General features: G+C 64.1%; 49 protein-coding genes (2 of these 49 running past the window's edge). 25 read left to right on the top strand and 24 right to left on the bottom strand.

Annotated elements, in window-relative coordinates; translation table 11 throughout:
* The 5 genes from VWZ85_RS07440 to VWZ85_RS07420 form a co-directional block, all read left to right on the top strand.
* Window positions 1-875, top strand: partial view of an ABC transporter permease gene (locus VWZ85_RS07440; protein ID WP_416587609.1) — the 3' portion only. The gene continues 169 nt to the left of window position 1, outside the view; the window shows 875 of its 1,044 coding nt (coding positions 170-1,044); its start codon lies beyond the left edge, outside the window; it ends in the stop codon at window positions 873-875.
* Window positions 875-1,777 carry an ABC transporter permease gene (locus VWZ85_RS07435; protein ID WP_416540923.1) on the top strand — a complete coding sequence of 301 codons (903 nt, stop codon included), beginning with the start codon at window positions 875-877 and terminating at the stop codon, window positions 1,775-1,777. Before VWZ85_RS07440 ends, VWZ85_RS07435 begins: the two co-directional genes overlap by 1 nt.
* Complete coding sequence (locus VWZ85_RS07430; protein WP_340547489.1) at window positions 1,774-2,622, top strand: ABC transporter ATP-binding protein; 849 nt, start codon at window positions 1,774-1,776, stop codon at window positions 2,620-2,622. The genes VWZ85_RS07435 and VWZ85_RS07430 overlap by 4 nt, the downstream gene beginning before the upstream one ends.
* On the top strand, window positions 2,619-3,365 hold the full coding sequence (locus tag VWZ85_RS07425) for an ABC transporter ATP-binding protein (protein WP_416587607.1): 747 nt from the start codon (window positions 2,619-2,621) through the stop codon (window positions 3,363-3,365). Before VWZ85_RS07430 ends, VWZ85_RS07425 begins: the two co-directional genes overlap by 4 nt.
* A gap of 63 nt (window positions 3,366-3,428) precedes the next feature.
* Window positions 3,429-3,956: a GAF domain-containing protein gene (locus tag VWZ85_RS07420; protein WP_416540922.1), complete on the top strand. Its 528-nt coding sequence runs from the start codon at window positions 3,429-3,431 to the stop codon at window positions 3,954-3,956.
* Between the two features lie 199 nt (window positions 3,957-4,155).
* Here the strand turns inward: VWZ85_RS07420 and VWZ85_RS07415 are convergent, their stop codons facing one another.
* Entirely contained in the window at window positions 4,156-4,626 is a 471-nt protein-coding gene (locus VWZ85_RS07415) for a hemerythrin domain-containing protein (protein ID WP_340547486.1), read from the bottom strand.
* Window positions 4,627-4,817: 191 nt separating this feature from the next.
* On the opposite strand from VWZ85_RS07415, the gene VWZ85_RS07410 reads away from it, so the two are divergent.
* From VWZ85_RS07410 to VWZ85_RS07400, 3 genes are all read left to right on the top strand, one after another.
* Window positions 4,818-5,456 (top strand): LysE family translocator, encoded by a 639-nt coding sequence (locus tag VWZ85_RS07410; RefSeq protein WP_416587604.1) that lies wholly within the window; start codon window positions 4,818-4,820, stop codon window positions 5,454-5,456.
* Between the two features lie 162 nt (window positions 5,457-5,618).
* Window positions 5,619-6,665 (top strand): amidoligase family protein, encoded by a 1,047-nt coding sequence (locus VWZ85_RS07405; RefSeq protein ID WP_416587602.1) that lies wholly within the window; start codon window positions 5,619-5,621, stop codon window positions 6,663-6,665.
* On the top strand, window positions 6,662-7,360 hold the full coding sequence (locus tag VWZ85_RS07400; RefSeq protein ID WP_416587601.1) for a gamma-glutamyl-gamma-aminobutyrate hydrolase family protein: 699 nt from the start codon (window positions 6,662-6,664) through the stop codon (window positions 7,358-7,360). The genes VWZ85_RS07405 and VWZ85_RS07400 overlap by 4 nt, the downstream gene beginning before the upstream one ends.
* Before the next feature lie 117 nt (window positions 7,361-7,477).
* Here VWZ85_RS07400 and VWZ85_RS07395 read toward each other — a convergent pair whose 3' ends face one another.
* From VWZ85_RS07395 to VWZ85_RS07375, 5 genes are all read right to left on the bottom strand, one after another.
* Complete coding sequence (locus VWZ85_RS07395; RefSeq protein WP_416587634.1) at window positions 7,478-9,694, bottom strand: NADP-dependent isocitrate dehydrogenase; 2,217 nt, start codon at window positions 9,692-9,694, stop codon at window positions 7,478-7,480.
* Between the two features lie 329 nt (window positions 9,695-10,023).
* Complete coding sequence (locus VWZ85_RS07390) at window positions 10,024-10,872, bottom strand: ABC transporter permease (RefSeq protein ID WP_416587599.1); 849 nt, start codon at window positions 10,870-10,872, stop codon at window positions 10,024-10,026.
* The gene (locus tag VWZ85_RS07385; RefSeq protein WP_416587597.1) at window positions 10,865-11,632 is read right to left on the bottom strand and encodes an ABC transporter ATP-binding protein; all 768 of its coding nucleotides are present in this window, start codon (window positions 11,630-11,632) and stop codon (window positions 10,865-10,867) included. The genes VWZ85_RS07390 and VWZ85_RS07385 overlap by 8 nt, the downstream gene beginning before the upstream one ends.
* Before the next feature lie 99 nt (window positions 11,633-11,731).
* Window positions 11,732-12,751 carry an ABC transporter substrate-binding protein gene (locus tag VWZ85_RS07380; protein WP_416587595.1) on the bottom strand — a complete coding sequence of 340 codons (1,020 nt, stop codon included), beginning with the start codon at window positions 12,749-12,751 and terminating at the stop codon, window positions 11,732-11,734.
* A gap of 98 nt (window positions 12,752-12,849) precedes the next feature.
* A complete protein-coding gene (locus VWZ85_RS07375) occupies window positions 12,850-13,515 on the bottom strand; it encodes a GntR family transcriptional regulator (protein WP_340547478.1) in 666 nt (221 codons plus the stop codon).
* 219 nt (window positions 13,516-13,734) lie between these two features.
* Between VWZ85_RS07375 and VWZ85_RS07370 the strand changes: the two genes are divergently transcribed.
* Window positions 13,735-14,868 carry a metallophosphoesterase family protein gene (locus tag VWZ85_RS07370; RefSeq protein WP_416537554.1) on the top strand — a complete coding sequence of 378 codons (1,134 nt, stop codon included), beginning with the start codon at window positions 13,735-13,737 and terminating at the stop codon, window positions 14,866-14,868.
* Window positions 14,865-17,483, top strand: a complete 2,619-nt coding sequence (locus VWZ85_RS07365; protein ID WP_416587593.1) for an AAA family ATPase — start codon at window positions 14,865-14,867, stop codon at window positions 17,481-17,483. The genes VWZ85_RS07370 and VWZ85_RS07365 overlap by 4 nt, the downstream gene beginning before the upstream one ends.
* 12 nt (window positions 17,484-17,495) lie before the next feature.
* Here the strand turns inward: VWZ85_RS07365 and VWZ85_RS07360 are convergent, their stop codons facing one another.
* Window positions 17,496-17,981 carry an SH3 domain-containing protein gene (locus tag VWZ85_RS07360; protein WP_340547537.1) on the bottom strand — a complete coding sequence of 162 codons (486 nt, stop codon included), beginning with the start codon at window positions 17,979-17,981 and terminating at the stop codon, window positions 17,496-17,498.
* A gap of 274 nt (window positions 17,982-18,255) precedes the next feature.
* Between VWZ85_RS07360 and VWZ85_RS07355 the strand changes: the two genes are divergently transcribed.
* The 4 genes from VWZ85_RS07355 (at window position 18,256) to VWZ85_RS07340 (ending at window position 26,035) form a co-directional block, all read left to right on the top strand.
* On the top strand, window positions 18,256-19,242 hold the full coding sequence (locus VWZ85_RS07355; RefSeq protein WP_340547475.1) for a 2-hydroxyacid dehydrogenase: 987 nt from the start codon (window positions 18,256-18,258) through the stop codon (window positions 19,240-19,242).
* A 240-nt stretch (window positions 19,243-19,482) separates the two neighbouring features.
* Complete coding sequence (gene ggt, locus VWZ85_RS07350) at window positions 19,483-21,285, top strand: gamma-glutamyltransferase (protein WP_416587591.1); 1,803 nt, start codon at window positions 19,483-19,485, stop codon at window positions 21,283-21,285.
* A gap of 193 nt (window positions 21,286-21,478) precedes the next feature.
* Window positions 21,479-22,882: an FAD-binding oxidoreductase gene (locus VWZ85_RS07345; protein WP_416587589.1), complete on the top strand. Its 1,404-nt coding sequence runs from the start codon at window positions 21,479-21,481 to the stop codon at window positions 22,880-22,882.
* Window positions 22,883-23,527: 645 nt separating this feature from the next.
* Window positions 23,528-26,035, top strand: coding sequence for a GcvT family protein (locus VWZ85_RS07340; RefSeq protein ID WP_416536572.1), 2,508 nt, complete (start codon window positions 23,528-23,530; stop codon window positions 26,033-26,035).
* 101 nt (window positions 26,036-26,136) lie between these two features.
* Here the strand turns inward: VWZ85_RS07340 and VWZ85_RS07335 are convergent, their stop codons facing one another.
* Window positions 26,137-27,324, bottom strand: a complete 1,188-nt coding sequence (locus VWZ85_RS07335; protein ID WP_416587588.1) for a diaminopropionate ammonia-lyase — start codon at window positions 27,322-27,324, stop codon at window positions 26,137-26,139.
* Window positions 27,325-27,425: 101 nt separating this feature from the next.
* On the opposite strand from VWZ85_RS07335, the gene VWZ85_RS07330 reads away from it, so the two are divergent.
* On the top strand, window positions 27,426-27,905 hold the full coding sequence (locus tag VWZ85_RS07330; protein ID WP_416587586.1) for an Lrp/AsnC family transcriptional regulator: 480 nt from the start codon (window positions 27,426-27,428) through the stop codon (window positions 27,903-27,905).
* 50 nt (window positions 27,906-27,955) lie between these two features.
* Here VWZ85_RS07330 and VWZ85_RS07325 read toward each other — a convergent pair whose 3' ends face one another.
* From VWZ85_RS07325 to VWZ85_RS07315, 3 genes are read right to left on the bottom strand one after another with little or no spacing between them, the layout of a single operon-like run.
* On the bottom strand, window positions 27,956-28,636 hold the full coding sequence (locus tag VWZ85_RS07325; protein WP_416587584.1) for a DUF938 domain-containing protein: 681 nt from the start codon (window positions 28,634-28,636) through the stop codon (window positions 27,956-27,958).
* Complete coding sequence (locus VWZ85_RS07320; RefSeq protein WP_416587582.1) at window positions 28,636-29,712, bottom strand: NAD(P)/FAD-dependent oxidoreductase; 1,077 nt, start codon at window positions 29,710-29,712, stop codon at window positions 28,636-28,638. The genes VWZ85_RS07325 and VWZ85_RS07320 overlap by 1 nt, the downstream gene beginning before the upstream one ends.
* Window positions 29,709-30,662, bottom strand: a complete 954-nt coding sequence (locus VWZ85_RS07315; RefSeq protein ID WP_416587581.1) for an aldo/keto reductase — start codon at window positions 30,660-30,662, stop codon at window positions 29,709-29,711. The genes VWZ85_RS07320 and VWZ85_RS07315 overlap by 4 nt, the downstream gene beginning before the upstream one ends.
* Before the next feature lie 141 nt (window positions 30,663-30,803).
* On the opposite strand from VWZ85_RS07315, the gene VWZ85_RS07310 reads away from it, so the two are divergent.
* Complete coding sequence (locus VWZ85_RS07310) at window positions 30,804-31,415, top strand: CDP-alcohol phosphatidyltransferase family protein (RefSeq protein ID WP_416536577.1); 612 nt, start codon at window positions 30,804-30,806, stop codon at window positions 31,413-31,415.
* A 133-nt stretch (window positions 31,416-31,548) separates the two neighbouring features.
* On the opposite strand, the gene VWZ85_RS07305 is transcribed toward VWZ85_RS07310, so the two are convergent.
* The gene (locus tag VWZ85_RS07305) at window positions 31,549-32,007 is read right to left on the bottom strand and encodes an Lrp/AsnC family transcriptional regulator (protein WP_416595450.1); all 459 of its coding nucleotides are present in this window, start codon (window positions 32,005-32,007) and stop codon (window positions 31,549-31,551) included.
* Window positions 32,008-32,083: 76 nt separating this feature from the next.
* Here VWZ85_RS07305 and VWZ85_RS07300 point away from each other — a divergent pair, with 76 nt between their 5' ends.
* Window positions 32,084-32,395: a cupin domain-containing protein gene (locus tag VWZ85_RS07300; protein WP_340547466.1), complete on the top strand. Its 312-nt coding sequence runs from the start codon at window positions 32,084-32,086 to the stop codon at window positions 32,393-32,395.
* Window positions 32,396-32,507: 112 nt separating this feature from the next.
* On the opposite strand, the gene VWZ85_RS07295 is transcribed toward VWZ85_RS07300, so the two are convergent.
* The 7 genes from VWZ85_RS07295 to xdhA all read right to left on the bottom strand — a co-directional run bounded on the left by VWZ85_RS07295 (window position 32,508) and on the right by xdhA (window position 41,996).
* Entirely contained in the window at window positions 32,508-33,584 is a 1,077-nt protein-coding gene (locus VWZ85_RS07295) for a BMP family ABC transporter substrate-binding protein (protein ID WP_416542996.1), read from the bottom strand.
* A gap of 58 nt (window positions 33,585-33,642) precedes the next feature.
* Window positions 33,643-34,563, bottom strand: coding sequence for an ABC transporter permease (locus VWZ85_RS07290; protein WP_340547464.1), 921 nt, complete (start codon window positions 34,561-34,563; stop codon window positions 33,643-33,645).
* Between the two features lies 1 nt (window position 34,564).
* Entirely contained in the window at window positions 34,565-35,647 is a 1,083-nt protein-coding gene (locus tag VWZ85_RS07285; RefSeq protein WP_416536578.1) for an ABC transporter permease, read from the bottom strand.
* A 120-nt stretch (window positions 35,648-35,767) separates the two neighbouring features.
* Window positions 35,768-37,285, bottom strand: a complete 1,518-nt coding sequence (locus tag VWZ85_RS07280) for an ABC transporter ATP-binding protein (RefSeq protein WP_416587576.1) — start codon at window positions 37,283-37,285, stop codon at window positions 35,768-35,770.
* Window positions 37,282-38,232 (bottom strand): xanthine dehydrogenase accessory protein XdhC, encoded by a 951-nt coding sequence (gene xdhC, locus VWZ85_RS07275; protein WP_416587574.1) that lies wholly within the window; start codon window positions 38,230-38,232, stop codon window positions 37,282-37,284. Before xdhC ends, VWZ85_RS07280 begins: the two co-directional genes overlap by 4 nt.
* A 3-nt stretch (window positions 38,233-38,235) precedes the next feature.
* Complete coding sequence (gene xdhB / locus VWZ85_RS07270; RefSeq protein ID WP_416587572.1) at window positions 38,236-40,602, bottom strand: xanthine dehydrogenase molybdopterin binding subunit; 2,367 nt, start codon at window positions 40,600-40,602, stop codon at window positions 38,236-38,238.
* Window positions 40,602-41,996: a xanthine dehydrogenase small subunit gene (gene xdhA, locus VWZ85_RS07265; RefSeq protein WP_416587571.1), complete on the bottom strand. Its 1,395-nt coding sequence runs from the start codon at window positions 41,994-41,996 to the stop codon at window positions 40,602-40,604. Before xdhA ends, xdhB begins: the two co-directional genes overlap by 1 nt.
* Before the next feature lie 395 nt (window positions 41,997-42,391).
* Between xdhA and dnaE the strand changes: the two genes are divergently transcribed.
* The gene (gene dnaE, locus VWZ85_RS07260; RefSeq protein WP_416587569.1) at window positions 42,392-45,904 is read left to right on the top strand and encodes a DNA polymerase III subunit alpha; all 3,513 of its coding nucleotides are present in this window, start codon (window positions 42,392-42,394) and stop codon (window positions 45,902-45,904) included.
* Between the two features lie 109 nt (window positions 45,905-46,013).
* Entirely contained in the window at window positions 46,014-46,544 is a 531-nt protein-coding gene (locus VWZ85_RS07255; protein ID WP_416540902.1) for a GNAT family N-acetyltransferase, read from the top strand.
* A gap of 6 nt (window positions 46,545-46,550) precedes the next feature.
* Here VWZ85_RS07255 and VWZ85_RS07250 read toward each other — a convergent pair whose 3' ends face one another.
* Window positions 46,551-47,753 (bottom strand): ROK family transcriptional regulator, encoded by a 1,203-nt coding sequence (locus VWZ85_RS07250; RefSeq protein WP_416536584.1) that lies wholly within the window; start codon window positions 47,751-47,753, stop codon window positions 46,551-46,553.
* A 168-nt stretch (window positions 47,754-47,921) separates the two neighbouring features.
* Here VWZ85_RS07250 and VWZ85_RS07245 point away from each other — a divergent pair, with 168 nt between their 5' ends.
* The 6 genes from VWZ85_RS07245 (at window position 47,922) to VWZ85_RS07220 (ending at window position 53,081) form a co-directional block, all read left to right on the top strand.
* On the top strand, window positions 47,922-48,938 hold the full coding sequence (locus VWZ85_RS07245) for a sugar ABC transporter substrate-binding protein (protein WP_340547455.1): 1,017 nt from the start codon (window positions 47,922-47,924) through the stop codon (window positions 48,936-48,938).
* Window positions 48,939-49,107: 169 nt separating this feature from the next.
* Window positions 49,108-50,169, top strand: a complete 1,062-nt coding sequence (locus VWZ85_RS07240; protein ID WP_340547454.1) for an ABC transporter permease — start codon at window positions 49,108-49,110, stop codon at window positions 50,167-50,169.
* The gene (locus tag VWZ85_RS07235) at window positions 50,169-50,945 is read left to right on the top strand and encodes an ATP-binding cassette domain-containing protein (protein ID WP_340547453.1); all 777 of its coding nucleotides are present in this window, start codon (window positions 50,169-50,171) and stop codon (window positions 50,943-50,945) included. Before VWZ85_RS07240 ends, VWZ85_RS07235 begins: the two co-directional genes overlap by 1 nt.
* Window positions 50,942-51,586, top strand: coding sequence for a nucleoside/nucleotide kinase family protein (locus VWZ85_RS07230; RefSeq protein WP_416536585.1), 645 nt, complete (start codon window positions 50,942-50,944; stop codon window positions 51,584-51,586). Before VWZ85_RS07235 ends, VWZ85_RS07230 begins: the two co-directional genes overlap by 4 nt.
* A complete protein-coding gene (locus VWZ85_RS07225) occupies window positions 51,583-52,554 on the top strand; it encodes a carbohydrate kinase family protein (RefSeq protein WP_416554419.1) in 972 nt (323 codons plus the stop codon). The genes VWZ85_RS07230 and VWZ85_RS07225 overlap by 4 nt, the downstream gene beginning before the upstream one ends.
* 134 nt (window positions 52,555-52,688) lie before the next feature.
* Complete coding sequence (locus tag VWZ85_RS07220) at window positions 52,689-53,081, top strand: GFA family protein (protein WP_416595448.1); 393 nt, start codon at window positions 52,689-52,691, stop codon at window positions 53,079-53,081.
* Window positions 53,082-53,172: 91 nt separating this feature from the next.
* Here the strand turns inward: VWZ85_RS07220 and eda are convergent, their stop codons facing one another.
* From eda to pgi, 4 genes are all read right to left on the bottom strand, one after another.
* A complete protein-coding gene (gene eda / locus VWZ85_RS07215) occupies window positions 53,173-53,820 on the bottom strand; it encodes a bifunctional 4-hydroxy-2-oxoglutarate aldolase/2-dehydro-3-deoxy-phosphogluconate aldolase (protein WP_416587567.1) in 648 nt (215 codons plus the stop codon).
* A 3-nt stretch (window positions 53,821-53,823) separates the two neighbouring features.
* Complete coding sequence (gene edd / locus VWZ85_RS07210; protein ID WP_416587566.1) at window positions 53,824-55,647, bottom strand: phosphogluconate dehydratase; 1,824 nt, start codon at window positions 55,645-55,647, stop codon at window positions 53,824-53,826.
* A gap of 68 nt (window positions 55,648-55,715) precedes the next feature.
* A complete protein-coding gene (gene zwf, locus VWZ85_RS07205) occupies window positions 55,716-57,176 on the bottom strand; it encodes a glucose-6-phosphate dehydrogenase (RefSeq protein WP_340547448.1) in 1,461 nt (486 codons plus the stop codon).
* Between the two features lie 49 nt (window positions 57,177-57,225).
* On the bottom strand, window positions 57,226-57,671 hold the end of the coding sequence (gene pgi, locus VWZ85_RS07200; protein WP_416587565.1) for a glucose-6-phosphate isomerase. 1,195 nt of this gene lie beyond the right edge of the window; 446 of the gene's 1,641 nt are visible here — the last part of the coding sequence; its start codon lies beyond the right edge, outside the window; its stop codon occupies window positions 57,226-57,228.

Here is a 57,671-nt window from a genome sequence, read left to right as displayed (position 1 = left end):
CACAGGATCAATATGACGCGGCGCGGGTTGCCATGGGGCTGGACCGGCCGCTGGTGATCCAGTTCCTATCCTATGTGGGCGATGTGTTTCAGGGCGATCTGGGGCGTTCCGTCTCCACCAACCGGCCCGTCGTGTCCGACCTCGCGCGGGTGTTTCCCGCCACGCTGGAGATGGCCACGCTTGGCATACTGATTGGTGTTATGATGGGCGTGCCCATGGGCGTCTGGGCCGCCGCCCGACAGGGCACCTGGGTCGATCAGATCATCCGCGTCTTTGCGCTGCTGGGCTATTCGGTGCCCGCCTTCTGGCTGGGGCTGGTTGGTCTGGCGGTGTTTTATGCGGGTCTGGGCTGGGTCGCCGGACCGGGGCGGGTCGATATCTTCTATGATGGGCTGATCGAGCCGGTCACCGGCCTGCTGCTAGTGGACAGTCTGCTGGTCGGCGACACCGAGGTGTTCTGGAACGCGCTCTCGCATCTGGTGCTGCCTGCGGCCATCCTCGGGTTTTTCAGCCTCGCCTATATCGCGCGTATGACCCGCAGCTTCATGCTGGACCAGCTCAGTCAGGAGTTCATCACCACCGCCCGCGTCAAAGGCGTGCCGGAATGGAAAGTGATCTGGGTGCATGGGTTCAAACCGATCCGGGTGCCGCTGATCACGGTAATCGGCCTCTCTTATGCCGCTCTGCTGGAAGGGTCGGTGATGATTGAGACGGTGTTCAGCTGGCCCGGCATCGGCAATTACCTCACCGTGGCGCTGCTGAATGCGGATATGAATGCCGTGCTTGGCTCGACGCTGGTGATTGGCGCGGTCTTCATCTTCATCAACAAGATCTCGGATGTGCTGTACCGGGTTCTTGATCCAAGGAGCCTGTGATGCTGAGCCGCGACTGGTTGCTGGACGACTCCCCCACCACACGGACCCAGGCCACCGCAGGGCGCGCCTATCGTATGACGCTGGCGCTCATGCGCAACCCGCTGGCGGTGCTGGGGGCACTGATCATCACGATCCTTATTCTTGCAGCCGCGCTGGCGCCTTGGATCGCGCCGCATAGCCCGGTGGGGCAGGACCTGTCCTCGCGCCTGTTACCGCCTTCTGCCGCCCATTGGATGGGCACCGATGAGCTGGGGCGCGATATCTTCTCCCGCGTGGTTTACGGCGCGCGCATCACGCTGATGATCGTGGCGCTGGTGGCGGTGATATCGGCGCCGCTGGGGCTGATCATCGGGGCGATTTCGGGCTATTTCGGGGGCTGGATCGACCGCATCCTGATGGGGATAACGGACGTCTTCCTGTCGATGCCCAAGCTGATCCTGGCGCTGGCCTTTGTTGCCGCCTTGGGGCCGGGGATCGAAAACGCGATCATCGCCATCGCAATCACCGCATGGCCTGCCTATGCCCGCATCGCACGGGCCGAAACGCTGACCTTCCGCAACGCTGAATTTATCGCCGCGACGCGCCTGCTGGGGGCTTCGCACAGCCGGGTCATCCTGCACCACGTGCTGCCGCTCTGTACCTCCTCGATGATCGTGCGGGTGACGCTGGATATGGCCGGGATCATTCTGACGGCGGCGGGTCTTGGGTTTCTGGGTCTGGGCGCGCAGCCGCCGCTGCCGGAATGGGGCGCGATGATCTCGCGCGGGCGGGTGTTCATTCTGGACCAATGGTGGGTGGCGACCATGCCCGGCATTGCCATCATCGTTGTCAGCCTTGGCTTCTGTTTTCTTGGTGACGGGTTGCGCGATGTGCTGGACCCCAAACAGGGGGGCAAGTCATGAGCCAATCCACGTCCACACCCCTGCTGGAGGTCGACAACCTCCGCGTCAGCTTCCCGACACCCCAGGGGCGGGTAGAGGTGGTCAAGGGGCTGAGCTTCACATTGGGCCGCGAACGCCTCGGTATCGTCGGCGAGAGCGGATCGGGCAAATCCATGACCGGCCGTGCGATCCTGCGGCTGATCCGCCGCCCGGGCCAGATGACGGCGGACCGGCTGGCGCTGGAGGGGCAGGAGCTGCAAACCCTCAGCGAACGTCAGATGCGCAATATACGCGGCGCGCGGATTTCGATGATCATGCAGGATCCGAAATTCTCGCTCAATCCGGTGATGACCATCGGCGCACAGATCGCCGAGGCGCTGGATGTCCACGAACGTCTCAGCCGCCGCGACACCCGCGCCCGCGTGCTGGAGATGCTGGAGGCGGTGCGCATCAACGACCCCGAACTGGTGGCGCAGATGTATCCGCATCAGGTCTCGGGCGGCATGGGGCAGCGGGTGATGATCGCGATGATGCTGATCCCGCGCCCGGATCTGCTGATCGCGGATGAACCGACCTCGGCGCTGGATGTCTCGGTACAGGCGCAGGTGCTGGATCTGATTGACGATCTGGTGCGGGACAAGGGCATGGGCTTGATCCTGATCAGCCATGATCTCAATCTGGTGGCGCGCTATTGCGACCGGATCATGGTGATGAATGCCGGCCGCGTGGTCGAAAGCTGCGCCGCTGCTGATCTGCACAAAGCCAGCCACCCCTATACCCAAGGTCTGCTGGCAGCGGTGCCCCGGATGAAGGAAACCCGCGACACGCTGCCTGTGCTGGACCGATCAAGCTGGAGTGGCACATGACAGCGATATCTCTGAAAAACCTCGATATTTCCTACGGCGACACGAGGGTGGTGCAGGGCGTCACCCTGGATGTGGCCGAGGGGGAGAGCTTTGCCCTGGTCGGCGAAAGCGGATCTGGCAAATCCACCGTGCTGAAGGCGATTGCCGGGCTTGCGCCTGACTGGACCGGCGAGATCTCGGTTCTGGGCCAGCCGCGTAGCCACGGGATTGATCGCGCGTTTTCCCGAACCTGCCAGATGGTGTTTCAGGATCCCTACGGATCATTGCACCCGCGCAAACCGGTCGACTGGGTGCTGCGGGAGCCCCTGCGGGTGCATGGCATCGGCGCGCGCGACGCCCGCGTGGCAGAGATACTGGCCGCTGTCGGCCTCGACCAGCGGTTCCGCTTTCGCTATCCGCATCAACTGTCCGGTGGGCAGCGCCAGCGGGTCGCGATTGCGCGGGCGCTGATGCTGGAGCCCAAGGTGATGCTCCTGGATGAGCCGACCTCGGCGCTGGATGTGTCCGTGCAAGCCGAGATCCTGAACCTGCTGAAGGCGCTGCGCCATGCGCAGGGGCTGACCTATCTGATGGTCACCCATAACCTGCCGGTTGTCAGCTTTATGTGTGACCGTATGGCGGTGATGAACAAGGGGCGCATTGTCGAGATCGCCCCGGCAGAGGCGCTGCATGACGGCGCCTTTCGCGATCCCTATACTCAGGCGCTCTATGCCGCCAGCGGTGGCGCGGAGCTGACCGTGTGACAGCTGCCGGACTGACCATCAATCACGACAGCAGACCCGACCCCATGCCAAAGGACAGACCCGATGCCCGACGATAACATGCGCAGCCGCCGAACAGACGATACCTCCGCCGAGGCGCTGCGCCATTTCACCAACGCGCTGGCCGCCGCCACAACGGCCGAGGCGGCCTATGATGCACTCTGCGCGCTGACCAAGGCCACCGTTGGGGCAAAGCTGTTCACCGTGATGACGGTGGATATGGGCGCGATGCTGGCCTGTCGCACCTATACCGACGACAGTGTGAATTACCCGACCTCCGGCACCAAACCGATCGAGATGAACAGCTGGTTCGATATCGTCCACGGTCAGCACCGCAGTTTCGTTGCGAATACGCTGGAAGAGATCGACGCGGTGTTTCCCGACGCCGAGCTGATCGGCGCGCTGGGCTGTGGCGCGGTGATCAACCTGCCGGTTCTGCTGGAGGGGGAACTGGCCGCGACCATCAATATCCTGCACGAGCCGGGGTACTACACGCAGGCGCGGGTTGCGCAGGCGAAAGAGCTGTTGACGCTGCCCGCCATGGCAACGCTGGCGGTTGCGCGACAGCTCTGATCGCCGCTGAAGGCCGAGGCGGTCCTGCCCGCCGACCCGCAGGCTCTCATGGATAGACAACACAGAGAGCCGCGCGGCGGCCGGCTCTCTCTTGTCGGCGGTATGATGCGTGCGGCGCCGAGAGGTCCCCGCCCGGATCTGCCTCCCTGCACCGGGCTGGACGTAGGGCTTGACGTCGGGCTGCCCGGGATCGCTGCCGTCAGTCTTCGAGGCTGTCCTCGCGTTTTTCGTCAATCAGGCCGCGTTCCTCTTCCTTGCGCTTCTGGAAACGTGTGCCATAGCCTTCGATCTCCTCATCGGAGATGATCTCCTTGGCCCGGGTAAACACCTCGTTTTCCTCTTCTTCCATGTGGTGTTCGTAGTCGTGCTTCAGCTGCTGGAACTTGCTCATCCACAGGTCGGAGGACATTTTCATCACGTTGAGCTCTTCCATCAGATCGTCGAGCTGCTGGTGCTCATGCACGGAATGGCGGGCCGCATCCTGACCCCAGGTCTGGCTGATCAGCTTTGAGTAGAAGGTTTCTTCCTCGGCGGCGGCGTGGCTTTTCACATCCTCGTAGAAGCGTTTCCAGAGGGCGCCGCGCGCCTCAACCTTGCTGTCCTCGATCGAGGCGAGCAACTCGCGGTGGGCGTCATGGTCCTGTTTGATGGCGTCATAGATGGATGGCATAGCGGCTCTCCGGTTGATTGACCTATCTGGGCTGAGCCTCCCCGCCAGGGCTCTGGCCGCCGGGAGACAGGGAAAGAACGCCGCAGCCGGGCGGAGTGTTCCCGCAGACCGCAATATTATGCGCAGGATCCGGGTCGCGACCCATGGCCGGTGCAATTAGGTCAGGATGAGCATTGCCATGTGAGACTGATATGACCCTTGAGACGACGCTTGCCCTGCTCGTGTTTCTGTTCCCGCTGGCCTATAGCCCGGGACCGGGTAATCTGTTCTTTGCCGCCAACGGCGCGCGGTTCGGGATGCGCGCCATGATCCCGGCCACGGCCGGCTATCATATCGCCACGGCGCTGGTGACCCTCTTGATCGGATCCAGCGCCCTGCTGGCTCAGGCGGTCTCGCAGGAGGTGTTTCGATGGCTGACGCTGGCCGGGGCGGCCTATGTCCTGTGGCTGGCCTGGGGCATGTGGGGCGCCGACGGGGCGGCCTCAGGGGCACAGGCGCGACCGGCGCGCTTTGGTGATGGTGTGGTGTTGCTGCTGCTGAACCCGAAGGCCTATGTGATCATTGCGGTGATGTTCAGCCAGTTTCTGGCGCCCGCTGATCCTGCGCGCACCGCCGATGATGCAGCGTCCCTTCTTTTTTCGGGACAGCTGGGGCTGGTCATGATCATCACGCTGATCTTCACGCTGAACAATCTGGTGGCTTTTTCGATCTGGACATGGATCGGCGAGGGGCTTGCACGACGGATCTTCCGCGATGATCGGGCGCGCAAGATGAACCGGGGGTTTGCCCTGCTGCTGGCGGCTGTCGGCCTCTGGATGCTGTTGATCTGAATGCTAATCCGACGGGGCCTGTCTTGTCCCGCGGCGGATTTCGACCGATCGCCCCATCAACAAAGCAGCGTAAAAAACGCGAGAGGATCGTGCCCGCGCCCGCAGGGGTGGAACATTTTTGCATCGGTGACGTTGGGTCTGTGAGCGAGCACGGAGCCCATTATGTTGGAAAGTGATCTGAGTACCGAGGCGGGTTTTGCCTCTCCCCTTGACGGCCGGTCGGCGGGACGCGCGGATGCGCAGGACGCTGTCAAATCGCTGCCGCAGATGTCTGGGGCCCGCACCGCCGCCGATGATCGCAAGGTCGGCGTCGAGATCGAGTTCGGTGGCCTCTCCGCCGCCGAGGCGCAGGACATTGTCCAGCGCGAACTTGGCGGCGACATCTACGCGCAGGATGATACCGACGGCCCGAAACCGCACGTCAAGAACACCCGGCTGGGCGATGTCGAGGTCTATCTGGACAGCCGCTACCGGACCGAAGTCCACGGGCTGGGCAAGGCGCTGTTCTCCCTCGCGGAGCCGCTAATCCCTGTTGAAATCGTGACCCCGCCGCTGGCGCAATCGCAGCTGCCGCAGCTGGATCGGCTGTGTTCCAAACTGGCAGAGGCGGGGGCCACGGGCACGCAGGACGGCGTGCTGAACGGCTTTGGCGTACATCTGAATGTCGAAGTAGCGGATATGACGGCGGATCACATCGTCCCGGTGCTTACCGCCTTTGCTCTGCTGGATCCGGTGCTGCGCCGCAGCCCGGGCATCGACGTGTCGCGCCGGGTGCAGCCCTTTATCGCGCCCTATCCGGCGGCGCTGATTGATGCCCTCTGTGAGCACCCGCCACAGACGATGGAGGCGCTCTGCGACCTCTATCTCGACCATGCGGCGGATAGAAACCACGCGCTGGATCTGCTGCCACTGCTGGCCGATTACGCGCCCGATCGCGTGCGCGCCGCGCTGGGCGAGGATGACAAAACCGCCGCCCGTCCGGCCTATCACTACCGTCTGCCGGACTGCCGTCTGGGCCAGCCGGGGTGGTCCATCAGCCAGGAATGGAACCGCTGGGCAGAGCTGGAACAGATCGCCCGCGACGGCCGGCTCGACCAGCTGATCAAGGCCTGGCGGAGCCGCCCGCGCAGCGAACAGCTGCTGAACCGCGAATGGGCCAAACACGCGGCCGACGTCCTGAACACCGCAGCACGAGGAGACGCCGCATGAAACCGGTCATCGCAGTCACCGTTTCGCGCCGCAGCGGCTGGCGGATCTTTCCGCTGATGGCCCTGAACATCTGGCTGGCCGGTGGCCGCGCCGTGCGCTGGCAAAGCGGCCGCGCCGCCGATCTGGCGCAGGTGGATGGTGTGGTCATCGGTGGCGGAGACGACATTGCCCCAACGCTCTACAAGGGGCAGATCATGCCGGAGGTCCGTCTGGACCCCGAGCGCGACGCGCTTGAGGCTGATATCGTGCGGCAGGCAACCCAACAGGATGTTCCGCTTCTGGGGATCTGTCGCGGGGCGCAGATGCTGAATGTAGCCCGCGGGGGCGCGCTCTATCAGGATGCCTATGCCTTTTACGGGTTGGAAAACTACAAGACAGTGCTCCCCCGCAAGAAGGTCACGATCACCAACAACAGCACACTGCGGCGTATCCTCGGGGTGCCTGAGCTGAAGGTCAACGCGCTGCACAGTCAGTCGGTCAGCAGCCTCGGGCAGGGGCTGCGTGTCACCGGGCGCGATCAGTCCGGCATGGTGCAGGCGATCGAGGATCCGGGCCGTCGGTTTGCAGTCGGGGTGCAGTGGCATCCTGAGCATCTGTTCTACCAGCCCGCCCATCTGAACCTCTTTCGCGCGCTGGTCGAGGCGGCGAGATCCAAACGCGACGACCCGGTCGAAGCGCTGGACATGGTCGGCTGATCCGCCCTGACACTTTCCCCCGAGGCTTTGCAGTCTGAACGAAAAAAACGCCCGGATCACTCCGGGCGTTTTCTATGGTCTAGGGGCAGCATGACGCCCGATCACGGCGATGCGTGATCAGCCGATAATGCCGTTCAGCGTGGCGCTGGGGCGCATGACGGCGGCAGTTTTCACCGGATCGGTGTGGAAATAACCACCCAGATCAACCGCCTTGCCCTGAACCTCGGCCAGCTCCGACAGGATCTGCTCTTCCTTGGCCGCCAGCTCTGCGGCGATGGGCGCGAAATGCGCGGCCAGTTCGGCGTCATCCCCCTGTGCGGCCAGCGCTTCGGCCCAGTAGCGGGCAAACCAGTAGTGGCTGGCGCGGTTGTCCGGCTCACCCACCTTGCGCGAGGGCGAGCGGTTGTGATCCAGAATGCCCTGCGTCGCCGCCTCGGCGGCGGCACCCAGCACGCCAGCCTTGGCGTTGCCCTTGCTGTCGGCGAGGAAGTTCAGCGATTCACCCAGAGCACAGAATTCGCCCATCGAGTCCCAGCGCAGGTGGTTTTCTTCAACCAGCTGCTGCACGTGCTTGGGCGCAGAGCCGCCGGCCCCGGTTTCAAACAACCCGCCACCGTTCATCAGCTTCACAATCGACAGCATCTTGGCCGAGGTGCCCAGCTCCAGGATCGGGAACAGGTCGGTCAGATAGTCGCGCAGCACGTTGCCCGTGATGGCGATGCTGTCCTTGCCTGCGGTGATGGTTTCAAGGCTCTGGCGGGTGGCTTCGCGCGGCGCCATGATCTGGAACTTATCCGCCACGCCAGCTGCGTTCAGCACGGGCTGCACGTATTTGATCAGCTCGGCGTCATGGGCGCGGTTGGCGTCCAGCCAGAAAATCGCCTCGGAACCGGTCAGCCGCTGACGGTCCATCGCCAGCTGGATCCAGTTTTCGATCGGGGCCTTTTTCACGGTGCAGGCGCGCCAGATATCACCGGCCTCGACCTCGTGCGAATGCAGCGTCTCGCCATTTGCCAGCACGATACGGATGGTGCCATCTGCGGGCGCTTCGAAGGTGGTCGGGTGCGAGCCGTATTCCTCTGCCTTCTGCGCCATCAGACCGACGTTGGCGACGGAGCCTGCGGTGGTCACGTCGAGCGCACCATTGGCTTTGAAGAAATTGATGCTCTCGTCATAGACGGTGGAATAGCAGCGGTCGGGGATCACGCAGTTGGTGTCGCCCTTGTTGCCCGCTTCGTCCCAGCCCTTGCCACCGGCACGGATCACCGCAGGCATGGAGGCGTCGATGATCACATCGGAGGGCACATGCAGGTTGGTGATGCCCTTGTCGCTGTCCACCATATACATGGACGGACGGTCCAGCGCGGCGATCTCTGCCTTGATCGCATCGCCATTGGGCAGGCCGTCGATGGTTGCCAGAACCGCACCAAGGCCCGAGTTCGCCGAGCCGCCAACCGCTTCGATTTCAGCGCCGTATTTGTCCCAGACCGGGCCCAGCCATGCCTTCACCGCGTGGCCAAAGATGATCGGGTCGGAGACCTTCATCATGGTGGCTTTCATGTGCAGCGAGAACATGGTGCCATCGGATTTGGTGTCTTCAATCGCATCCGTCAGGAAGGAAGACAGCGCCTTGGCCGACATGAAGGTTGCATCGGCAACGGTGCCCTCTTCCAGCGGCCAGCTGTCCTTCAGCACGGTAACGGCGCCGTCCTTGCCGACAAACTCGATCTTCGCGGTCCCGGCCTGCGCGGCGGAGATGGTGGCGGAGACTTCGTTGGCGTAGAAATCATTGCCCGGCATCGAGGAGACTTTGGTCTTGCTGTCAGCAGACCATTTGCCCATCGAATGCGGGTTGTTCTGGGCAAAGTTCTTCACCGCGCGGGCGGCGCGACGGTCCGAGTTGCCTTCGCGCAGCACCGGGTTCACAGCCGAGCCCTTGATGGTGTCATAGCGCGCGCGGATCTCTTTTTGCGCATAGGTCACCGGGTCCGCCGGATAGTCGGGGATGTCGAACCCCTGCGCCTGCAACTCGGCAATCGCGGCGGTCAGCTGCGGCACCGAGGCCGAGATATTCGGCAGCTTGATGACATTGGCTTCGGGGGTCTTCACCAGCTCGCCCAGTTCGGCCAGATCGTTGCTCTGACGCTGGGTGTCGCTCAGCGCTTCGGGGAAGGTCGCAAGGATGCGGCCCGCCAGCGAAATGTCCTTGGTCCCGACGGAGACGCCCGCCGCATTCGCAAAGCTGCGGATGATCGGCAACAGAGAGGCGCTGGCCAGCTCGGGGGCTTCGTCTACGATGGTATACAAAATGTCGGGGGTCGAATTTTCTGCCATATTCCACAACCTTTTTTCAGCGATATCGGAAACTTGGGTGAGCGGTCGGCGCTGCACCTGATGGACGGGGTGCTGCTGCCCGGTGAGGATGCGGCGGGCGGTCATCTTGGGTCAGAACTGGTCTGACAGACCGGCAGCCCGCAAGGACAACAGCCATTCATATGGCCCCCGTGTAAATCAGGTCGCGCGCGGGTGCAATTGCCGGCATGGGCTTTGTGAGGCGCAGATTGCCGCGCTTTTGAGATTATTGGCGCGTTTTGGCGCCATTGGCCTCGATTCTATGCGATTGCGACAGGCAGGGGCGGGTCACATGCGCGACTCGGTCGCGCTCAGCTGCGCCAGCGCAGCAGGTGGCGTTCGATCAGCCCGATCAGGCTGCTGACCAGCACCCCCAGTACCGACAGGATCGCCACACCGGCAAACAGCCGCTCCAGATCATAGAGCGACCCGGCCTCCAGAATATACGCACCAATGCCATGCTCCGCCCCCAGCATTTCAGCGGCCACCAGCAGGATGATGGCAATCGCCAGACTGATGCGCAGGCCGGACAGGATACCGGGCATCGCCCCCGGCAGCACGATCTTGCGGACAATCGACAGCCACGACAGGTTGAAACTCTGCCCCATGCGGATCAGCGAGCGGTCGACATTGTCCACCGCGCCATAGGTGGCCACGACGGTGGGCGTAAAGGTGCCAAAGGCGATCAGCGCATATTTGGACCCCTCATCAATGCCGAACCAGATCACAAACAGCGGCAAAAGCGCGATCTTCGGGATCGGAAATAGCGCCGCCACCAAGGGCACCAGCCCCGCGCGCACATAGGAAAACAGCCCGATCATCAGCCCGACGCCAATACCGACGCTGGCCCCCAAGGCCGCGCCCACGACCAATCGCGACAGCGAGACGCTGACGTGGGTCCACAGCAGGCCGGTGGCATAGAGCTCCCGCAACGTCGCCAGCACATCGCTGGGGCGCGGCAGGGTGAGGTTGGAAATCCAGCCCTGACGGGTGCCAAGTTCGGCCAGAAGCAACAGCAGCACAAAGACCAGCCCGCCCACCCAGCGCCCGCCGCGAGGGGCAAAGCCGCCGCCGCGAAACTGGACCGGGCGGATCGTCGGTGTTGCGGGGGTGCCCGCCGTCTTGCCGGGCTGCGCCCCGGCCAATTGGGTGTCAGACATTCATCAGCTCCGCATCCGCCGCCCGCGCCTCGTCACGCATCAGCTGCCACAGGTATTTCTGTTTCTGTTCAAGCTCAGCATCGCCAAACTCGCGCTCGGCCAGCGGCGTGTCCAGTTCCACGATCTCGCGGATCTGGCCGGGACGGCGGGACAAGACCACGATGGCATGACCCAGCCGCACCGCTTCAGCCAGATTATGGGTGACATAGACGGCGGTGAAGGGCGTGCGCGTCCACAGCGCCACCAGATCATCCATCAGCAGTTCGCGGGTCTGGCTGTCCAGCGCCGACAGCGGCTCATCCATCAGCATCACTGCCGGGTTCACGGCAAGCGCCCGTGCTATTGCCACCCGCTGTTTCATCCCGCCCGACAGCTGCTTGGGCAGCGCCTCGGCAAAATCACTCAGCTTGGTGCGCGCCAGAACATCGTCGATGATCCGTGCCGCTGCCGCGCCGCGAATGCCGTGATCCTCCAGCACCAGGCTGATATTGCCCCGGACCGTGCGCCATGGCAGCAGGGCAAAATCCTGAAACACATAAGTCAGCGGATTAAGACTGCCCTCGGGCGGCTGCCCCACCTGCAGGACCTCGCCTTGGCTAGGGCGTTCCAACCCGCCGATGAACCGCAGGAGGGTGGATTTGCCACAGCCGGAGGGGCCGACGATACAGATGATCTTGCCGCTGGGGATCTCCAGCGTGATGTCCCGTAGGACCGGGATGTCGTCATAGGCATGGCCCACCCCGGACAGGCGAATATCCATAGTCTTGCTCCGCGCATGAGAGGGCCGGGGCAGGCCGCCCCGGCGCTGGTGCCGGTCTGGGTCACCGGCACTGTCAGTTGTGCGTCACCGGTCCGGTGATCAGCCGATGGTGTCGACGTAGCTGGAGTCGATGATCGTCTCCAGCGTGATATCCGCATCCACCAGCTTTTCGGCCTGGAACCATGCCAGCTGATCCGCCAGCGATCTGGTGTTCATCGCCGCCCCTTCGTTCAGACGCATGGTGCCATTGATGATCGACTTGGCGGCTTTCTCGCGGGGGCGATCTGCGTAGACATATTTGTGGATCAGATCGACCATCTGGTCGACGCCTGCATCACCGCTGGCCCGGTCGATCATGGTGGCGTTGTAATCGGAGACACCGCGGCTGTAGGCGCTCAGGAAATCGCGGGTCATCTGCTGCTCACCGCTGGCATTGCTGGCCGAGGTAAACACCGTCGTCACCTGATAGTCGGGCAGATAGTCCGCCACATCACCGATGATATGCACAGCGCCCGATCCTGCCAGCGGCTTGGCGATATGAGGCACGATGGACCAGGCATCAATCTGCCCTGATTTCAGCGCGCCGATGATCGCACCGACCTTTTGCAGCGGCTTGAAGGACAGCGAGACACCTTCCTTCTGCGCCATCCGCGACCCCATGTAGTGGAACGAGGAACCGGCGGTGGTCATGCCAAAGCTCTTGCCGTCCAGCGCCGCCGGGCTGGTGACCCCGGCCTGATAGGCGGCGTCGGAGACCAGAATCTTCTGCCCGTCGATACCCGGCTCCTCCGACAAGGCGCCACCGATCACCTTGATTGCACCGCGATCGGCCAGCGAGATCAGCCCGCCCGACATCGCGGTGATCGCATAATCCACATCGCCCGAGGCAATCGCCACCGACATCGGCGAGGCCGCCTGGAAAAACCGCAGCTCCACGTCAAGGCCCGCATCAGTGAAATATCCGCGCTCCTGCGCGATGAAGCTGGCTGAATGGCTGGTAAAGCGCAGCGCCCCCAGCACGATCTTGCGATTGCTTGCCAGCGCCGGTGTCGCCAGCCCCGCAGCTGCGGCAGCACCGCCAAGTGCTGCAAGCGTGCGGCGGCGTGTCCAATTGGTCATCTCTCAAATCCTCCCTCTTATGTTGGTGTCCCATCGGGTCGGTCAGGCCCGCTGATATCTAGTCTCGGTTTCCGGCGCGCGTTGACCGCAGCCCGCTGTTAGCCGCCCATATCGCCGGTCACATAGATCTCCAGCGCCGCGATGGCGGCCTCGGTATTGCGGGCCAGCACAGCCTCGACCAGCACCTGCTGCTGTCGCGCGCGGGTGGCAAAATCGAGCCGCCCTTCGCGCAGTTGCGCCAGTCGGAACCGGCGGGACTGATCGTAGAATTTCAGCTGCATATCCGACAGCCGGGGCGATTGCGCGGCCTCCACCAGCACCGCGGCAAAGTTCCGGCAGGCCATGTCCCAATCCAGCGCCAGCGCGTCATTGGCCTCCTCAACCAGCGCTTCCTCGGTGCGGCGCAGCGCGTGATGCGCCGCCAGAACCCGGCCCTCCCACTGGACGTTGCCGCGCTCCAGCCCCATCCTCAGGCCCAGCCGTTCCACCTCCAGTCGCATGAACAGAATGTCCCGCAGGTCATCCTCGGTCGCCGAGGTGACGCGAAAACCGCGCTGGGCGGTGGCCTCCACCAGCCCCTCGGCGCTGAGCATCCGTAGGGTCTCGCGCATCGAATGGTTGGAGCCGCCATAGCTCTGGCGCAGCGCTTCGATCTTCAGCTTCTGGTCCGGTCGCAGCACGCCAAAGGAAATATCCCGCCGCAGCGCTGCCGCCAGCACGGCGACAACCGTATCTTCCTCCGAGCGGGGGCGCCGACCAAACATGCTTTGATCCCTATTTTGGAAAATCTCCAATATTTTTGCCGGGTGATTGCGGGTCTGTCAATCCTTCTGCCCGCCGCGTGGCTGCCCGCCGCCAGCCTGCCGACCGCCCGACACCTGCCCTGAGCCCGCCGTGCAGACCCGCGTTGACGCCCCGGCGCGGCTCTGTCACTTCTGCACGTCACTCACCTGTGAAGCCCACCACCAGAGGACCCATTCCGCATGACCAGCCTACGCCTGCTGCACACCTCCGATCTGCACCTGGGCAAACGCTTTGGCCAGTTCGACGAGGAAACCCGCGCCGCGCTGCAACAGGCCCGGCAGGGGATCCTGCCTCGGCTGGCGCAGACGGCGGCAGAGCAGGGCGCGGAACATGTGCTGATTGCGGGGGATCTCTTTGACACCGAAACCCCCTCAGCGCGGGTGATCCGGCAGGCGCTGGCCGCAATGGCCGCCGCCGAGCCGGTGCAGTGGTGGATCATCCCCGGCAATCACGACAGCGGCGCGGCCGAGCCGCTCTGGGCGGAGATGGCGCGCCATGCGCCGGACAATGTCCATCTGCTGATGCAGCCCGACCCGGTCGAGATGGCTCCCGGTGCCACGCTGTTGCCCGCCCCCTGTCAGCATCGTTTTGCCGGTCAGGATCGCACCATCTGGATGGAGAGCGCCGAGACGCCCGAGGGCCACCTGCGCATCGGGCTGGCCCATGGCGCAGTGCTCGATTTCGACCGCGACCAGAACGGTGCCGAGACCATCGCCACCACCCGCGCCAGCAGCGCGCGGCTGGATTATCTGGCGCTTGGCGACTGGCATGGCGATTTTACCCTCAATGCCCATAGCCGCTATCCCGGCACGCCGGAACGGGACCGCTTCAAACATCCGGGCCGCGGCAGCTGCCTGCTGGTGGATCTGCCGGGGCCGGGTCAGCCACCACAGCTGCGCCAGATCGAGATCGGCCAGTACCACTGGCAGGAGCTGGCGCTGGACCTGGCTCCGGGGCAGGATATCACCGCCCTGATCAGGGCCGCGCTGCCCGCCGACCCGCCGGACTGGCCCGACTGTCTGATCCGCCTGCGCGCGCGGGGCTGGGTCACCGCCGATCAGCATATGCAGCTGCGGCGTTTCGTGGTCGAGCAGGCCCCGGCCTTCTGCCATCTCAGCCTCGACGAGGAGGCGCTGCGGATCGAACACCGGGCCGAGGATCTGGACCAGATCGCCACCGCCGGCGCGCTGCGGGTCGCCGCCGAAACCCTGATGGCGGAAAGCCGGAACAGCGCGCTGGCGCAGGACGACCGCGACGTGGCCGCAGCGGCGCTGAACCGGCTTTATGCGGCGGTGCAGGAGGGCGCGGAATGAAGCTGACGGCCGTTCGCCTGACCAATGTGCGCCGCTTTGTCGATCCGGTTGAAATCACCGGCATCGGCCCCGGTCTCAACCTGCTGAGCGCGCCTAATGAGCAGGGCAAATCCACCATCTTCGACGCGCTTCAGGCGCTGTTTTTCAAGGACGCGAAATCCTGGGACAAGGACGTGCGCGCGCTGGCCCCCTATGCCGGCGGCGACCCGGAGGTGGAGGTCGAGCTGACCCATCAGGGCAGCCACTACCGCATCGCCAAGACCTTTACCAAAGCCTCCGGCAAGGGCACCGCGCGGATCTGGCGGGAGGGCGCGCTGCTGTATCAGGCCGATGCCGCCGAGGCCTGGCTGCGCGACCTCATTGCACCGCCAAAGGACGGCCCGGTGGGGATGCTCTGGCTGCGACAGGGGCTGACCGATTTTGCCGATGCCAAGGACACGCTGGAGGCGCGACGCGATCTGATGTCTTCGCTCAGCGGCGAGGTCGAGGCGGTGACCGGCGGTCAGCAGATGGAGAGCCTGCGCCGCCGCCTGCGCGCCGATCTGGACCGGCTGGTGACCAGTCGCGGTGCCCGCAAGGGCGGCCCGCTGGCCGAGGCCGAGGCCCGCGTGGCGGCGTTGGCTGAACAGCGCGACACTCTGGCAGGGCAGGTCGCGGATCTGCGCCAGCTGCTGGACCAGCGCCAGCTGCTGCGCCGCGAACAGGCCGATCTCTCCGCACCACAGGAGACCGCAGCCCGCCAGTCCCGGTTGAAAGCTGCCGAAGCCGCGCTGGTCGCCGCCAAGCGGCACCGAGAGCAATGCGAACAGGCTCGCCGCGCGCTTGATCTGGCGCTGTCGCGCCGCGACGGGCAGGCGGCGCGGATCGAAACCCAGACGGCGCGCCTCGCGGATCATGCCCGCGCCAGCAAGGCGCTTGCGCAGGCAACGGAGCGGCGGGAGGACTCCGCCCGCACCGCCGAACAGGCCGCCGCACAGTTGAAATCCGCCGAACTCGCCGCCGCCAAGGCGCGCGATGCCGTTGCCGCGATCCGCAAATCCATCGCCACCGCCCTGCGCGCCGAGGCTGCGCAGCAGGCTCAATTGCGCCGTGCCGAGCTGACCGAGCGTCTGGCCCAGTTCGATGCGCTAGAGGCAGATCTGGTGGGCGATCGCCAGCTGGCCAAGGAGGCTGTCACAGCCGCGGCGATGGCCCGGCTGGAAGATCTGGCACAGTCGGTTGCTCTGGCCCGCCACGCCCGCGCCGCCTCCGCTGCCGCACTCAGCGTTGCCTATCTGCCCGGCGCCGAGGCGCGGCTGAGCCTTGACGGTGAACCGCTGCACGAGGGGGCAGAGGTGGCCCTGCCCGATGGCGGCAGGCTGGAGATACCGGGCCTTGCCACCGTGACCCTGCATCCCGCGCGCGGCAGCGATAGTGGCGCATTGTCCGAGGCCGAAACCGCCCTGGCGCGGGCTCTGGCCGACCAGGGTTTCGAAACGCTGGAACAGGCCCGCAGGGCGCATCATGCCCGCAATGCCGCAACGGCCCACCTGAAAGAGGGCGAGGCCACCCAGCGGGCGCTCGCGCCGGAGGGGCGCGAAGCGCTGGTCGCGGCGATCGCAGCCTTGCCGGTTGGGTCGGATGGGCAGGCCGATGCGGAGGGCGAGGCCGAGCCGGACCGGGCCGACCTGGACGCGGCGCAGGCCGGGGCCGAGGCTGGCGAACTGGCCGCAGATGCCACACTTGCACAGCGCCGCACCGAGGAGGCCGCCGCTCAGAAAGAGGCCCATGGCGCGCTGGCCCATGCCGAGGCTGCCGAGGCCGAGCTGGCCCGCGCCACCGTGGCGCTGGGAGATGCCGAGGCGGCCACGGCAGAGCTGGCAACCCTCCGCTCCGGGCTGCCCGCGCTGGAGCAGGCCGTGGCCGAGGCCCGCGCCGAAGAGGCCCGCCTGACCGCCGAGGCCCCGGATCTGGAACAGGCTCAGGCGGCCTGCCAGCGTGCCCGTTCGGTGGTCGAGACGGCGCAGGCTCGCCTGCAGGCGCTGGCGCGCGATCTGGCGGTTCTGGACGCGCGTGTCAGCGCCCATGCCAGCCACGCGGTGGAGGAAGAACTGGCCGAGGTCACCGATCAGCTGGCGGTTGCCGAAACCACGCTGGCGGCGCTGCATTTCGAAGTGGCCACCCTGCGCCGTCTGGATCAGGCGCTGGAAGCCGCGCAGGCAGGCGCGCAGGCGCAATATCTGGGGCCGTTGATGGCCGAGCTGACGCCGCTGCTGCGTAGGCTCTGGCCGGAGGCACAGGTGCAGGTTGATGCCGACAGCGTGCTGCCCAGCCAGCTGGCGCGCGGCGCCACAGAGGAGCAGCTGACCCAGCTCTCCGGTGGCACACAGGAACAATTGGCGCTGATGGTGCGGCTGGCCTTTGCCCGGCTCCTGGCGAAATCCGGGCGCGGCATCCCGGTCATTCTGGATGATGCGCTGGCCTATACCGACGATGCCCGCATCGAGGCGCTGTTTGACGCGCTGACGCTACAGGCCAATGATCTGCAAATTCTGGTGTTTTCCTGCCGTCAGAAGAGCTTTCGCGAACTGGGCGGCACCAGCCTTGCGATCCGCCCCGCCGACCGCCGCGACTGACGGGCTGATGGCTCAGTCGCGCAGCTCATCCGGGGCCACCCCCCACAGCTTTTCCTTGGGCGCCCAGCCGCGATAGCCACCGGCAGAGATTGAACACCAGCTGATGTCGCATTTGCCCAGCCGCGCCACCACGCCCAGCTCAAAGGCGGCGGTCACAGGGGCGTTGGGGTCCGGGCGGGCATGGACCGTCAGCATGTCCTCTTCGATCAGCACGGTGCGTGACCCTGACAGCAGCGCATAATGAACCCAGCCGCCGGCTCCGTCGCGATCACGCACGCGGCGCCAGTGCCCGTATTCGGCGGTGATCTCCAGCGGCATCCCGCGCCGCTTGAACACCCAGTCGATCTTATGCGTCAGCGACGGACCCCGGCGCACGTTGCCCTCGGCAGCCTTCATCGACACGAACCGGGGCAGGGGCAGGTTGGTCACCGGCCCGCGTTCGTCACGGGCATGGCCGGGGGCAGGGGCCACCGCACCGGTCACGCCAATCAGGATCATGCCGACCACGGCCAGCCGGGACCGCAGATATGATGCCGAAATTTTCACTGCCTGCTCGCTTCTTATTGTCGCTGCCTGTTACCTGCCTGACCAATCCAAAAGCGCTGCGTTTTTTTGCCGACCTGCCCCTGATCTGATGTCCGGGTGCCGATCATCTGGAAAAAGAAAGCCGCGTCAGAGAGGCCGGAGGGCGGGATGGGTTCTTGTGCCTGCCCGCGTCCTGCGCCACGATGCCATGAGGCCAGAGAGATTGCAAAGCCGAGGGAGAGCAGCAGTGGCAAGAGAACGTCTGAGTGTTGTCGTTACGCGACGGTTGCCGGAGCCGGTCGAAACCCGGTTGAGCGAATTGTTCGATGTGCGTCTGCGCGAGGACGACACGCCGATGACCCGCGCCGAGCTGGCCACCGCGATGAAGGACGCCGATGTGCTGGTTCCAACCGTGACCGACACCATAGATGCCGCCTTGCTGGCGCAGGCCGGTGAGCGTCTGAAACTGATCGCCAACTATGGCGCGGGGGTCGATCACATTGATGTGGCCACTGCGCGCCAGCGGGGAGTTCTGGTGTCCAACACGCCCGGCGTGCTGACCGATGATACCGCCGATATGGCAATGGCGCTGATCATGGCGGTGACCCGCCGAATCCCCGAAGGGCTTGCGATCATGCAGAAAGGCGACTGGCAGGGCTGGTCGCCCACAGCCCTGCTCGGCGGGCGGCTGGCCGGGCGGCGTCTGGGCATTCTGGGCATGGGCAGCATCGGGCAGGCGGTGGCCAAACGGGCCGCGGCCTTTGGTATGCAGGTCCATTACCACAACCGCCGACGCCTGCGCCCGGAGATCGAAGAGCGCTTTGAAGCCACCTATTGGGAGAGCCTCGATCAGATGGTGGCCCGCATGGACGTGCTGTCGATCAACTGCCCCTCGACGCCCTCGACCTTTCATCTGATGAACGCACGGCGGCTGAAACTGATGAAGCCTGATGCGGTGATCGTGAACACCTCGCGCGGGGAAGTGATCGACGAACACGCGCTGACCCGTATGTTGCGCTCCGGTGAAATCGCCGGCGCCGGTCTCGACGTCTATGAACATGGCACTGACATCAACCCGCGATTGCGCGAGTTGGAAAACGTCGTGCTGCTGCCGCATATGGGCTCCGCCACGCTTGAGGGACGTCTGGAGATGGGCGAGAAAGTTCTGCTGAATATCAAGACATTCGAGGACGGCCATCGACCACCAGATCAGGTTGTCCCCTCCATGCTGTAGGGATCTCAGGAAGGAAATATGTCCACCTGCAACGATAGGGGTGGATCAGGGTTCTCAATGAAGTTCAACTATTGGAATAGTGTTCCGGTTTATCGTTTCGATTCGGAACATCATCCCTATGTCAATATGTCGCGGACGCACAGGCATCTGTGCGCCGATGGCGGTATCTCAGCATTGCCGGGTTGCTCTGTGAAATGCCAGCATGCGCAGAAGATCACCACAGACGAGAGGAGAGGGACGATGAAACGAACACTGATTGCAGGGGTTTGGATCACGACGTTGGGCGCTGCCCTGCCGCTTATGGCGCAGGAAGCGGCGGATGCCGTGGCGCCAGAGGGCGCGGCAGAAACCGCCGATGCCGGCTTTGCGGCCATCAGCGCCGATGTCGCCGCCGCCCTTGAGGCCAAATCCGCAGGCACCCCGGTCGAGTCCGAGAACTGGATGATTGCCGCTGCCAACCCCCATGCGGTGGCTGCCGGTGCCGAGGTGCTGCGCGCAGGCGGCACCGCTGCCGATGCCATGGTTGCGGTGCAGACAGTGCTGGGGCTGGTTGAGCCGCAATCCTCCGGTCTGGGCGGTGGCGCGTTCCTGGTCTGGTATGATGCCGCCAGCGGCGAGGTCACGACATTGGACGGGCGCGAAACCGCGCCACTGGCAGCGACGCCGACCCTGTTTCAGGACGACGCGGGCGAGCCGCTGAAATTCTACGATGCCGTGGTCGGGGGCCGGTCCGTGGGCACACCGGGCACGCCTGCCTTGCTGGAGGCGGCGCATCGTCGCTGGGGCCGTGCCGCCTGGCCGGGCCTGTTCACCGCCGCGATTGATCTGGCCGAAGAGGGCTTTGCCGTCTCCCCCCGGCTGGCCGGCCTGATCGAAAATGACGCCGACCGGCTGTCGCGCTGGTCGGATACCGCCGATTACTTCCTGCCCGGCGGCACGCCGCTGGCGGTGGGCAGCACGCTGAAGAACCCGGCCTATGCCGATACCCTGCGCCGCCTCGCGGATGAGGGCGCGCGCGGTTTCTACACCGGCCCGGTGGCCGAGGCGATCACCAATGCGATGCGCAACGCCGAGGGCAACCCCGGCGTGCTGTCGGCGATGGATCTGGCACTCTATCAGGTAAAGGAGCGGCCCGCCGTCTGCGTCACCTACCGCGCGTTCGAAGCCTGCGGCATGGGGCCGCCGTCATCCGGGGCGCTGACCGTCGGGCAGATCCTCGGCATGTTGGGCAACTATGATCTGGCGGAACTGGGCGCCGATAACCCGCAGTCCTGGCGCCTGATCGGCGATGCCTCGCGCCTCGCCTTTGCCGACCGCGGCCGCTACATGGCCGACAGCGATTACGTGCCGGTGCCCACGCAGGGTCTGGTGGCGCCGGATTACCTCGCGACCCGCGCAACCCTGCTTGAGGGCGATGCCGCCCTGCCGGCGGTGAACGCAGGCGCGCCGGAGTTCGATCACGCGCTGCTGCTGGCCGATGATGAGTCGATTGAGCTGCCCTCGACCTCCCATATCTCCATCGTCGACCAGTATGGCAACGTTCTGTCGATGACCACGACCATTGAAAACGGCTTTGGCTCGCGGCTGATGGCGGCTGGGTTCCTGCTGAATAACGAGCTCACCGATTTTTCCTTCCGCACCCACAGCGACGGCGTGCCGATTGCCAACCGGCTGGAGCCGGGCAAACGCCCACGCTCCTCGATGGCGCCCACCATCGTGCTGAAGGACGGCAAGCCCGCTCTGGCCATCGGCTCCCCCGGCGGCAGCCGCATCATCGGCTATGTCGCCAAGACCATCGTCGCCTGGGCGGATTGGGGCATGGATGTGCAGCAGGCCGTGGCACTGCCCCATGCGGTGAACCGCTTTGGCACCTATGATGTCGAGGCCGGCACCAGCGCCGAGGAGATGGCCCAGCCGCTGATGGATATGGGGTTTGAGGTCAACGCCCGCGATCTGACCTCCGGCCTGCATGCCATCGAGATCGGTGACGGGCTGAAAGGCGGCGCAGATCCGCGCCGCGAAGGCATCGCGCTGGGGGGCTGATCGGCTCTCCGGGCCTCAGCTCAGGGCCGCACACTGCGCGCCCGCTCCGGACACCGGGGCGGGCGTTGTCTTTTGCGGATAATCCCGCACCTACCCTGTTCTGGGTATTGTCCGGGCCCGCGCGCCGACCTTAGGTTGACAGGTGACAGGTCCGGGCGTCAGCCCCGGCCGCTGAACGGGGGGAGACTGAACCATGGTGCAAGCCACAAGACTGCCGCGCAACGACGCCGGGATTGCCGCCGTCATTGACGCGTTGAAGGCGCGCTTTGGCACACAGCTGCAGACCGGGCAGGCGATCCGCGAACAGCACGGCCACACCACCACCTGGATCAGCAATCAGGCGCCGGATGCGGTCGTCTTTCCCACCTCCACCGCCGATGTGGCCGAGATCGTAAAGATCTGCGCGGACCACGGCGTACCGGTTATCCCCTATGGCACCGGCACCTCGCTTGAGGGGCACGTAAACGCCCCCGCCGGGGGCATCTGCATCGACATGATGCGGATGGATCAGATCCTTGCCGTCCATGCCGAGGATCTGGATGTGGTGGTGCAGCCCGGCGTCACCCGCGAACAGCTCAACACCTATCTGCGCGATCAGGGCCTGTTCTTTCCCATTGATCCCGGCGCCAATGCCTCGCTCGGCGGTATGGCCGCAACGCGCGCCTCGGGCACCAACGCAGTGCGCTATGGCACCATGAAGGACAATGTGCTGGCGCTTGAGGCGGTGATGGCCGACGGCGGGGTGATCCGCACCGCTCAGCGCGCCAGGAAATCCTCGGCCGGCTATGACATGACACGGCTTCTGGTTGGCTCCGAAGGCACGCTGGGTCTGATCACCGAACTCACCCTGCGTCTGCAGGGCATCCCGGAGGCGATCCGCTCGGCCCGCTGCGCCTTTCGCAGCGTCGATGATGCCTGTCGTGCGGTGATGATGACCATCCAATACGGCATTCCCGTCGCCCGCATCGAACTGCTGGATGCGCTCAGCGTGCAGGCGGCCAATGCCTATTCCGGCCTCGACCTGCCGGAAATGCCGCTGCTGTTGCTGGAATTCCACGGCTCCGAGGCCGGTGTGGTTGAGCAGAGCGACATGTTTGCCACCATCGCCGAGGAGTACGGCGGCTTTGACATCGCGGCCACCTCAACGGCGGAGGACCGCAGCAAGCTCTGGCAGGCGCGCCACGATATGTACTGGGCCTGCCTGCAGCTGCGCCCCGGTGCCAAGGGGATCTCCACCGATGTCTGCGTGCCAATCTCGAAACTGGCGGAATGTGTCAGCGCCGCGCGCTCAAAGGCTGAGGAGATGGGGCTTCTGGCACCGATGGTGGGCCATGTCGGCGACGGCAATTTCCACGCGCTGTTGCTGATAGATATGGACAGCGCAGAAGAACGCGAAAAAGCCGATGCCTATGTGGGCTGGCTCAATGAGCTGGCGATCTCGATGGAGGGTACCTGCACCGGCGAACATGGCATCGGGCAGGGCAAACGCCCCTATCTGACGCAGGAACTCGGCGAGACCACCCGCTATATGGCAGCGATCAAGGCGGCGCTGGACCCGGAAAATATCCTCAATCCCGGCAAGATACTGGAGATCTGAGGACTGCCCGCCGCCGCCACCGCGCCGGGCTGACGGCGGAATTTGAGTATTTGGAGAAAGGTGACGGGATGGACCTCGCTCTGTCACCTTTCCTGAAATACTCACGGCGCTGCCCTCGCAGGAGCAGAAGTTGGCCCGTTGCGAAGCCGCCGCACGGTCGGCTTACCTTTGCTCAATGGCGCAATGGCAGGATCTGAGCTGATCGCGATCACCGCCGGGCCTGACACCCCCGGCACCATGGAACAGGGCCCATTGGCATGGGCACGCACAGACGACGTTTTGCGTGCGGGGCAGAGTGCTCCGTCCCGCCTCCGCTTCTGGCGGCGCCGCCACTTGTTATTGCTCTTTGTTCTGGCCGGATATCACCACCGACCAAACAGTCGCAGCAGAGAACAAGAAAAGGACACTCCGGCAGGGCAATATGCCCCGACCGGACCATATCCATGCGCATCGCGGCCTGTGCAAACCCAAAGAGGCAAATCGCGGCCATGACCGCGAAAACCGACAGGGGGTGGGCAGAAACCTGCATTCAGGGCGATGCTAGGTCGGTTTTGTTATGTTTTGGGTCGGATGGATTTGGCGCGGAATTTGCAGGCGGGGCATAACTCCCTGCAAACGAGTCATCATTTTCCGGAGAGCGGGCCCATGAAAACCCAAGTCAAAGCATTGGTCGTCGGCGGTGGTGCCGTCGGGACATCCATTGCCTATCACCTCGCCAAGGCAGGCTGGGACGATGTCATGCTGATCGAGCGGGATGAGCTGACCTCCGGCTCGACCTGGCACGCAGCCGGCCTGCTGCCGCTGTTCAACATGTCCTATGCGACCACCCACATCCACAAGTACTCGGTCGATTTCTACAAGACCCTGGAAGAGGAAACCGGCCTGAACGCAGGTTTCGCCGTGGTGGGCAACCTGCGCATGGCGCAGACCCAGGAGCGCATGGACGAATACATGCTCTATGCCTCTACCGCAGAGACCTGTGACGTGGCCTATGAGTGGCTGACCCCGGATCAGATCAAGGAGCGCTGGCCGCTGATCGAGACCGGTGACCTGAAAGGCGCGATCTACCACACCGAAGACGGCTACATTAACCCGGCAGACGTGACCCAGGCGATGGCCAAGGGCGCCCGTCAGCGCGGCGTTGAGATCCACCGCAAGCTGCAGGCCGATGCCTTCCACTGGACCGGCACCCACTGGGAAGTCACCTGCACCAAGATGATCGAAAAAGGCGGCAACCTGGTGGAGAGCGACGAGCAGGTGGTGATCACCGCCGAGCATGTCGTGACTGCCTCCGGCAACCACGCGCAGCGCACCGCCAAGATGCTGGGCATCAAGATGCCTGCGATCCCGGTCGAGCACACCTTCATCGTCATGGACAAGGACCCCGAGCTGGTCAAATGGCGCGAAGCCGGCAACCCGGAGCACCCGGTGATCCGCGACGCCGACAATGAATCCTACGCCCGCGAAGAGCGCGGCGGCTGGATCCTCGGCATCTATGAGCACGGCGCGCCCGCGCGCTTTGAGCATGGCGTGCCCGACAGCTTCCGCGCCGACCTGTTCCCGCTGGATCTGGACCGGATTGCCGACCAGTATATGGCGATGGCGGAACGCGTGCCCTCCTGCGCCGAGAGCGGCCTGAAGGACGATTTCAACGGCCCGATCTGCTACACCCCCGACGGCAACCCGCTGGTTGGTCCGGCACCGGGCCTGCGCAACATGTGGCTGGCAGAAGGCTTCTCCTTCGGCATCACCGCCGCAGGCGGCACCGGCTACTACCTGGCGCAGATGATGGTCGATGGCGAAGCCGAGATCGACATGGCGTCGCTCGACCCGAAACGCTACTCCTCCAACTGGATGACCACCGAGTTCGCCGCGCGCAAGAACGAAGAGTGCTATGAGCACGTCTACATCCTGCATCACCCGGATGAAGAGCGCCCGGCAGCCCGCCCGCTGCGCACCGCGCCCGCATATGAGCGCCAGAAAGCGCGCGGCGCACAGTTCGGCTGGGTCAACGGCTGGGAACGCCCGAACTACTTCGGCCCGCTGGATGCACCCGACAATTTCGACGAGGAAAGCCGCTCTTTCCGTCGTGGCAAATGGTGGCAGCACGCTGTGGACGAAGCCAAGGCCATCCGCGAAGGCGTTGGTCTGGTGGATGCAACCGCCTTTACCAAGCATGTCGTCAAAGGCCCCGGTGCGACCCAGTTCCTGGACTGGTTCACCTGCAACAAGCTGCCGAAGATCGGGCGCATCAACCTGACCTATGCGCTGACAGCTTTCGGCACCACCCGCACCGAATACACCATCGTGCGCAACGGCGAGAACAACTACTACCTGGTCTCCGCCGGTGCCTGGTCTGAGTATGACGCCGACTTCCTGCGTAAGGCGGCTGAGGACAAGATGGAGGAGTTCGGCTACATCGAGATCCAGGATGTGACCACCCAGTGGGGCGTCTTCGCCATCGCAGGCCCCAAGTCGCGCGATGTGCTGAAAGAGGTGATCGTCGACGCCGATCCGGAAACCGCACTCTCCAACAAGCGCTTCCCCTGGCTGTCGGCCCGTCAGATCGAACTGGGCATGTGTCCGGTGAACGCGATCCGCGTGGCCTACACCGGTGAGCTGGGCTGGGAACTGCATCACCCGATCGAGATGCAGAACTACCTGTTCGACCTGCTGGAGAAAGCGGGCGAGAAGCACGGCATGAAGCTGGTCGGTGCCCGCGCCCAGAACTGGCTGCGCCAGGAGAAATCCTACCGCGCCTTCGGCAACGAACTGGGCCGCGACGCGACCCCGCTGGAAGCCGACCTGCCGCGCTTTGTCGATCTGGAGAAGGACTTCCACGGCAAGGACAAGCTGGTTGAGACCGGCGTCCGCGTCAAATGCTGCACCCTGCTGATCGACGGGCCGGAAGATGCCGATCCCTGGGGCCGCGAGGCGCTTTATGCCGAGGACGGCACCCGTGTAGGCCGCCTGACCTCCGGCGGCTACTCGGTGGCATTCGAGAAATCCATCGGCATGGGCTACGTAAAGCCTGAGCACGCGGTGGAAGGCACCAAGCTGAAGGTGAAGATCCAGGACAAGCTGTGGGATGCGGTTGTCACCTGCGACAGCCCCTACGATCCAAAGAACGAAACCATCCGCATGAATGGCTAAGGTCTGACGGAAGAGATGAGAAAGCCCCGGCCATTGTGCCGGGGCTTTTTTCATGTGTACCGGACCCAACAGCGCGATCCTGACAGGGCTGACAAACCCCGTCAGATACGTCCCTCCATGATCGCCTTGACCACAGTTGGATCGGTGACTCCTTCGGAGCCGATGATCACAACACGTGACGCAGCATCCAGCTTCAGCTCATCACGCAGGTCGTGGTCCAGCGCTCCGCACATCAACCCGATAAGACCGGCAACCGCGCTTTCGCCGACGTCGATGCCGGGATCGCCACATGCTCCACCTGCGAGCAGCCGGACGGCTGGGGCGACCAGGCTTTCGGGAATGGTCATGAAACTATCGACGGACTCGCCCAGAACCTCCCAGGCAATCTGCGAAGGCTCGCCGCAGGACAATCCTGCCATCAGCGTTTCCGAGGTGATCGCAACAGCGGTCGCCGCATTGGCCTTGCCGCTGGCAAACAGACAGGGCGCCAGTTCCGGCTCGACAATGATGCTGCGTGGAGCGGCATTGCCCCATTCCTGATGGAAAACCGCAATCACCGATGCAGCCAGCCCGCCAACGCCGCCCTGAAGGAACACATGGGTTGGCGGTTCAGGCAGGTCTCTCACGATTTCCCGCGCCATCACACCGTAGCCGGCCATGACATCCAGCGGTGGCTGCCTATAACCGGGCCAAGAGGTGTCCGACACAATTTTCCAGCCGTGTTTCTCGGCATCAATACGGGTCTGCGCAACCGTTGCATCATAGTCGCCATCGACGCGAATAACCTCGGCTCCCAGCGCCTGCATCGCTTCGGCGCGAAAGGGGCTCACTTCGGCATGGATGTAAATTCGGCACGTCGCCCCAAACCGCTGCGCGCCCCAGGCCACCGACCGGCCGTGATTGCCATCGGTTGCCGAAATCACGGTGATCTCCGAAATCTGATCTGCGAAACTGCCGCTGTGCAGGTCTTCGACGGTGATGGCCCGGCCCGTGGTCTCTGACAGCTCGCGCTGAAGCACGCGCAGAACAGCATAGGCCCCACCCAAGGCTTTGAAGCTGCCCAGACCGAACCTCGGTCCTTCGTGTTTGTAGTGGATCGCCTGAATGCCCAGCCTGTCCGCAAGGCTGGTCAAATTTGGCATCGGGGTCGGCTGGTAGCCGTCCCAGGTGCCGATTTCGCGGGCAGCCTCGTCAAATCCGCGACGAGGCAGAGCGTCCTGTACCTTCGGCCCCAACCTTGGTTGGGTGGTAAAGACATCTGGTTTGGTGGTTCTGAATATGTCTAGCATCATACGATCCTTTTTTGCGCCTGCGCAAAAATACGTCGCTCTACATGGGATATGGCTTCGGAATCATGGACTACCGTGCAAAAATTGCGCACAGATATGGCATGGGAAAAGAAAATTTATCACAGGGGCTGGATTCCTATGATCTGGCGATCCTGCGGATCCTGCAACAGGACTGCACCAAGCCACAGCGTCAGATCGGCGAGATGGTCAATCTGTCGACCGCATCGGTCCAGCGGCGTATCCGGCGCATGGAGACGGATGGCGTGATTTCGACCCAGGCCGCCCAGATCGAGCCGAAGACGGTCGGCCTGCCGCTGACCATTCTTGTGGAGGTCGAACTGAGGGCCGAGACAGCGGGCCGGATCGACGATATCAAGCGCAGCTTCCAAGACGCTCCGGAAATCCAGCAATGCTACTATGTTACCGGCGAAGTGGATTTCATCCTTGTGGTGATCGTTGGGGACATGTCGGAATATGAAGCTCTGACGCAACGGCTGTTTTTTCCGAATGACAATATTCGGAAGTTCCGCACCTTTGTCACTATGGACCGCACCAAGTCGACGATGCAGCTGAATATCTGACCGGTGCCTTGCGTGGCGCAGGGCCGACGCGGTCACCTATGTGCCAGCTCTCACCTCGATTGACGTATCGCCACCAGCGCCAGATTGTTGGCGGGCATCTCGATCACCTGGCGCATCTCCAGCCCGCTGTCTTGCAGCCAGTCCATCACGTCGAAATCATCCTTGTAACCGACCTCCGGGTCATGGGCGGTCAGCTTGGCGTGAAAGCTGCGGTCGCCCTCGCTGGTCAGCTCACCGCCGCGCATGAACGGGCCGTAGATCAGGAAGTGCCCGCCCGCCGCCAGATGGCGCGCGGCCTCGCGGATCAGGGTCTGGGCCTCGGGCGTGCTGATCAGATGCAGCAGATTGCACAGCACGATCAGATCAAAGCGGCCCAGCCCGTCGGGCCAGGGGGCTTCGGTGGCATCGAGCTGGATCGCCGTCGCGATATTGCGACAGCCGCTGTCACCGGTATAGGCATTGATGCTGGTCAGGCGTGCCGGGTTCACATCGCTGGGCTGCCAGTCCAGATGCGCGCAGCGGCCGGCAAAGCCGACCACATGCTGCCCGGTGCCGCTGGCAATTTCCAGCGCGCGGGGGCGAGGGCCATCCGCACTGTCGGGTTGCGGGGCTATCCGGGCCAGAAGATCCGCGATCGGCTCCAGATTGCGCGCCGCCGACGGGGCAAAGAGTTTTGCCCCTGCATCCGGCAGCGTGACGGAGGCCTCTCCGGGCACCGTGCGCACAACCATCAGCGCAGCCTTTCCGGGCTGAGCGCGGCCACGTTCGTGGCGTCGATATCCGGTGTCTGCCCGGTGACCAGATCGGCAATCAGCCGCCCGGCGGCGGGGGAGCTCTGCACGCCATAGCCGCCCTGACCTGCACACCAGACAAAACTGGCCACCGCCGGATCCGGCCCCAGCACCGGCACGCCATCGGCTACAAAACTGCGCAGGCCGGCCCAGTTGTGCTCAACTCGGGTGACCGGGGTTGTCACCATCTCCTCATAGCGGGCCAGCCCCTCGGCAAGCACCATGTCATCGGCATAGGCATCCTGCGGCGGCACCGGATCGGCGTCAGCGGGCGAGACCAGCAGCTTGCTGGCATCGGGTTTGGCATACCAGCTCTCACCGGCACCCATGATCATTGGCCAGGTGGTGACATCGTGGCCACCGGGCGCGGGCAGCCGCGCCATGGAGCGGCGCTTGGGTTGCAATCCGATGGGCGCGATCCCGGCCATCTGCGCCAGCTCATCCGCCCAGGCCCCGGCCGCATTGATAATCGTGGTGGCGGTGATCAGATCGTCACCGCAGCTCACCTGCCAGCCCGCGGTGCTGCGGTCCAGACCGGTGACAGCGGCGCGGGTGCGGATGTCACCCCCATGGGCGCGCAGCTCTCTGGCAAAGCCCTGCAACAACAGGTCCGCATCCAGATCCTGCGCCGCATCATGGCTGGCCGCAAATTTGACCTGCTCGGGATCAAGCACCGGCACCATCTGGCAGGCCGCCGCAACCGAAATCGGCGTCAGATCCAGCTCGGCGCAATCGGCCTCGAAACGCGCGGCCTGATCGGCGCGCCCGACCAGCAGCAGCCCGCGCGGGCTGAGACAGCCATGGGCGCGGTGGTGGGCCTCACTGGCCCGGCTCAGCGCCTGTACCGGCGCGGGGCCGTAATTGGCCTCAAACATCGCCGCAGAGCGCCCGGAGGAGTGATAGCCAAGCGCTTCTTCCCGCTCCAGCACCAGAACACGCCCCCGTGGCGCAAGGGCGGCGGCGGCGCTCAGACCGGCAAGCCCGCCGCCGATGATCAGATAGTCGACCGTTGTCATTGCTGTTCCTCCAGCCGGTCTGTTGCGGGCGCCGGACGCGGTGACAGCGCCGACATGCGGGCGTAGAGGTCCGGCGTCACCTCAATCTCCAGCGCCGCCAGCGAGGGGCGCAGCTGTGCGAGTGACCGGGCCGAGATTATGGGGGTCACATTGCGCCCATAGGCGGCGGCCCAGGCCACGGCGAGGCTGGCCGGATCAACCTCCAGTTCGGCGGCAAGATCGGCCAGGGCACGGGCGCTCTCCTGCATCCAGGGCTGACCATAGCGTTCGGCGTAACGCGGATCCTCGTCCAGCCGCCCCCGGCTGTGGCCCGCCTGCTGGGCACTGCTGTATTTGCCCGTCAGCATCCCGCCGCCCAGTGGCGAATAGGGGGCCACATGCAGGCCCTGATCAGCGCACATCGGCAGGATCTCCACCTCGACCTGACGCTTCAGCAGCGAATACATCGGTTGCAGGATGGCGGGTCGCAGGTCGAATTCCTGCCCGATCATGATCGCCTTCATCACCTGCCAGGCGGCAAAGTTCGACAGCCCCAGATAGCGGATCTGCCCGGCGTCGCGCAGCTCGGCGAGACAGGCAAGGGTCTCGCGCAGGTCCGTCTCTTCGTCGTAGCGGTGCAGGTAGAGGATATCGACCATGTCCTGCCCCAGACGCGCGCGCGACTGATCGAGCTGGCGCCGGATATTGTCAGGGCCTGCGCCGCCGGTATAGGCGACCTTGGTGGCGATCAGCAGGCTGTCACGGTCTTCCCGGATCAGCTGGCCCAGCAGCGCCTCGCTACGGCCCTCGGTATAGACCCAGGCGGTGTCGAAATGGGTCACCCCCGCAGAGCGGCAGGCCTGGTACATTTCGGCCGACTGGGCAGCATCGGCGCGGCCGCCAAATTGCATGGTGCCAAAGGCAAGGGGGCTTGCGGGGGTGCCGTCGAGGCTGATCAGTTCGGTGCTCATGCGGCGGAGGGTGGCACGCATCTGCGGCAATCAAAAGCGCAAAATATCGGCGCGGGGCATAAAGAGATCTGCGCGAGACACCGGCTCTGCCCTATCATAATCGTGAGTGGCAAAGCCCCGGTGCGCAGGGTAGGGGAGAGTATGTTCGATTCAAAAATCCGCCCGCTGATCGACCCGATGCTGAATGCCCAGGGGCAGGTCATCGCGCGCGCGGGCATCAGTGCCAATCAGGTGACGCTTCTTGGGCTGGCGCTGGGGCTGCTGGCGGCCGGGATGATCGCCTGTTCGCTCTTTGCGCTGGCGCTGCTGCCGCTGCTTCTGTCGCGGCTGGCCGATGGTCTGGACGGCGCGGTGGCACGCGCCAGCGAGCCAAGCGATTTTGGCGGCTATCTCGATATCACCTGCGATTTCCTGTTCTACGGTGCGGTCCCCCTTGCCTTTGTGCTGGCGGATCCTGCGCAGAATGGCGTGGCCGGGGCGTTCTTGCTGATGACCTTCTATGTGAATGGCACCAGTTTCCTCGGCTATGCGGTGCTGGCGGAGAAACACAAGATGACAAGCACGGCGCGCGGGGTCAAAACGCTTTATTTCACCGGCGGTCTGCTGGAGGGGGCGGAGACGATCGGTTTTTTCGTGCTCTTGTGCCTGCTGCCTGCGTGGTTTGCACCGATGGCCTGGGTGTTTGGCGCGCTCTGTCTGGTGACCGCCACCTCCCGCGTGCTCCTGGCGCTGCGGGTGTTCCGCCGCGACTGATGGGCAGCGCCGCTGCCGGTGCGGTTTGAGTATTTATGGAAAGATGACGGGCAGGGCCGCGCGCGCTTTGAGGTTTGGCCCATGAACGGACACGGGAGCGGACCCGAGATCTGCGGCCGGCATCTGCGCGGGGTTATCGGAGGGTGCGCAGCACCACGTTCGAGTTCGAACCGGCAATCCAGTCGCTGGCCCCGATCCTGTCATTGAGCGCCGTCAGCGCGGCGACATCCGGCACGGCACATCTGACGATGGCGTCGATCTCACCGGACAGAGACATCACCTCCTGCACGCCCTCGAGCGAGGCCATCCAGGTCAGCGCATCGGTGCATGGGCGGACCGCAATTCTGACGAAGAGGACCGCCCGGATCAGGTCGTCCTGAGGCTCCGATAGCTGAACCCGATATCCGCTGATCACGCCACGTGTCTCAAGCTTCGACAGCCGGTCCTGAACCGCGGTCCGGGACAGGCCGATCTGGCGCCCGATTTCGGCAGCGCTGGTGCGGGCGTTCCGTTCCAGAACCGCCAATATCCGTTTGTCCGTCCGATCCACGTTGAATTCCCCGATTGGCAGGCTGATCACGTCGGACCGCAAGTATCCGATCCGTTGTCGCAGCCTTAACATCGCAGTTGAGATGAACCACATCAACCACAGCAGCCGGGGCTAGGGCATGAAGAAGATCACCGCAACGGCGTTTACGGGCGAAAAGGCCTGGGACGCGCTGGATATCGAACGCATAAGCGATGCAACCGTGCGGCTGCATTGGACCGACGCGCCGTATAAATGGCATGTCAACGATGGCCCTGAGGTCTTTGTCGTGCTGGACGGAGAGGTCGACATGCATGTTCGCATCGACGGGGCCGAGCGTATCCTGCGCCTGCTGCCGGGTGACATCTTTCATGCCGAGAGCGGCGATGAACATGTGGCGCATCCCGATGGGCCGGTGCGGGCGCTTGTCATTGAAACGGCGGGCAGCATCTAGACGGCGGCATTTGCCCTGCGGTCGCGCGAGAGGAACAGCGACGGCCGCTATGAAAAAGGCCCGCCGGACTGGCGGGCCTTTCTGCTGCGGGTCATCTGAAGGCGGTGGCCGCTTATTGCGGAATGTCGCCTTCCAGGCCTTCGACGTAGAAGTTCATGCCGGCCAGGGTGCCGTCATCGGCGGTCTCGCCTTCGGCCAGCCAGTCGGAGCCGTCCTGCTTTTTGATCGGGCCGGTGAAGGCGTGGTAGGAGCCATCGGCCAGCGCAGCTTTCAGCTCCAGTGCGGAGGCTTTCACATCAGCGGGAACCGCATCGGAGATTTCACCGATGCCAACCATGCCGGCGCCAATGCCGTCCCAGGTGTCGCTGCTTGTCCAGGTGCCGTCGATCACGGCCTTGGTGCGGGCGATGTAATAGGGCGCCCAATTGTCGATGATCGAGGAGACGCGCGGCTTGGGCCCGTATTCGGCCATATCAGACGCCTGACCAAAGGTGATCACATTGCCTGCGGCCTGTGCGGCGGCCTGCGGTGCGGTGGAATCGGTGTGCTGCAGGATCACGTCAGCCCCCTGTTCGATCAGCACCTTGGCGGCATCAGCCTCTTTTGCGGGATCAAACCAGGTGAAGGCCCAGACGATCTTGAACTGGACGTCGGGGTTCACCTTCTTGGCGTGCAGATAGGCCGAGTTGATGCCGCGGATCACTTCGGGGATCGGGTAGGAGCCGATGTAGCCGACGATATTGCTCTCGGTCATATGGCCGGCAATGTGGCCCTGAACCGCGCGCCCCTCGTAGAAGCGGGCGGAGTAGGTCGAGACGTTGTCGGCGCGCTTGTAGCCGGTGGCGTGCTCGAACTTCACGTTCGGGAATTTCTTGGCGACGTTGATGGTGGGATCCATGTAGCCAAAGGAGGTGGTGAAGATGAGATCCGCACCTTCCAGCGCCATCTGGGTCATCACGCGCTCGGCATCGGGGCCTTCTGCGACGTTCTCGACATAGACGGTTTCGACCTTGTCGCCGAATTCCGCAACCACGGCCTTGCGGCCCTGATCGTGTTCATAGGTCCAGCCACCGTCACCGACAGGGCCGACATAGACAAAGCCCACTTTGGTCTTGTCCTCGGCCAAGGCCGCACCGGTGGCCAGGCCAAGCGCCACGGCGGCGCTGGTCAGAAGGTTGGTCAGTTTCATCAGGTTCTCCCCAGTTGCATCTATTGACCCCGACAGCGGGGCAGTGAAAAGCCCCCCGTCAGCGGGAGGCGTGGAAGTTGCGGCCAAGGGCGGCAGGTGCGCTGCTTTTGTCCGCCGAAAGAATGACAAGCACGATAATTGTGATCACGTAGGGCGACATTGCCAGATACTCCACCGGGATGGCAACGCCTGCCGCTTGCAGATTGAGCTGCACCACGGTGACGCCGCCAAAAAGATAGGCACCAAGGAGTGCGCGCCAGGGTTTCCAGCTGGCAAAGACCACCAGCGCCAGCGCAATCCAGCCCACGCCCGCGGTCATGCCTTCGGTCCATTGCGGCACCCGGATAAGGCTGATGTAGGCCCCGCCGATACCGGCACAGGCGCCACCGAACATGATCGCCATCAGGCGGATGCGGATCACCTTATACCCCAGCGCATGGGCAGCATCGTGGTTTTCCCCCACCGCGCGCAGCACCAGTCCGGCGCGAGAGAATTTCAGCAGCGCCCAGACTGCGGCGGTCAGCGCGATGCCGAAATAGAGGATGATGTCATGGCCAAAGAGGATCGGGCCAATCACCGGCAGGTCGCTCAGGACGGGGATGTGGATGTCGCTCATCTGTGGCGGTTTCACACCGACGTAGGATTGCCCCATCAGCGCCGACAGGCCGAGGCCGAACAGCGTCAGCGCCAGACCGGAGGCCACCTGATTGGCCTGCGCCACAAGGGTCAGAAAGCCAAACAGAACCGACAGCGCTGCCCCGGCAACAGCGGCGGCAAGGAACCCGATCAGGGGCGAGCCGGTCTCCACCGCGGTGGCAAAGCCTGCGATGGCGCCGGTGATCATCATGCCTTCGACGCCAAGGTTCAGAACGCCTGATTTCTCCACCACCAATTCGCCAATGGCAGCGATCAGGATCGGTGTGGCCGCCACCATCAGCGAGGCGATGAGCAGGACCGGGTTGATTGCAGAAAGATCCATGTCACACCACCTCGGGTTTGCTGAGCGCAATGCGGAAATTGGTCAGGAGATCCAGCGCCAGAAGGAAGAACAACAGCATCCCCTGAAACACCTGGATCGCCGCCGAAGGCAGGCCCATGTTGGACTGGGCGATATCGCCGCCGATATAGGTCAGCGCCATCAGACCACCCGCCAGCAGGATGCCGACAGGGTGCAACCGGCCCAGGAAGGCAACGATAATGGCGGTAAACCCGTAGCCCACGTTGAAATCGATGGAGATCTGGCCAGAGGGGCCGGAGACCTCGAACAGACCCGCAAGACCCGCCAGCGCGCCGGAGGTGCCAAGGCAAAACAGCACAAGGCGGGTGGGGTTCACGCCCGCAAAACGCGCGGCACGTGGCGCCTCGCCAGTCAGGCGGATGTGATAGCCCAGCATGTGACGGTTGAGCAGCACATAAGCAAAGATCACCGCGATCAGCGCCGCCACAACACCCCAGTGCATGCCGGTGCCCGTGATCAGCTCGGCGTTATGGGCGCTGTCCCAGGATTGCAGGTTGCGCGAGCCGGGGAAGCCAAAGCCCTCGGGGTTTTTCAGCAATCCCAGCGAGACCGAGGCGAGGAACTGCTCGGCCACATAGACCAGCATCAGCGAGACCAGGATTTCATTGGTGCCAAAGCGGGTTTTCAGCACTGCGGGGATCATCGCCCAGGCCCAACCCCCCAGCGCGCCTGCCACCACCATCAAGGGAAAGATCAGTGCCGAGTCTGTAGGGTAAAAGGCAAGGCCAGCCCCGGCGCCACAGATGGCGCCCATGATATACTGGCCCTCGGCGCCGATGTTCCAGATGCCCGCGCGAAAGCCCAGCGACAGGCCGATGGCGATCAGCACCAGTGGCGCGCCCTTCACCAAGAGCTGCGGGCGGTAGTAAAAAGCAAATTCGCCAAACAGCGGATCCCAGAAAATGGTGCGGATCGCCTCAACCGGGTTCTTGCCAAGGGCCGCAAACAAAAGCCCGCCCGCGATCATGGTCGCCAGCACCGCCACCAGCGGCGTCGCCATCGACCAGACCCGCGAGGGCTGTGGTCTCTTTTCTAGCCGGATCATTGTTGTTGTCCCCCCCGGTCGCAGATCTGTGCCTGCGTGCCTGTCATCTTTCCAAAAATACTCACACTCCCGACCCGGCAGCCCACGCTGCGGCCGGGACGGGCACGCCCGGCTGCGAGGCTAGACATGCGCGACCTCCATCCCATGTGCTCCCCCCATCATCAGGCCGATTTCATCGACGCTCAGCCCGGTTGTGGGGCGCGGCGCGCTCAGGCGGCCTTCGTTCAGGGCGGCAAAACTGTCGGCAATCTCCATCAGCTCATCCAGATCCTGGCTGATGCAGATTACCGCAGTGCCCCCGGCGGCCAGATCCAGCAGCGACTGGCGGATCGCGGCGGCGGCGGCGGCATCCACACCCCAGGTCGGCTGGTTCACCACCAGAACCTCCGGGTTTTGCAGCACCTCGCGGCCAATGACGAATTTCTGCAGATTGCCCCCCGACAGCGAACGCGCCGCGTTTTCAGGTCCGGGGGTGCGCACGTCGAAATTCTTGATGACCTTTTCGGCAAATTCCTTGGCCAGCCCCCATTTCAGAAAGCCGTTGCTGGACAGGCCTTCGCGGGTGGCGGCGGTCAGCATGGCATTTTCCGTCAGGCTCATATCCGGTGCGGCGGCATGGCCGAGACGCTCCTCCGGCGCGGCCAGAATACCCAGGCGACGACGCGCAACAGGGCCAAGGTGGCCGACCGGCGCGCCATGCATCTTGACCGCATCGGCAGCGGTGGTGGTTTCGCCGGACAGAACGCCTAGAAGCTCGTCCTGGCCATTGCCCGCCACCCCGCCAATGCCGAGGATTTCGCCCTTGCGGACGGTCATATGCACATTCTTCAGCGCCGTGCCAAAGGCCGAGGGCGCAGGCACCGACAGGCCGGTGATATCCAGCGCCACATCGCCCAGATCGCGGCCCGCGCGCTCCGGTGTCTGCAGCGCGGTGCCCACCATCAGCTCGGCCATATCGCGGGCCGAGGTTTCAGAGGGGACACATTCGCCGACATTCTTGCCCAGCCGCAGGATGGTGGCGTGATCACAGAGCGTGCGGATCTCTTCCAGCTTGTGCGAAATATAGAGGATCGAGGTGCCCTCGGAGCGCAGCTTGTGCAAGGTCTGGAACAGGATATCCACCTCCTGCGGGGTGAGAACCGAGGTCGGCTCATCCATGATCAGCAGCTTGGGGTCCTGCAACAGGCAGCGGATGATCTCCACCCGCTGGCGTTCGCCGGCAGAGAGATCGCCCACCGTGCGATAGGGATCCAGCGGCAGGCCATAGGTTTCCGAAACCTCGCGGATGCGGCTGGCCAGATCGCGCAGGGCAGGCGGCTGTTCCATGCCAAGGGCGATGTTCTCCGCCACGTTCAGCGCGTCAAACAGCGAAAAATGCTGAAACACCATCGCGATGCCATCCGCCCGTGCCTGTCGCGGCTCGGCCGGGGCATAGGGGGCGCCGCGCAGCAGCATGGTACCGCTGTCCGGTTTCACCAGCCCGTAGATCATCTTGACCAGCGTCGATTTCCCGGCGCCGTTTTCGCCGAGTAGGGCATGAACCTCTCCCGCGCCGATATCAAAGGAGACCGTATCGTTGGCAACAACACCAGGATAGGCCTTTGTCAAACCTTGCAGGCTCAGGAGAGGTTGGGTCACGCGCGTCTGTCCTTCTTCAACTCGTCTGTTGCGCCCATCCGCAAGAGCTCTGCCGCGACCCCGACCGCAATCATCTGCGGATGTTTGCCAAGGCCGGGATCCCCGATCGGGCAGGTGAGCCGGGCGATCTGCTCGGGCCGGTGGCCAAGATCCGCCAGCCGCGACCGGAACCGTGCCCATTTGGTGGCAGATCCGATCACCCCGGCAAAGGCAAAGCCGCGCAGCAATAAGGCGTGGCATAGCGCCAGATCCAGCGCATGGGAATAGGTAAGCACCAAATGCCGTGCATTTTCAGGGGCATGCGGCACCAGTGCCGCAGGTTCCGCCGCCGGAACCATGGTGACTGAGGGCGGGATCCGGGCGGGAAAACGGTCAGGGCCGGTATCGACCCAGTTGATGTCGAGATCCGGCAGCGGCGCCAGCACATCAACCAGAGCGCGGCCGACATGGCCCGCCCCCCAGATCCACAGCGGGGTTTCGGCACGATGGACCGGTTCCAGCAGCCAGCCGTCGGCCAGCTGCGCGTCGGGCCGCTGCCCCTGGCTGCGGGCCAGCGCCAGCTTGCGGCGCAGGCTCAGGGGTGGCTCGCCCAGCTCGGTGGACAGGGCGCGCAGGATCACATCGCCATCCAGCCGGTCCAGATCGGCAGCGCGGTAGATCTCGCTCCACAGGGTGACGGAGCCGCCGCAGCATTGCCCCAGATCCGGGCCAAGCGCGCGGATGGTCTGCAAACGGGTCTTGCCATCCTGCAACTGGCGGCGGGCAGCCTCGGCGGCCTCATGCTCCAGCGCGCCCCCGCCGATGGTGCCGGACTGGCCGTCGTCCCAGACCAGCATGGCGGCGCCCACCTCACGCGGGGAAGAGCCGCGGATGGCGGCAATCACCACCCGCACCACCGTGCCATGGGCGCCGATCCTGCGGCGCAGATCCTGAAGATCAAACCCCATGGCTCAGGCCCCCGGCGCGATGCGACGCACCGCGCGCCAGATCTCCTCCGCCGTGGCGGGGGCATTGAGCGCAGGATAGGCGGGCGCGAAGTGCCCGACCGCATCACCAAGCGCCAGCCAGGCGGAAATCCCCAGCATAAAGGGCGGCTCTCCCACCGCTTTGGAGCGATAGATGCTGTCCTCGCGGTTCTGCCCATCCCAGAGGGCGACGTTGAACACATCGGGGCGATCCGAACAGGCGGGGATCTTGTAGGTGGAGGGCGCATGGGTGCGCAGATTGCCGGTCTGATCCCAGACCAGTTCCTCTGTGGTGAGCCAGCCTGCACCCTGCACGTAGGCGCCTTCGACCTGGCCGATATCCAGCGCCGGGTTCAGCGAGGCGCCGGCATCATGCAGCACGTCGGCGCGCAGAATGCGGTTTTCGCCGGTCAGGCGGTCGACGACAACTTCGGTGATCGCAGCGCCATAGGCAAAGTAGAAAAACGGCCGCCCCTTGCCCTGAATGCGGTCCCATTCCAGTTTCGGCGTCTTGTAGAACCCGGTGGCCGACAGGCTGATACGCCCCTCATAGCAGATCTGTGCTGCACGGGCGAAGGGCAGGGCCTCGGCGCCGATCCGCACCTCATCATCGGCAAACACCACCTCCGCTGCGGTGACCTGATAGCGCTCGGCCAGATGATCGGCCATACGGTCGCGAATGCTGTCGCAGGCGGCCTTTACCGCCATCCCGTTCAGATCGGTGCCGGAGGAGGCGGCGGTGGCCGAGGTATTGGGCACTTTGGCCGTGTCGGTGGCGGTGATCTTCACCTTTTCCAGCCCGATGCCAAAACGGCTGGCGGCCACCTGTGCCACCTTCTGGAATAGGCCTTGCCCCATCTCGGTGCCGCCATGGTTCAGATGGACCGAGCCGTCCTGATAGACATGCACCAGCGCACCCGCCTGATTGAGATGGGTGAGGGTGAAGGAAATGCCGAATTTGACTGGAGAAAACGCAATCCCGCGCTTGAGCCGCTCATTCCCGGCGTTCCATTTGGCGATCTCGACCTTGCGCGCGGCATAATCCGCGCTCTCCAGCAGCTGCCGGGTCATCCCGTGCAGCTCGAAATCGGTGACCTCCATCCCGTAGGGCGTGGTATTGTCCGTCTTCTGGCCGGATATCTTCTGGCCGGAAATATCCCGGGGGGAGGCCGCAGGCCGGGGGGCAGCGCCCCCGTCGCCCGCCGTTTGGGGGGCATCGTAATAGTTCTTCATGCGCAGATCGACCGGATCCAGCCCTAGCTTATGGGCCGCGTGATCCATCACCCGCTCGATCCCGACCATCCCCTGCGGACCGCCAAAGCCGCGATAGGCGGTGGCGCTCTGCCGGTTGGTCTTCAGCCGGTGGCTTTCGATGCGGATCGCGGGGATTGCATAGGCGTTGTCGCTGTGCAGCATGGCGCGGTCGGCCACCGGCAGCGACAGATCCTGCGCCCAGCCGCAATCGACCAGATGGGTGAACTCAACCCCCAGAATGCGCCCCTCGGCGTCAAAGCCCGCGCGGTAGGAAATGCGAAACGCGTGACGCTTGCCGGTGATGGTCATGTCGTCGTCGCGGTCATAGCGCATCTTGCAGGTCCGACCGGTGGCGCGTGCGGCGATGGCGCAGGCGACGGCCAGCGCGTTGCCCTGACTTTCCTTGCCACCAAAGCCGCCACCCATGCGCCGGGTCTCAACCCGCACGCTGTGCATCGGCAGGCCGATGGCCTCGGCCACCTTGTGCTGGATCTCGGTCGGGTGCTGGGTCGAGGAGTTGACCAGCATGCCGCCATCTTCCTGCGGCTGGGCGAGGGCGGCCTGACCTTCGAGGTAGAAATGCTCCTGCCCGCCAATGTCGAACGTATCTTCGACCACATGGGCGGCGGCGGAGATGGCGCTGCCTGCGTCGCCTTTGCTGTAGATGCGTGGGCCGTCTTCAAACCGGCTGTCGGCGGCCAGCGCATCCTCCAGCGTCAGGAGGGCCGGGCGTTCGGCGTAGCTGACCTGACCTTTGCGCGCGGCCACCCGCGCAGCGCGATGGGAGGTTGCCACCACCAGAAACACCGGCTGGCCGATATAGTGGACAGACCCCTTGGCCAGCAGCGGCTCGTCATGGGCAGACGGCGAGACGTCATTGTCAAACGGCAGATCTTCCGCCGTCAGCACGGCAACCACGCCATTGCTCTGGCGCACGGCGTCCAGCTCCAGTGCGGTGATGTCACCATGGGCCACGGTCGAAAGGCCAAAGGCCAGATGCAGGGTGTCGCGCGGGGTCGGGATGTCATCGACATAGCGCGCCTGACCGGTCACATGCAGCCGTGCCGCATCATGGGGGAGGGGTATTGCAACAGCCATCACTTCACCTCCAGCACATGTGTGGGTGCGCTTGTCTGGCCCAGATCGTCAAAGTAGCGTGCGAGCATATTTGCCGCAGCCTCCAGCCGGTAATCGGCAGAGGCGCGCATATCGTTCATCGGGGTGAAGTCGCGGGCAAATTCGCCCCGCGCGGTGGCGAGTGTTGCGGCCGACAGGTCTTGACCAATCAGGGCGGCCTCCACGTGGCTGGCGCGTTTGGGCACGCCCGCCATGCCGCCAAAGGCGATGCGCGCGGCGGTGATCCGGCCGGCGTCGACCGTCAGGTTAAAGGCCCCCAGAACGGCGGAGATATCCTGATCGAACCGTTTGGAGAGCTTGTAGACGCGCAAGCCATCGGTCTGCCCCTTCGGGCATGCGGGCAGGGTGATCGCCTCGACAAATTCACCGGGCTGGCGGTCCTGCTTGCCGTAGTCGATGAAGAAATCCTCAAGCGGCAGGCTGCGGCGGCTGTCGCCCTTGCGCAGCTCCAGCGTTGCACCAAGTGCGATCAGCGCAGGCGGATTGTCCCCGATGGGGGAGCCATTGGCGATATTGCCGCCGATGGTGGCGGCGGCGCGCACCTGCTGGCTGGCAAAGCGGCGCAGCATTTCGCCATAAGACGGATGCCGCGCGGCGAGGGCGCTGCGCAGCTGGTTCATATCCACCATCGCACCGATACGCAGGCTGCCGTCGGGCTGTTCGGAGATACCTTTCAGGTCATCGCAGCCATCGAGGAAAATCACATCCGACAGATCGCGCAGCTGTTTGGTCACCCAGAGACCGACATCCGTGGCGCCTGCAATCAGCGTCGCGTCCGGGCGGGCAGCATAGGCGGCGGCCAGCTGGTCGGCGGAGGTGGGGCGCAGAGACGTGGCATCGCCGCCTGTGTCAGGCAGGCTGATGGCATCTTCGCCGTGGATCCAGTCGGGGACGGGTTCGGCGCTGGCGGCCTCGGCGGCGCGGATGATCGGCGCATAGCCGGTGCAGCGGCAGAGATTGCCTGCCAGCTGGTCGTCGTGATCCGAGGCGCCAATTTTGTGGGCGGTCACCATCGACATGATGAACCCCGGCGTGCAGAAACCGCATTGGCTGCCGTGGTGGGTGATCATCGCCTCCTGCACCGGATGCAGCTGGCCATCGGGGCCGGCCGCGCCTTCGACGGTGCGGATGGATTTGCCGTGCAGCTGCGGCAGGAACAGGATGCAGGCATTGAGCGGTTTGGCGCCTTTGGCGTCGGTCACCATCACGGTGCAGGCGCCGCAGTCGCCCTCGTTGCAGCCTTCTTTGGTGCCGGTCAGCCCGCGTTCTTCGCGCAGCCAGTCCAGCAGCGTCGCCGTCGGAGAAACCTCCGTCAGCGCGACCTCTTCACCGTTCAGCCGAAAGGTGATTGTCATGTCAGAAACCCGTCGCGTTACTCTGGTTTTCCCTTGGTGCCATCCCTTCGATGCGACGTAGAAGACATGGCGGGCCTTGGTGGTTCCGTTGCCGATAGCCTAGAAAGCAGGCTGTTGTTCTGGCAAGGAAAAGTGACTCTGCCATGGAGTCGATACGGGGCGCAAGATCCTTGCTGAATACCGGCGTATGCTGTTATTTTTGAACGACTTTAGGTCAGATTGTCGCGGCGTTGATGGTTGGGTTCGATAAGACTTTCAAAGAAAGCAGAATAATAATCGCTGAATATTACGGCATCGGGTGAAACCTGCGCGGCGGAACGGGGGACGGGCAGGGTCGCGGCTTCTCCGGTGCGGAACCGCTTTAACCTTGGCGGCGCTGACGCTAGCTTGGCGGGATGACAAGCTCTCCCCGATTCATTCACCTGCGCACCCATACCGAATATTCGCTTCTGGAAGGCGCATTGCGGCTGAAGAAGCTGCCGGACCTGTGCAAGAAGCACGAGATGCCCGCGATTGCGGTGACCGACAGCAACAACCTGTTCTCGGCGCTGGAGTTTTCGGTGTCGGCCAGTGGCGCGGGGGTGCAGCCGATCATCGGCTGCCAGGTCGATCTGCGGTCTGCCGAGCCTGCCCCGGGCGAGCGGCCCAAACCGCCAGCGCCGCTGGTGCTGCTGGCGCAGAGCGAGACCGGCTATGAGCATCTGATGAAGCTCAATTCCTGCCTCTATCTGCGGCAGGGCAGCGAGCTGCCGCATGTGACGCTGGAGGAGCTGGCGCAATATGCAGGCGATGTGATCTGTCTGAGCGGCGGGCCGGACGGGCCGGTGGGGCGGCTGTTGCAGCAGGGGCAGCGCCCGGCGGCAGAGGCCCTGATGCAGCGGCTGAAAGCGATCTTTCCAGATCGGCTTTATGTGGAGTTGCAGCGCCATCCGGGCGAACACGGCCAGCCCGAGGCCGAACAGCTGACCGAGCGGGGCCATATCGAGATGGCCTATGCGATGGACCTGCCGCTGGTTGCCACCAATGATGTCTATTTCCCCAACACGGAAATGTATGAGGCCCATGATGCGATGATCTGTATCGCGGAAGGCGCCTATGTCGATCAGGTGGAGCCGCGCCGCAGGCTGACCGCGCAGCATTACTTCAAGAGCCAGGAGGAAATGGTCGCGCTGTTTGCCGACCTGCCCGAGGCGCTGGAAAACACCGTGGAGATCGCCAAACGCTGCGCTTTCATGGCCTATCGGCGCGATCCGATCCTGCCGAAGTTTGCCGATGACGAGGTGGCCGAATTGCGCCGCATCGCCAATGAGGGGCTGCAAAAACGTCTCGCCGTGATCCCCCATGCCGTCAGCGTCGAGGAGTATCAGGAGCGGCTGGATTTTGAGCTGGGCATCATCGAGGGGATGGGGTTCCCCGGCTATTTCCTGATCGTTGCGGACTTTATCCAATGGGCCAAGGATCACGACATTCCGGTGGGGCCGGGGCGGGGTTCCGGTGCGGGCTCGCTCGTGGCCTATGCGCTGACGATTACCGACCTTGACCCGCTGCGCTACAGCTTGCTGTTCGAACGCTTTCTCAACCCCGAACGGGTGTCGATGCCCGACTTCGACATCGACTTCTGCATGGATCGCCGCGAAGAGGTGATCAAATACGTGCAGGAGAAATATGGCCGCGACAAGGTGGGGCAGATCATCACCTTTGGCGCGCTGCTGTCGAAGGCGGCGGTGCGCGATATGGGGCGGGTTCTGCAGATGCCCTATGGCCAGGTGGATCGGCTGTCGAAGCTGATCCCGGTCGAAGGCGTGAAACCGATGTCGATTGTGGACAGTCTGCGCGAAGAGCCGCGGCTGCGCGAGGAGGCGGAGAACGAAGAGGTTGTCGACCGGCTGTTGAAATACGGCATGCAGGTTGAGGGGCTGTTGCGATCAGCGGGCACCCACGCGGCGGGCGTGGTGATCGGTGACCGACCACTGGATGCGCTGGTGCCGCTTTACCGCGATCCGCGCTCGGACATGCCCGCCACCCAGTTCAACATGAAATGGGTGGAACAGGCCGGTCTGGTGAAGTTCGACTTCCTCGGCCTGAAGACGCTCACCGTCATTCAGAACGCGATGGACCTGATTTTCCAGTCGGGCCGCGATCTGCATGTCACCGCCGATGGCACCCAGCTTTATGATCCGCCGGAGGGGGCGGAGAACCAGATCAACGCCATCCCGCTGGACGATGCCGTTACCTATGACCTTTATTCGCGGGCCAAGACGGTGGCGGTATTCCAGGTGGAATCCACCGGCATGATGGATGCGCTGAAGCGCATGAAACCCACCTGTATCGAGGACATTGTTGCGCTGGTGGCGCTCTATCGTCCGGGTCCGATGGAGAACATCCCGGTCTATTGCGAGGTCAAGAATGGACTGCGCAAGATCCAGTCGGTGCATCCGCTGATCGACCATATCCTTGAGGAAACCCAAGGCATTATCGTCTATCAGGAACAGGTGATGCAGATCGCCCAGGTGATGGCGAATTATACCCTTGGCGGTGCGGACCTATTGCGCCGCGCCATGGGTAAGAAGATCAAGGAGGCGATGGACGCCGAACGCCCCAAATTTGAAAAGGGGGCGGCAGAAAACGGCGTGCCTGCCAAGAAGGCGTCGGAGGTGTTCGACCTTCTGGAGAAATTCGCCAACTACGGCTTCAACAAATCGCACGCGGCGGCCTATGCGGTGGTCAGCTACCAGACCGGCTGGCTGAAGGCGAACCACCCGGTGGAGTTCATGGCTGGCGTCATGAACTGTGATATCCATCTGACGGATAAGCTGGCGATCTATTTCGAAGAGGTCAAAAAAGGCCTGAGCCTGCCCTATGTGCCGCCCTGTGTGAACCGCTCCGAGGCGACGTTCAATGTGGTCAAGGGCGAGCTGGTCTATGCGCTGGGCGCGCTGAAAAACGTCGGTGTCGAGGCGATGCGGCTGGTGACAACGGCGCGGCGCGAGAGTGGGCAGGACAAATCCTTTGCCACGCTGTTTGATTTTGCCCGCCGGGTAGATCTGAAAAAGGTCGGCAAGCGTCCGCTGGAAATGCTGGCGCGGGCGGGCGGCTTTGACCAGCTGGACAGCAACCGGCGCCGGGTGTTTGAGAGCCTCGGCGCGCTGGTGGATTATTCCGCCGCAGTGCATGATCAGCGCAATTCCAGCCAGGTATCGCTGTTTGGCGAGGCGGGCGAGGACCTGCCCGAACCGCGCCTGCCCAACGTGCCCGACTGGCTGCCCGCCGAACGGCTGTCGGAGGAGTTCAAGGCGATTGGTTTTTACCTCTCGGGCCATCCGCTGGACGACTATATGCCTGCGCTCAAACGCAAGGATGTGATGACGCTGGACGAGGTCACGGCCAAGGCCGAGCGCGGTCCCTTCATGGCGAAGATGGCCGGGGTTGTGGCCGGGCGGCAGGAACGCAAATCGGCGCGCGGCAACCGTTTTGCCTTTGCCCAGCTGTCGGACACCAGCGGCGGCTATGAGGTCACGCTGTTTTCCGAAGTGCTGGAGAAATCACGCGAATACCTGGAAACCGGTGCCAAGGTGGTGATCACCGCCGAGGCCACGATGGAAAGCGATCAGCTGAAGCTGCTGGTGCGATCTGTCGGGCCGGTGGATGCGGCGATTGCCGATGCCGGCCGCAGTTCGCTGCGGGTCTATATCTCGCAGGCAAGCGCAGTGGCGACGGTGGCGCAGGTGCTGGAAGACGCCAAGAAAGCTGCCCGCAACGCCTCGCGCGGGGAGGTCTATATGTACCTGCAGGATCCCGGCCTGCCCGGTGACGTTGAGATGGATCTGGGCCAGCCCTTCCCCATCAATCCCCAGATCAAAGGCGCCCTAAAGTCGCTGGACGGGGTGATGGATGTTGAGGAGATTTGACGGTGTAGACTGCCGTTTGCCCGGCTGACAGGCGCGGGCCGCGCCAAACCAGAACCTTGCCCATCATATTCCCACGCTGAATTTCCGATGAGAGAAAGGACCCATTGACGTGACCGACCATCCCGACTTTACCCTGCGGGTTGCAGATGTGGCGGATGCCTCCAGCTTGGCGGCGCTGTCGCTGGAGGTCTGGATCGGGACCTATCTGCGTGAAGGGGTGAGCGGGTTTTTTGCCGATTATGCACTGGCAGAGCTGACGGCGGCGCGGTTTGAGGCGCATCTGGCGAACCCGCAGGAGCATTTTATCGTCTCGCAAAATAGGGTCGGCATTGATGGCTATATCCGCATCAGTCGGGGCAGTCCGGGGCCTGTGCCAGGCTGTTCGGATGTGGAGATCACAACGCTCTATGTGCAGCCGCGCCACCACGGGCGGGGCATTGGGACTGCCTTGCTGCGGGCGGGGCTGGAATATTGCGTGGAGGAGGGCGTGCAATCCGTCTGGCTGGCCAGCAATGCCGAGAACGCGCCCGCCAAGGGGTTTTACCTGTCGCAAGGTTTTGACCGGATTGGCGAGACACGGTTTTTGATCGCGGATCAAGCCTATCCCAATGATGTCTTTGCGCGGGCCTGTTGCGGCTGATGGCGATCACAGGGCGGCGTTGAACACCGAGTTGGTGTCGAGCAGATATTGGGAGATGATCGGGCCGCTGGCAGCGCCGATGGCGCGGGCGTTGGGGCCGATGGCACCGGGGTCGATGCGCGGCAGGATCAGGCCACGGGCGTCGAGAGTGGACAAGGCTGTGCGGGTACGCTCGACCAGGGCGCTGCGCACGCTGTCGGGCAGGGCGCCGTCGATCAGCACCGCCTCGAAGTCGATGACCGCGCAGGTGGCGAGGCTGGCGCGGGCGATGGCGTCGGCGGCCTGATCGAGCCAGGGGGTCAGCTCCGCCTCGAACCCGGACCAGTGCATCGGCAGCTGCCAGAGCTGGCCGGGATCCTTGCCCGCATCGCGCAGCCGCTGTTCGAGCAGATGGATGGAGGCGAGATCCAGCAGCTTGGTTTCCTGCCCGTCCGGACCCAGCATCGACAGGGACCCAAGCGCGCCGGCATTGCCCTGATTGCCCTCAAGCACGCGGTGGTTCAGCACCACGCCACCGCCGATAAAGGCGCCGACAAAGAAATAGGCATAATCGCGATAGGCCTTGCCCCGGCCATACATATGCTCGGCCCGGCAGGCGGCGGTGGCGTCATTCACGACATGTACGGGCAGGGTGCTGAAGCGCGCTATTTCAGACGCGAAATCAACCGTTTGCCAAGCCGCAAGCGCCTCTGCCGGGGCATTGATCTGGGCGTGCCAGGTCCAAAGCTGAAAGGGGGCTGCCACGCCAATGCCGCAGATGCGGGGCAGCAGGTCTGCGGGCAGCGCGGCCTCCATCTGGGCGATGCTGTCGCGCAGGAAATCGAAGACCACGGCGGGGGTGGGATAGGGGTAGCGCAGGCGCAGCTGCTGGCGCACCGCACCGCAGACATCCATCAAGAGCACTTCGACACTGCGGCGGCCGATCTTCAGCCCATAGGAAAACAGGCCATCGGGATTGAGGCCCATAGGGACCGAAGGTTTGCCGACCCGGCCGCGCTGCGTTTCGCCACGCTGCAACAGCCCGTCGGTTTCCAGTTTGCGCAGGATGACAGAGACAGTCTGCGGCGACAGGCCGGTGCCACGGGCCAGCGCGCTGCCGGGCATCGGGCCGTGGCGTTGCAGCAGGGACAGGATGAGCCGTTCGTTGAAGACGCGCACGCCGGTCTGATTGACACCGCCGCTCAGGGATCTGACTTGCTCATGTTCCATGCGGCGGACCCTAATCACGCTTTGAGACCTAAGAAAAGTGCGAAGATCGACTTAATAAGTCAAGTTGATTTATATATTGACAGAGAGGCCAGAATCACGGCCCACTATGGGCGACACGACGGTTTGCCCGTCCTGTTTTGTTGCGTTGTGATGCTGAGGGAGGACATCATGAAGAAGATCCTACTGGGAACAGCCGTTGGAATTGCTGCCATGACCGGCAGCGCCTTTGCCGCAGAGGGTGTGACGGCCTGCCTGATCACCAAGACCGATACCAATCCGTTTTTCGTCAAGATGAAAGAGGGCGCCGAGGCCAAGGCGGCGGAGCTGGGCATGACGCTCAAGAGCTTTGCCGGGAAGGTGGATGGCGACCATGAAACCCAGGTTGCCGCGATTGAGACCTGCATTGCCGATGGCGCCAAGGGCATCCTGCTGACCGCCTCCGATACCTCGTCGATTGTACCGGCGGTGCAGCAGGCGCGCGATGCGGGGCTGGTGGTGATTGCGCTGGACACGCCGCTGGAGCCGATCGACTCGGCCGATGCGACATTTGCCACCGACAATTTCCTGGCTGGTGAGCTGATTGGCAAATGGGCGGCGGCGAGCCTTGGCGATGAGGCGGCCAATGCCAAGATCGCGATGCTGGACCTTGCTGTCAGCCAGCCCACCGTGGGCGTGCTGCGCGATCAGGGCTTCCTGCAGGGGTTCGGCATTGATCTTGGCGATCCCAACAAATGGGGCGATGAGACCGATCCGCGCATTGTCGGCAATGACATCACCGCAGGCAATGAAGAGGGCGGTCGCCGCGCGATGGAGAACCTGCTGGCGAAGGACCCGATGATCAATGTGGTCTATACCATCAATGAACCCGCCGCTGCCGGTGCCTATGAGGCGCTGAAGGCAATCGGGCGTGAAAACGACGTGCTGATTGTCTCGGTCGATGGTGGCTGTCCCGGCGTGCAGAACATCAAGGACGGCGTCATCGGTGCGACCTCGCAGCAGTATCCGCTGCTGATGGCGTCCAAGGGGATCGAGGCGATCAGCGCCTGGGCCACCACGGGCGAGAAGCCTGCGCCGACACCGGGCAAGGCGTTCTTTGACACCGGCGTGGCGCTGGTGACCGATCAGCCTGCCGAGGGCGTCGAGAGCATCGACACCGAAGAGGGCATGAACCTCTGCTGGGGGTGATCAGGTGACACACCCCTTAGAGGCAGGCCAGACAAGGGGCTGTTAGCCAAGGCGAGCCATGGGGGCGGTGGAAACATCGCCCCTTCTGCACCGCTGCGATCCCTGTCGCAGCCGCATCCCCGGCTGTGGGTGTCAGGCCCATCGGACGCCGGATCTTACGGAGACAGATATGACCACGCCCCACAGCTATGAAGCGGCGGCCAGCGGCAGCCCCGAGGCCGTTGCGGATTTTGACCAGGGAGAGGCCTCCTTTATCAGCCGGTTGCAGCATCTGCTGCATGTGACGCCATCGCTGGTGCCGCTGATCGTGCTGGTGCTGTCGGTGATCGTCTTTGGGCTGCTGCTGGGCTCGAAGTTCTTTTCGCCCTTTGCGCTGACGCTGATCCTGCAACAGGTGGGCATTGTCGGCATTGTGGCCTGCGCGCAGTCGCTGGTGATCCTGACGGCAGGTATCGACCTGTCGGTGGGGGCGATCATGGTGCTGAGCTCGGTGGTGATGGGTCAGTTCACCTTTCGCTACGGGGTGCCGCCGGAAATCGCGGTGGTCTGCGGACTGATCTGCGGCACCCTCTGCGGCTTTATCAACGGCTGGCTGGTGGCGCGGATGAAGCTGCCGCCGTTTATCGTGACGCTGGGCATGTGGCAGATCGTGCTGGCGACGAATTTCCTCTATTCCGCAAATGAGACCATTCGCAGCCAGGTGATCGCCACCGACGCGCCGCTGTTGCAGCTGTTTGGCGAGAAGATCAAGATTGGTGGTGCGGTCTTCACCTATGGTGTGATTTTCCTGGTCATTCTGGTGGTTCTGCTGGCCTATGTGCTGCGGCATACGGCCTGGGGGCGGCATGTCTATGCGGTTGGCGATGACCCGGAGGCGGCGGAGCTGTCGGGGGTCAAGGTGAACCGCGTGTTGATCTCGGTCTATATGCTGTCGGGGCTGATCTGCGCTTTTGCAGGCTGGGCGATGATCGGGCGGATCGGGTCGGTCTCGCCGACCTCGGGACAGCTCGCCAATATCGAGAGCATCACGGCGGTGGTGATCGGGGGCATTTCGCTGTTTGGCGGTCGCGGCTCGATCCTGGGGGCATTCTTCGGCGCGCTGATCGTGGGCGTCTTTACCCTGGGGCTGCGCCTGCTGGGGGCGGATGCGCAGTGGACCTATCTGCTGATCGGCCTGCTTATCATTGCCGCGGTGGCGGTAGACCAGTGGATCAGAAAGGTATCGGTCTGATGGAACCCATTTTGAAAGCCCGAGGTCTGGTAAAGCGCTATGGGCGTGTCACGGCGCTGGACCATTGCGATTTCGATCTGATGCCGGGGGAGATTCTGGCGGTGATCGGTGACAATGGCGCCGGGAAATCCTCGCTGATCAAGGCGATCTCCGGCGCGGTGATCCCCGACGCGGGCGAGGTCTGGCTGGAGGGGCGAAAGGTGGCGTTCCAGTCGCCGATTGATGCCCGTGAAGAGGGGATCGAGACGGTCTATCAGACGCTGGCGATGTCGCCTGCGCTGTCGATTGCCGACAATATGTTCATGGGGCGGGAGCTGCGCAAACCCGGCTGGCGGGGCAATCTGCTGCGGCAGCTGGATCGCGCGCGGATGGAGCAGATTGCCCGCGACAAGCTGAATGAGCTGGGGCTGATGACCATTCAGAACATCAATCAGGCAGTGGAGACGCTGTCGGGTGGTCAGCGTCAGGGCGTGGCCGTGGCGCGGGCGGCGGCCTTTGGGTCCAAGGTGATTATTCTGGACGAGCCAACGGCGGCGCTGGGCGTGAAGGAAAGCCGCCGGGTGCTGGAGCTGATCCAGGACGTGCGGTCGCGCGGCATCCCGATCATCCTGATCAGCCACAACATGCCGCATGTGTTCGAGGTTGCCGATCGCATTCACGTGCATCGGCTGGGCAAGCGGCTTTGCGTGATCGACCCCAAACAGCACAGCATGTCCGATGCGGTGGCCTATATGACTGGCGCGCAGGACCCATCCGGGGATCTGACAGCAGCATGACACGGGACATGACATATCTGGCGGATCTGGTGACCGCCGTGCAGGCGCTGCCCGTTGCCGATGGGCGCGCGCGCCGTCTGGTGGCGCTGGCGGGCGCGCCGGGCAGCGGCAAATCCACTCTGGCGGAGCTGCTGGTGCGGGCGCTCTGCGCCAATGGCACACCGGCGTCGGTGGTGCCGATGGATGGGTTTCATCTGGACAACGGGCTGCTGTCCGAAATGGATCTGCTGGCGCGGAAAGGCGCGCCCGAGAGCTTTGATGCGGCGGGGTTTCAGCGGCTGATGGCGGCGATGGCGACAGAGGAGGAGGTGGTCTATCCGCTGTTCGACCGGGCGCAGGATATCGCCATTGCAGGCGCAGCGCGGGTTGATGCAGGGGTCGAGGTTGCCGTGGTCGAGGGCAATTACCTGCTGTTCGACGCGCCCGTCTGGCGGGATCTGGCGGCAATCTGGGATTTGTCGGTCCGGGTCGATGTGCCGCGCGAGGTGCTGCGGGAGCGGCTTGTGGCGCGCTGGCAGGCCCATGGGCTGAGCGACGCCGAGGCCGAGGCACGGGCCGAGCGCAACGATATGGTCAATGCCGATCGTATCGCCGAGGCGGCGCTGCCTGCGGATGTGATCTGGAAAGGTGAGACAGAATGATCCTGTGTTGTGGCGAGGCGCTGATCGACATGATCCCGGCACCGGTCGCGGGAGCCGTGCCAATGGTGGACGGCGCGGACGCGCAGACCGGTTTTGTGCCCCATTGCGGCGGCGCAGTGTTCAACACCGCAATCGCTCTGGGGCGGCTGGGGCAGGCAACCGGCCTGTTCACCGGCCTGTCGCGGGATCTCTTCGGGCAGCAGCTGATGTCGGCGCTCGACGCGTCGCATGTGGATCACGCGCTGGCGGAGGTCTCTGATCAGCCGACCACACTGGCATTTGTGCATCTGAAGGATGGCCATGCGGCCTATCATTTCTTTGACGAGAATTCGGCCGGGGCCAGCCTGCGACCGGACCGGCTGCCCGAGTTGCCGGAACAGGTCAAGACGCTGTTCTTCGGGGGGATATCCTTGTGCAACGGCGCGGCGGCTGAGACCTACGCGCGTCTGGCCGCGCGGGAAACCGGACAGCGCATTATCATGATTGACCCCAATGTGCGGGCCGGGTTTGCCAGCGACGAGGCGGCCTATCGCAGGCGGCTCACGGCGATGGTGGCAGGGGCCGGGATCGTCAAGGTATCGGATGAGGATCTGCACTGGATCTATCCGGGCGACGCTCCGATTGAGGACAAGATCCGGCAGGTTCTGGCCGCAGAGGCAGGACAGGGCCCCGGCTTGGTGATCCTCACCTTGGGCAGCAAGGGCGCCAAGGGCTATCTGCGCTCCGGCCCGACGGTGGAGGTGCCCGCACAGGCGGCGGAGGTGGCCGATACGGTGGGCGCGGGCGACACGTTCAACGCAGGCTTTCTGGCGGCAGCGAGCGAGGCAGGCGTGCTGGAGGATGCCGCCAGCGGCGCAATGGATCTGGAGCAGCTGCGGGCCTGTCTGGGCTATGGCGCACGGGCCGCCGCCGTCACCGTTTCCCGCCCCGGTGCCAATCCGCCCTGGCGCGACGAGCTGGCGGGCTAGGGCCGCGATCCAACATTTGATCTGCTGAGGCGCCAGCCGGTCACAACTGCCGGTGTGGCGCTTTGCGTTGGGGATTGTCAGGGATCATATGTTCACGTAATGTTCTCACGAATTGTCTAGTGAAGGATTATCAGATGATTGAGGGGAGCTGTTGCTGTGGAACGGTCAAATTCCGACTGAAGGCGGAACCATCCATGATGGGGACCTGCCATTGTTCGCGTTGCCGAAAGGCAGGGGCGAGCACCATCGTTTTTGTCAAGCGGGAGGATCTGAGCTGGGTTGAGGGCAAAGATCAGGTGGCCCTGTACCAGCCGACTGCGCCTTACAAATACGGCAGATGTTTCTGCAGGGTCTGCGGCAGCTCGCTTGGGGAGATCCTGTCAGAGGAGGACAGTTTCCCGATTGCCGCAAATGCGCTGGACAGCGAGATTGCGACGAGAAACCGGTTTCATGAATTCGTGTCGGAGAAGCCTGGCTGGTACGAGATTTGCGACGATGCGCCAAAATCCAGCGGCCATCCGGCCTGATCGATCTGGATCTAGACCCATAGGGGCGTGACTGCCCCGCAGCGCCGTATTGCACGGGGCTGCGGGGGATGGGGGCTTCGGGTCTGCGCGGTCAGCGTGCCAGTTGGCTTGCGGCGCGGGCGAGGTCGCGGATGCCGTCCCAGTCGCCTGCCTCAACCAGTTTGGACGGGGCGACCCAGCTGCCGCCGGCACAGACCACATTGGACAGCGACAGGTAGCTGTCTGCATTGTCCGGGCTGACGCCGCCGGTGGGGCAGAAGCTGATCTGCGGCAGGGGAGCGCCGATGGCCTTGAGCGCGGGAGCGCCGCCGGAGGCCTCAGCCGGGAAGAATTTCAGCATGTCATAGCCGCGGTCCAGAAGGCGCATCGCCTCGGAGGCGGTGGCGGCACCGGGCAGCATGGGCAGACCGGCGGTCTCGGCCGCGTCCAGCAGCGTGTCGGTGGCGCCGGGGGAGACGCCGAATTGCGCACCGGCCGCAACGGCGCGGGTCACATCCTCCGGCGTGATCAGCGTGCCGGCGCCAACAACGCCGCCCTCGACCTTGGCCATTTCGGCAATCACATCCAGCGCGGCGGGGGTGCGCAGGGTGACCTCCAGCGCGGGCAGGCCACCGGCGACCAGGGCCTCGGCCAGCGGGCGGGCGTGGGCGACGTCATGGACAACCAGCACCGGCACGATCGGGGCCAGCTGGCAGATCTCGCGGGCGCGGGCGCTGGCATCTTTTGGGGTGATGGGCATGGGTCAGTCTCCGATCAGGGTCGAGAATACGGTGGCGCCGGTGTCGGCCGAGGTGACGGAATTGCGGAACAGTGCGAACATCTCGCGGCCGGTGCCGTGCTGATAGGCGGAGAGGTCGGCCACCACGGGGGCGCGGTCGTCAAAGCCCTCGGCCTTGACCTCCAGCGTCCCGGTGAGGGCATCAACCCGCACCATGTCACCGTCGCGCAGTTTGGAAATCGGACCACCATCCAGCGCCTCCGGCACCACATGGATGGCGGAGGGGATCTTGCCCGAGGCGCCGGACATGCGGCCATCGGTGACCAGCGCCACCTTCTGGCCGCGCCCCTGCATGATGCCGAGGAACGGCGTCATCGAGTGGAGTTCCGGCATTCCGTTGGCCTTTGGCCCCTGGAAGCGGACCACGATCACCACATCGCCCTTGTCCAGCTCACCCGCCTTGAAGGCGGCTTTGGCCTCCTCCTGATCATGAAAGACGCGGGCGGGGGCCTCGACGATGCGGTGCTCTTCGGCCACGGCGGAGATCTTCATCACGCCGGTGCCGAGGTTGCCGGAGAGGCGGGAGAGCCCGCCGGTGGGCTGGAAGGGGGCGCTGGCGGGGCGAATGATCTTGTCGTTGAGGGTCTCGCCGGAGCCGGGTTTCCAGACCAGACCTTCGCCGGTGAGGAAGGGTTCGCTGGTGTAGCGGTCCAGCCCGGTGCCCGCCACGGTTTTGGTGTCGGGATGCAGATGGCCGGAGTTCAGCAGCTGGCCGATCACATAGCCAAGCCCGCCAGCCGCGTGGAAGTGGTTCACATCGGCCAGACCGTTGGGATAAACCCGCGCCAGCAGCGGCACCACGTCAGAGAGTTCGGAGAAATCCTGCCAGTCCAGAATGATGCCGCCGGCGCGGGCCATGGCGATCAGGTGGATCAGCAGATTGGTGGAGCCGCCGGTGGTCATCAGCCCGACGATGCCGTTCACATAGGCGCGTTCATCAAGGATGTCGCAGACCGGTGTGTAATCATTGCCAAGCGCGCTGAGCGCGAGGGCGCGGCGGGCGCCTTCCTCGGTCAGCGCGGCGCGCATGTCGGTGCCGGGATTGACGAAGGAGGAGCCGGGCAGGTGCAGGCCCATGAACTCCATCAGCATCTGGTTGGTATTTGCGGTGCCGTAGAAGGTGCAGGTGCCGGGGCCGTGATAGGCGGCCATCTCGGATTTCAGCAGCTCGTCGCGCCCGATTTCACCGGCGGCGAACTTCTGGCGGACCTTGGCCTTGTCATCATTGGAGATGCCGGAGGTCATCGGGCCTGCGGGGAGGAACACGGCGGGCAGATGGCCAAAGACCTGCGCGCCAATGACCAGACCCGGCACGATCTTGTCACAGACGCCGAGATAGACAGTGGCATCGAACACGTTGTGGCTAAGGGCGATGCCGGTGGCCATGGCGATGGTATCGCGGGAGAACAGGCTGAGCTCCATCCCCGCCTCGCCCTGGGTGACGCCATCGCACATGGCAGGGACCCCACCGGCCACCTGCGCAGTGCCGCCGACGCGGCGCACGGCGTCGCGGATCCGCTGCGGATAGGTTTCAAACGGCTGATGCGCCGAGAGCATGTCGTTATAGGCGGTGACAATGCCGAGGTGTCCGGCGGTGCCTTCGGCGAGGGACATCTGGTCCTCGCCGGTGGCGGCATAGGCATGGGCCTGACCGCTGCACGACAGATGGGCGCGGGCGGGGCCTTTGCCCTTGGCGGCGCGCATCCGGTCGAGATAGGCGGCGCGAGGTTTGGCGCTGCGGGCGATAATTCGGTCTGTGACGTCGCGGAGTGTCTGGTTCAAACGCATCGGGTGCCTCTTTCAGTCGTCAGGTGCCGGTTGGTCGTGGGTCTCAGTGGCGGGGTGGGCGGGCAGGCTCAGGAGCCGATGCCACGCCAGCGGCGATTGTCGCGGTGCATCAGCAGCAGCGCGTCCTCTGGCCCGGAGCTCCCGGGATCATAGGGCTGCGGGGTGTCATTGCTGTTGTCAGCCCAACCCGCGATGATGGGATCGGCCCAGGCCCAGGCGGCCTCGACCTCATCGCCGCGCATGAACAGCGTCTGGTTGCCGCGGATCACATCCATGATCAGCCGTTCATAGGCGTCCTGCGGCCGGCCAGCCTCTGGCAGGCTGTCGGCAAAGGTCATGTCCAGATTGGCGCCGGTCAGACGCATGCCGCCGGGGCCGGGATCCTTGATCGTGGTGCGCAGGGTGATGCCTTCGTCCGGTTGCAGGCGGATCACCAGCACATTGCCCTTGATACCGCCGGTGCCGGTGTCCTCGGCAAAGATGTTATGCGGCGGATCGCGAAAGAAGACGGCGATTTCCGACTCGCGGGCGCGCAGGCATTTGCCGGTGCGCAGATAAAACGGCGTGCCGGCCCATCGCCAGTTGGCGACCTCCACCTTCATCGCGATAAAGCTTTCGGTGGTGCTGGAAGGGTTGCCTGCGTGCTCGCGGTAGGATTCTCCCTCCGGGCCGCGATATTGGCCACGGGCGATCTGATCCGGGGCGACGGGGTTCAGCGCCTCGATCACCTTCACCTTTTCGTCGCGCACGGCGTTGGGGGTGAAACGGGCGGGGGGCTCCATCGCGGTAAGGCACAGAAGCTGCATCAGGTGGTTCTGGACCATATCGCGCATGGCGCCGGATTTGTCGTAATATTCGCCGCGCCCTTTGACGCCGATGCTTTCGGCGACGGTGATCTGCACATGGTCGATGTGGGAGGAATTCCACAGGGGTTCAAACAGCGAATTGGCAAAGCGCAGGGCCATCAGGTTCTGGACGGTCTCTTTGCCCAGATAATGGTCGATCCGGTAGATCTGATGTTCTTCGAAATTGGCGCGCAAGGCGGCGTTCAGCGCCTGGGCCGAGGCCAGATCATGGCCGAAGGGTTTTTCCAACACGATGCGGCTGTCGGGGGTGGCGATCCCGGTGGAGCGCAGACGGCCGGCGATATCGGGGAACAGGCTGGGCCCGACCGAGAGGTAGAAGGCGCGGATGGCATCGTCGCGCAGCAGATCGCCAAGCGCCTGCCAGCCATTGTCGCCGCGCGCATCGACGGCGGTGTAATGCAGCAGAGTGACGAAGGCTGCGATTTCGTCGTCGCTGGTTTCGCCCGGTTGGCCAAAGGTGCGGATGGCATCGGCGACCATCTGCTGGAAGCCTTTGCGGTCCATGTCGCTGCGGGAGGTGCCGATAATGCGGCAATCGTCGGAGAACTGGCCGATCTGGAAGCGGTGGAACAGGCTGGGCAGGATCTTGCGGCGGGCAAGATCCCCGGTCGCGCCAAACAGCACGAGATCAAAGGACTGGACGGGAATGACGCGGGAAACCATGGCTCTCTCTCTGACAGCTCGAAGGGGAAATTGGCGGTCTTTTTGGTGGCTAGGGTTGCGGTTGGGTGAGTTTCGACAGCAGGCCACGGGTGGAGCCGTCTTTGGCCTCATAAGCCTCGGCCGGAGCGCTGCCATCAACCAGCGGCAACAGGCTGACGGCCAGCTCCTTGCCCAGTTCGACGCCCCATTGATCAAAGGAGTTGAGCCCCCAGACCACACCTTCGACAAACACACGGTGTTCATATAGCGCGATCAGCTGGCCCAGCACGAAGGGCGTCAGCTTCGGATAGGCCAGGGTCACCGAGGGGCGGTTGCCTGCAAAGGCGAGATGGCCTGCCATCTGCTCCAGCGCGTCGCCGGTAAAGCCGCGTTTGGCAGCGATGGCGCGGGCCTCCTCGCGGGAGCGGCCCAGCATCAGGGCTTCGGACTGGGCGAGGCAGTTGGAGACCAGCAGCTGGTGGTGATCGGTCAGATCGCCCTCATGCGCCTCGGCGG

This window comes from Phaeobacter sp. JH20_29 (assembly GCF_048056175.1).
In the GTDB taxonomy this organism is placed as follows: Bacteria; Pseudomonadota; Alphaproteobacteria; order Rhodobacterales; family Rhodobacteraceae; genus Phaeobacter; species Phaeobacter bryozoorum.
The sequence above is the reverse complement of the archived record's forward strand: the minus strand, read 5'-3'. Positions and strand labels throughout refer to the sequence as shown.

Coding starts and splice junctions, on each gene's coding strand:
- VWZ85_RS07435 (WP_416540923.1), top strand. CDS start 875: ATGCTGAGCCGCGACTGGTTGCTGGACGACTCCCCCACCACACGGACC.
- VWZ85_RS07430 (WP_340547489.1), top strand. CDS start 1,774: ATGAGCCAATCCACGTCCACACCCCTGCTGGAGGTCGACAACCTCCGC.
- VWZ85_RS07425 (WP_416587607.1), top strand. CDS start 2,619: ATGACAGCGATATCTCTGAAAAACCTCGATATTTCCTACGGCGACACG.
- VWZ85_RS07420 (WP_416540922.1), top strand. CDS start 3,429: ATGCCCGACGATAACATGCGCAGCCGCCGAACAGACGATACCTCCGCC.
- VWZ85_RS07415 (WP_340547486.1), bottom strand. CDS start 4,626: ATGCCATCCATCTATGACGCCATCAAACAGGACCATGACGCCCACCGC.
- VWZ85_RS07410 (WP_416587604.1), top strand. CDS start 4,818: ATGACCCTTGAGACGACGCTTGCCCTGCTCGTGTTTCTGTTCCCGCTG.
- VWZ85_RS07405 (WP_416587602.1), top strand. CDS start 5,619: ATGTTGGAAAGTGATCTGAGTACCGAGGCGGGTTTTGCCTCTCCCCTT.
- VWZ85_RS07400 (WP_416587601.1), top strand. CDS start 6,662: ATGAAACCGGTCATCGCAGTCACCGTTTCGCGCCGCAGCGGCTGGCGG.
- VWZ85_RS07395 (WP_416587634.1), bottom strand. CDS start 9,694: ATGGCAGAAAATTCGACCCCCGACATTTTGTATACCATCGTAGACGAA.
- VWZ85_RS07390 (WP_416587599.1), bottom strand. CDS start 10,872: ATGTCTGACACCCAATTGGCCGGGGCGCAGCCCGGCAAGACGGCGGGC.
- VWZ85_RS07385 (WP_416587597.1), bottom strand. CDS start 11,632: ATGGATATTCGCCTGTCCGGGGTGGGCCATGCCTATGACGACATCCCG.
- VWZ85_RS07380 (WP_416587595.1), bottom strand. CDS start 12,751: ATGACCAATTGGACACGCCGCCGCACGCTTGCAGCACTTGGCGGTGCT.
- VWZ85_RS07375 (WP_340547478.1), bottom strand. CDS start 13,515: ATGTTTGGTCGGCGCCCCCGCTCGGAGGAAGATACGGTTGTCGCCGTG.
- VWZ85_RS07370 (WP_416537554.1), top strand. CDS start 13,735: ATGACCAGCCTACGCCTGCTGCACACCTCCGATCTGCACCTGGGCAAA.
- VWZ85_RS07365 (WP_416587593.1), top strand. CDS start 14,865: ATGAAGCTGACGGCCGTTCGCCTGACCAATGTGCGCCGCTTTGTCGAT.
- VWZ85_RS07360 (WP_340547537.1), bottom strand. CDS start 17,981: ATGATCCTGATTGGCGTGACCGGTGCGGTGGCCCCTGCCCCCGGCCAT.
- ggt (WP_416587591.1), top strand. CDS start 19,483: ATGAAACGAACACTGATTGCAGGGGTTTGGATCACGACGTTGGGCGCT.
- VWZ85_RS07345 (WP_416587589.1), top strand. CDS start 21,479: ATGGTGCAAGCCACAAGACTGCCGCGCAACGACGCCGGGATTGCCGCC.
- VWZ85_RS07340 (WP_416536572.1), top strand. CDS start 23,528: ATGAAAACCCAAGTCAAAGCATTGGTCGTCGGCGGTGGTGCCGTCGGG.
- VWZ85_RS07335 (WP_416587588.1), bottom strand. CDS start 27,324: ATGCTAGACATATTCAGAACCACCAAACCAGATGTCTTTACCACCCAA.
- VWZ85_RS07330 (WP_416587586.1), top strand. CDS start 27,426: ATGGGAAAAGAAAATTTATCACAGGGGCTGGATTCCTATGATCTGGCG.
- VWZ85_RS07325 (WP_416587584.1), bottom strand. CDS start 28,636: ATGGTTGTGCGCACGGTGCCCGGAGAGGCCTCCGTCACGCTGCCGGAT.
- VWZ85_RS07320 (WP_416587582.1), bottom strand. CDS start 29,712: ATGACAACGGTCGACTATCTGATCATCGGCGGCGGGCTTGCCGGTCTG.
- VWZ85_RS07315 (WP_416587581.1), bottom strand. CDS start 30,662: ATGAGCACCGAACTGATCAGCCTCGACGGCACCCCCGCAAGCCCCCTT.
- VWZ85_RS07310 (WP_416536577.1), top strand. CDS start 30,804: ATGTTCGATTCAAAAATCCGCCCGCTGATCGACCCGATGCTGAATGCC.
- VWZ85_RS07300 (WP_340547466.1), top strand. CDS start 32,084: ATGAAGAAGATCACCGCAACGGCGTTTACGGGCGAAAAGGCCTGGGAC.
- VWZ85_RS07295 (WP_416542996.1), bottom strand. CDS start 33,584: ATGAAACTGACCAACCTTCTGACCAGCGCCGCCGTGGCGCTTGGCCTG.
- VWZ85_RS07290 (WP_340547464.1), bottom strand. CDS start 34,563: ATGGATCTTTCTGCAATCAACCCGGTCCTGCTCATCGCCTCGCTGATG.
- VWZ85_RS07285 (WP_416536578.1), bottom strand. CDS start 35,647: ATGATCCGGCTAGAAAAGAGACCACAGCCCTCGCGGGTCTGGTCGATG.
- xdhC (WP_416587574.1), bottom strand. CDS start 38,232: ATGGGGTTTGATCTTCAGGATCTGCGCCGCAGGATCGGCGCCCATGGC.
- xdhB (WP_416587572.1), bottom strand. CDS start 40,602: ATGGCTGTTGCAATACCCCTCCCCCATGATGCGGCACGGCTGCATGTG.
- xdhA (WP_416587571.1), bottom strand. CDS start 41,996: ATGACAATCACCTTTCGGCTGAACGGTGAAGAGGTCGCGCTGACGGAG.
- dnaE (WP_416587569.1), top strand. CDS start 42,392: ATGACAAGCTCTCCCCGATTCATTCACCTGCGCACCCATACCGAATAT.
- VWZ85_RS07250 (WP_416536584.1), bottom strand. CDS start 47,753: ATGGAACATGAGCAAGTCAGATCCCTGAGCGGCGGTGTCAATCAGACC.
- VWZ85_RS07245 (WP_340547455.1), top strand. CDS start 47,922: ATGAAGAAGATCCTACTGGGAACAGCCGTTGGAATTGCTGCCATGACC.
- VWZ85_RS07240 (WP_340547454.1), top strand. CDS start 49,108: ATGACCACGCCCCACAGCTATGAAGCGGCGGCCAGCGGCAGCCCCGAG.
- VWZ85_RS07235 (WP_340547453.1), top strand. CDS start 50,169: ATGGAACCCATTTTGAAAGCCCGAGGTCTGGTAAAGCGCTATGGGCGT.
- VWZ85_RS07230 (WP_416536585.1), top strand. CDS start 50,942: ATGACACGGGACATGACATATCTGGCGGATCTGGTGACCGCCGTGCAG.
- VWZ85_RS07225 (WP_416554419.1), top strand. CDS start 51,583: ATGATCCTGTGTTGTGGCGAGGCGCTGATCGACATGATCCCGGCACCG.
- VWZ85_RS07220 (WP_416595448.1), top strand. CDS start 52,689: ATGATTGAGGGGAGCTGTTGCTGTGGAACGGTCAAATTCCGACTGAAG.
- eda (WP_416587567.1), bottom strand. CDS start 53,820: ATGCCCATCACCCCAAAAGATGCCAGCGCCCGCGCCCGCGAGATCTGC.
- edd (WP_416587566.1), bottom strand. CDS start 55,647: ATGCGTTTGAACCAGACACTCCGCGACGTCACAGACCGAATTATCGCC.
- zwf (WP_340547448.1), bottom strand. CDS start 57,176: ATGGTTTCCCGCGTCATTCCCGTCCAGTCCTTTGATCTCGTGCTGTTT.